Origin of the sequence: Amnibacterium endophyticum (assembly GCF_042680685.1) — a bacterium.
GTDB classification, from domain to species: domain Bacteria; phylum Actinomycetota; class Actinomycetes; order Actinomycetales; family Microbacteriaceae; genus Amnibacterium; species Amnibacterium endophyticum.
The window spans coordinates 166,501-222,215 of sequence record NZ_JBHUEA010000001.1 but is presented as its reverse complement, the minus strand read 5'-3'; the positions used below and the strand labels follow the sequence as shown (position 1 = coordinate 222,215).

Below are 55,715 nucleotides of genomic sequence, written 5' to 3'. Positions count from 1 at the left end.
GCACGTGCAGGATCCGGACCACGGCAGCTCCTCGGACGACTCGGACCGTGTACCGGTGCACCTGCGCGGCCAGGGCGCGGTCGGGCCGCCAGGTCAGCAGGAGCCCGCCTCGGGTCGAGCGCGCGCGGACCTTCACGAGCGGGTTCCGGTCCGTCGTGAAGGACCGGCTCATCAGCACCCGGCTGCTTCGGCCCTGCTGCTGCAGCACCTGCAGGCGATAAGCGGTCCCCGGCTGCAGGTGGTCCGCGACGCGTGAGGTCGAGTTGCCGCCGACCACCCGCCACGGCCGTCCCGGCTGCTGGAGACGCACGACCAGCGAGCGCCCCGCGGTCGGCCGCCAGCTCGCGGGCAGGGACAGCTGCGCGCTGGTGGCGCCGGCGTCCAGGTTCGGGGTGCGGATGGGGCCCGCCGTGGTCGACGGCCTCGGCGGAGGCGCGGTCGGCGTCGAGACCGGCGGCTTCTGCACCACGGGCGCGGTGGTCGTCGGTTCGACCAGGCTCGGCGTCGGTTCCCACCTCGGCTGGACAATCGGTGCCGGGGGCGCGGGAAGTGGTTCCGGCTCCACGGGGCCGGGCACAGGTGCGGGCGCAGGTGCAACGGGCTCCGGTGCCGGCGCGGGATCGACGGGCGTGGTGTCCGGGACCTGCAGCTCCACAGGTACCGAGGCGATCGGTGTGGGCACCGGGCTCGCGGTCGGCTCGGGGCTCGCAGGAGGAGTCGGCAGCGTCGCTGCCGCGAACCCGTTGACGGCTTCTGCTTCGTAGGCGTCGGCGTTCACGAAGTCCCAGCCAAGGTGGGCGAAGCCGTCGCGGCCCCACCAGCGGCCCCAGGAGTTCTCGATCCAGACACCCGTCGAGTCGTAGCCCAGCGCCGCGACGTAGTGCCCGCCGTAGTTCGGCCCCGTGGCTTTCGAGAGCGGGAACTCGGAGTCGGTGGCGTCCAGCTCGTAGAACGACTCGTAGATCGGGATGGCGATCCCGACCGGCGCGCCGTGCGCCAGCGCGGTCTTGATCGCGACCGCCGCACCGGCTCCGATCCTGCCCGCGCTGGAGAAGAGGAGCCTCCCCGCCCCGAGCATCTTGTAGCTCGCGGCCTCGGTGTGCTGCGCAGTGGTGGGCGGGGTGGTGAAGTCGTAGTCGCCCTGCGGCTGGTAGCCCGCGAACGTCGCGGCACCCTGCTGCTGCAGCACGGACAGCGCGTCCCGCACATAGCTGCCGCCGCCGCCCGAAGAGTCAGACAGGTGCGTCTGCGAGTAGACGTACATCGGAGCGAGCCTGGTCGGCGTGCCGAGCCTGTTCGCGTAGAAGCCCGCGATCGTGTACGTCAGCGCCCACGAGACGCAGGAGTCGACGGACCCCTGGTCGCCGGGCGACACCGCCCACTCGGTGAGGTCCACGCTCTCGGGGAGCTCCGCGTCCGACGCCGTGGCGGGAGCGGCGCTGAATGGTCGCGCGTCCTGCGGCGGCAGATAGCCCCCGCCGGGACGCCCAAGCGGCACGTCATCGGACGAGGCCGCCTGAGCGGGGATGGATGCGCCGAGGAGGCCGACGACCGTCAGCAGTACGACCGCGAAGTCCCTCGTCGCCCTCATGCTCACCTGACGTCTCTTCGAGGCGACGAAGGCCGCCTCGCGGAAGTGAACAATGGTTCGGGCTCGCGCTCTCGCCCCAGTTCCGGGGAGCTCGGCGGAACGGTCGGCTCGAAGGCGCCCCACTTGGAGCTGCGGCTGCGAGGGCTTCGGGCTCTCGAGCGGCCCCTGGACTGGGGGGCCCGGCCTCCCGTGATGCGGACCGGCCGTTTGGTGCACTGCACGGACTTCCCCCTCCAGGAGCCTCCGATGCAGCTGCGTCCCCTCGCCCCTCTCGCCGTGATCGGTGCTGGTCTGCTGATGGTGTCGCTCGCGACGCACTCGGCCTCCGCGGACGACGGCGGTGCACCCGGCGCTGTCGACGTCGCCTCGGTGGATGGCGGACTCGTCGTTTCGTGGGCGCCCGCCGGCTCGAATGGGCTGCGGGACTACGACCTGCTCGTCTCGGACCCGGCGTCGGGGAAGCAGGTGCTGGAGCGCAAGGTCGACCCCGACACGACGCGGGCGAAGATCGACCTCGCCGACCTGCAGGGGCTGACGGAGCTGTCGGTGTCCGTCACCTCGGAGTACGGGGCGGGGGAGCACTTTCCGGGGACGACCGTGCGCGTGTCGCTGCCCGCCGGCCCCGCGAAGCCGGAGACGCCCCCGGCGGTGCGGGCCGAGGGGCGGGTGCTGACGGTGAGCCTGCGCGGCGCGCCCGACGGCGTCACCGCGAGGGTGCTGCACCTGTTCCGTGACGGCGAGGCGTGGAAGACCCTCTCGGTGTCGGCCGGCAAGGCGGTCGTGACGAAGAAGGTCGCCGCCGGGCACGCCTACCGCGTCGCCTACCAGGACGTGGACGGCACGAACGCCGGTGCGCTCAGCGAGGAGAGCGGATCCGTGACGGTCGGCGACCAGGCCGGACCGACGGCCGTGTCGCGCATGAAGGCCGCGGCGACCGCAGAGGGCCTCGCCGTGCGGTGGAGCGCCGCGACGCCGCAGGAAGCCGTGATCGCCCAGTACCGCGTGACCGTGACGAAGGACGGCGAGCGCGTCGGCTCCGCCTACACCGCCGCTGACGTGCGCCGGGTCGTGCTGCCGGTCGCGGTCGACGGCGGGGCCTACGGCGTCACGGTCGTCGCGAAGGATGCGGACGGCGGGACGAGTTCCAGCACGAAGGCGGTCGTGCCCACCTCCTAGGTGTGCTGTCCAGGCAGTCTGCTCAGTCTGCTGATGGTCGGGTGGGCGCCGATGGCGGTGAATGATCGGTGGTAGTCGTGGGTGTCGAGCCCGGCGGGAGGGGCTGCTCTGCGGGCCGATTCGAAGGCGTGGAAGCGGCCGTGGACCCAGCCATCGGCGAGGATGCGGTACAAGCCTTCGACTCTCCCGTTCGCCCGCGGTCGCCGCGGTCTTGTGGACTTCGGACGGATAGCGAGCTCTTGGCAGGCGGCGCTCCAGGCGCGAGATCGGTATGCAGAGCTGTTGTCGGAGAGGCCGCGTTCGACGGAGACGCCGCGGGCAGCGAACCTGAATGACGCTCGGCGGAGCACACCGACTGCAGTCATAGCGGTGTCGTCGGCGTGGACTTTGGCGTACGCGACGCGGACGCGGTCGTCGATGACGGTGTGGTCGAAGGCGGTCCCGGTCGCTCTAGCGCCGTGCCGGTCACAGAGCCCGCTCTTCGCCGCGGTCGCGGGGCGGTACTTCTCGCCCTGCGGCGGCCGACATGGCACCAGCCGCCGCCGTAGGGGATCGTTGCCGAGCTTTGACCGTTCGCCCCTCGACCAACATCCATGAGAAGAACAGCTAGCGCGATTCCTAACTCGAAGGCGGCGCTGGGCATCGTCCACATCGTCGCCTGAGCAAGTGCGGGAGACGACAGCGTCGCCCTGTGCTCTCGTCATCGCTTCGGCAAGTTGCTCCAACTGCCCAGCACCCGTTCACTTTCCGGATCCCCGAAAGAGAGCCCAAACGCATTGTCTGCAGTGGCGCTCACATCCCACAGGTATCCGCCGTCGAGGTCGCTGTTTGCGAGTGCCCGCCGAGCATTATCGATGAACGTCCTCCGACCTGCTTCGGAAGCGCCGGGGTCGCTCAGCGAGTAACCCACCTCGCCGACGATCACGGGGCGATTGTACTTATCTGCAGTAGCGCGCCACTGCTGCACAACTTGGCCCAACTCCGCGCTTCCGGCGTTCGCGGCGAGGTATTTCGGGTACAGGTGAGCGGAGCAGAGAGTGACGCTGGGGACGCTGCAGAGGGTGGCGAAGTTCTCCGTCGACTGCCCTGCCAGCCGAGGATCAGCCGGGTAGTTCGTAGAGAACCCTTCGCTGCCCACGGTGACGAGATGCCGCTGGTCCAGAGCGCCGACGAAGGCGGCCTGATCTGTGACCCATCGCTTGATCTCTGCCATCGAGGTGGTGGCTGAGGCACGCGGTTCGTTGATGAGGTCCCAAGCGAGGAAGGCGGAACGATCGCGGAAAGGTACGCCGTCCGCGCCTCGGTGGTCCAAAAGGCGCCTCACCTGGGCGCGGTACTTGACAGCTGCAGATGTGGATGTATAGAAATCGCCGCCGAAGTGCTCCGTGCCGCCATAGTCCGCATTGCTGTTGGCGAGAACGCAAACGATCTTCAGACCGCGGCTCCGTGCCTCGTCTGACACGAGATCGAGGCGTTCGAGTGCGGCGTCCGACAGCCCGCCGTCCTTGTCGAAGCACCACGTCCGCAGTGTGTTGAAGCCTGAGGCAGCGATCGAATCGACCCGCTTGACAGCAATCGCGTCTGGCTGAGCAAGGAGGTCGTAACTATTCACGCCCACGCTGTTCCATCGAGTACCGTCGATGCTGAGGTGCTGGCCCCGCTTCACCACGAGACCAGAGGTAGACGGACGCCTCTCGAAGACGTGGATCTGACCGGAGGTGTAGACCTCGATGAAGTGGTCGTCGAGGATAGCGCGGGACTGGGGCGTGAGTGCGGACCAGACCGCATCTGTTGAAGCCTCTTGCAGCACAAGCCACGTTGCGAAACGGCCGGGGTTGTCGAGGCTCTCCTTCCAGTAGGGCTTGTTCCCGACACCGATGAAGTTGTGCATGGGCACACCAGACTCGACCGGACCGATCGGTCGGCGGTAGTCGTCCATGAGTACAAGTCCGCCGGTGTAGTGGGCGCGCATCCAAGCTTCTACTTTCGGGCTGTCCGGGCCCTTACTGACCTTCTGTGAAGAGAGGCCGTTCGTGCCGTCGTTGTATGACCACACGTTCCGTGTGGTCATCGCCCAGAAGGAGGACGCTGCCAGTCCAACGATGAGGACTGGTGCGATGAGACGAGGCCGCAGCGAGGCCAGCGCGGCCAATAGGACACCGATGACCAGAAGGGCCTGCAGCCCATAACGGATGTTCGACATCGTGTACAGCGCGCCTGGTCGGGCCAATGTAGGGAGGATGAGGCTGGCCTGGCCCGTGTACAGCGAAACCACGTAGAAGGCGAACGCGGAACCTGCCGCGACGACGATGGCGAGGGGCGCGAAAGATCGACGCCGGACTGCCCACCAGCTGGTCGCCGCCAAGCCGACGGCCGCTGCGATAAGGGGTGCCGTGCCCACGATGAGACGGACGTCCTCCAGCCAGTAGAGAATTGACAACGGCAAGGAGTGATACGTGGGGAGGTACCCACGGGCGAGAAAGAACTTTTGCTGCTCCGACGAACCATAGACGGAATCGGCGAAATACAGAGGATTGCCGAAGATCAGTTGGTTCCACAGCAGCCATCCAGCGACGCCGGCGCCAGCCAACGTGGTGAATAGGACGAGTGTGCCATCCACTGCGTGCCTCGAGCGCGTCCGTGCCGCCACCGCGATGCCCACGATCGCCCATTCGATGACCACGAGTGCCCAGCCGTCGTAGCGCGACAGCGAGGCGAGGAGCGAGGACCCGGCGCACAGCACCAGCGATCGCGTGTCGCCCCGCAGGAGGTAGTGAGCGAGAAAGTAGACGGAGATCGTCGCTGTCGACAGCATCAGGATCTCCGTCATCGGAGTGCCAACGAGATAAAGCGTGTTCGGATTGAACAGCACCGCGGCTGGCGCCACGAGTGCCGCGAGTGCGTCACGTGTCAGGAGGGAGGCGAGTCGGTAGATCGCCACAGACAGGAGGACCAGGCAGGGGATGTTGACGATGGCACCGGGGAGCCCCGAGCGCCACAGCCAGTCGTTCGCTGCAAATGGGGCCATCAGCAGGTGGGGGAGTGGCAGCCAGACGGACCCGAGTTGAGCAAGGCCTGCGGTGAGACCGTCAGTGACTCTCTTGGCGATATTGAGATGGGCCTCTGCGTCCCCATAGGACAGCACGTGTCCGCTGAGGTCATCCCAGAGGGTCGCGCCGAGGCCGAGCACCAGCGCCAGCATCGCTACGATCCTGCTCAGCAGCCGGACCTGGTGATCGAAACCACTGTGGAAGCGGCAATACATCGCGAAGAACTCGCGAATCGCCCGGGCGATGACCCTCGGATCACCGCCGCTCGATTCACCGTGCAGGCGAGGCAGGTGTCTGACCGCGGTTTCCTGCACCACAAGACCGGCTCGACGCGCCTGGTGATACATCTCAGTATTGACCATCGCGGAGTTCGCAGTCAATTCGAGCTGCTGCAGCGACGTTCTCCGCATCAGCTTGAATGCGCAATCCACATCACGCGTGCGCGTGCCGAAGAAGAGCCGGCCGGCGGCGTTGAAGATGTGCGCATTGGTGCGTCGCAGCAGCACATCCTGTCGGTGCTGTCGCCACCCCGTGACGATGTCCGCACCGTCCGCGAGGGCGACCAGTCGCGGCAGGTCGTGCATGATGTCGAATTGGCGGTCGCTGTCGGTGAAGAGGATCCAGTCCTTCATTGCAGCCGACCAGGCCCGCCTGACGGTCGGTCCATAGCCGAGATTGCGCTCGTTCACGAGCAGGCGAACACGACCCTCACCGGCGATCTCGACGATCGCTTGGACCGCGGCGCCCGTTCGGTCTGTGCTGCCATCGTCAACGACGACCACTTCGACGTCGTCCGTGACGAGGGCGGCAGCCTCCAGCGCATCGAGGATGGCGGTTTCTATGTTCTCTTCCTCGTTGTGCGCCGGCATCACGACCGAGAGGGAACTGAGTCGAGTGGGCGGCTCGTATCGAAAGAGCGCTGAGGTCTCGGTGACGTCCGGCTCACTCGTGAGAGTCATGGTTGCCCCTCGTCTTACATTTGCGGTCGAACATCGTCACGGCGCCTGGTCCTCGATCAGTGCCTGCCGGACCACTTGCGCGACGGGCTCGGCAGTCGAGGTGGACAAGTGGAGACCGTGGTGGGTCTTCTCCCAGTAGAACGGCCTCGTAATCAGCTGCCAGGCTGCCTTGACCGCTGCGATGCTCATCGCCAGCCAGTAGACCGGCGCGAGTAATCCGTACTTCACGAGGTCCCAGTTCCCGCGCTGTGCTGAACCGAGGAGGAACGTGTACACGAACAACCCGTTGCCGAGCAGCAGCGTGATCAGGGCCGTGTAGAAGAGGGGCGGAGGGTAGACAGACTCGATGACTGGGCCAACGACCGATCGTGCTACGAAGTACAGCAACGTGACGGCCCACATGATCGGGTTGATGAAATTCACGAGCACCTTGCCGCCGACCACGAGGCTGAAGGTGAGGATGTGCGGGTCACTGCGTCGCCAACCGCCCCGGCTGTGCACGAGGAACGTCTGCATGTAGCCCTTGATCCAGCGGCTCCGTTGCCGGATCCAGTTACGAAGATTGGGATTCGCCTCCTCGTAGGTGGTCGACCGCAGCATCCCGGTACGGAAGCCCTGCTTGTAGAGCCGAATGCCGAGATCGCAGTCCTCGGTCACGTTGTAGGGATCCCAACCACCGAGCCCGATGAGCACGTTCGTACGGAAGTGATTTGAAGTGCCGCCGAGCGGAAGTGGTCCGCGCAAGTCTTGAAGGCCTTCTAGTAGGAGGTCGAACCACAGGGTGTATTCCGCGGTGAAGAGGCGAGTCAACGTGTTCTGTCGAGGGTTGTAGAAGTTCAGGGGAGCTTGGAGACAGGCCACGTCCCCGCGACTGGCGCGGAATCGACGGACCGCCTTCTTGAGCTGATCCGGCTCCGGAATGTCCTCCGTGTCGAAGATGACGGTGAACTCGCCGCGCGCTCTCCGCAGTCCCTCGTTGCAGGCCTTCGGTTTCGTCTTCGGCAGGCTGTCAGGCACTACCAGCGTCTCGAAGTGCTGCGGCAGGCGTAGACGCCGCGCTGCGCCGATTGTCTCTAAATCGTCCTCCTCGAGGAGCAGGATGATTTGGAGACGGTCGGTCGGATAGTCGAGATCCGTCATTGCCCGGACGAACTGCGGCAGCACGGCCGCTTCCCTGTAGATCGGACAAAGCACCGTGTAGAGGGGCCAGTCGTGTTCGGTCTGCTCCACCCTGATGTCCTGTCGACGTCGACGAGCTATGCCTGTTACGACCCAGGCGTTGAAGGCGAGGTCGACGAGGTACAGCAGAGTGACGGCGGCCAGAACAGCCGTCACGACGATGCGTGCTCCAAGAATCGGCAGCAGTAGTAGCGGCAGTGCGACGACCATGACCATGACCACGATCTGCGGACGGGTGGCGACTGTGCTCGCGTTGTACTGCGGCGGGCGAAGTACAACGGCGGCGTGACGCGGGTGCGCGTTGTGTTCTCCTCCGTGCTGGATTCGGAGTGCGATCTGCGAATCGCTGGACGGAGTCGTGCTCACCGCTCTGTCTCCAGCATCGGCGCGGACGAGGATGCGGAAACAAACACGACTCGGCGACTCAGAAGATAGGAGAGGCCTGTGCTCGTCGCAATCGCGACGACGGCGGCAAGAAAAGGCTCCAAACAAATATGCATGATTGCGAAAAGCGCAGAGTTCAGTACGAGTCCTATGCAGGCGACGCTGTTGAAACGCAGCCAACGGCGACGCAAGGTGCCCGGAGCGCGGCGATGGCGCCATGTGAATCGCGCGGAGAGCAGGAAGTTCAGTTGTGTGGAGAGAAGAAAACCGAAAGCGTTTGCGATCATGGGTGGCACTCGAAGCGCTGAAAGCACTGTGAAGATCAGAAGTTGGAAAGCCGAGGCGACGGCGCCGACGGCAGCAAATCGCAGCAGTGTGGCGCGCCACAGCGTCCCAGTGAGACGCCTCATCCCGGTGAGTGTCGTGCGTGCAGGCAGCCTCGATGTGATGCGGTGATTAGTAGGGGGGTGCTGTTTCGTTCGAACTATTGACGGACTAGACGAGAGCAGGGCGCGAGACAGGGTGAGTCCTTACCTGATGAGCCCAGCGCAAGGGTGACTCCGCGCGGGCGGGGGAGTAGGAAGAAAGTGCGCGTAGCAATAGGTACTGTGCGAAGGCAGAACCGTTGAGAGGAGAGCGCCTCAGCGGACTGCCTTTTCGGCAGGACGCCTCGATCGCCTTGACACTAGGGGCTAACCGCGATCTTGGGAAGTGCCAGAGTGCAACACCCAGTACGAGGGTCACGCTTGCAGCCGGAGCGAGGACGGACGCACGACGCTCGATGGGCCTGCCTGCCTGCCTGCCTGCCTGTCGGTCTGCGGCCGGGGCGCCCGTGCTTGAGTGCTCCAAGCGCGCAGAGGCGCAGGGCGAGCTAGGTGGCGCCACTCGGTGTGCCGCCCAGTCAGGTTAGTCAGTCTGTTCTCAGGCGGGCGGTCGCCGATGACGGTGTCAGATCGGTGGTGGTTGTAGGTGGGGCCAGGCCGGGCGGGCTGTTCGGCGCCCTGATTCGCCGTTGGCTACCGGCGCTGGGCTCAGCCGTCGGCGATGTGCGGTCGATGCGCTCGACCTTCCCCTTCATCTGCAGTCGGGAGGGGCGGGATGTGCCTGTGTGTGGTCGAGTTCGACCACGAAGGCCTCCGGTCTCGAGTGCGTGAACTCGACAGCTCCTCTCTCGACCGGGGAGGGGGCTCCACCGTCTACGAACGGATCACACCCCGTCCCCCTGCGCGGGCGGCACATTTACGTCGTCGCCCTTCAGGTGGGCCCACTGGCATCTCGTTTGAAGGCTGTGAAGCGACAACATCTTGATCCTGCGATGCGTGCCCCCAGATCGGGGCGTCTGCGCAGATGCGGCGGGTGCTGCCGGTGTGATCATCGCCGGTGAAGTACCAATGCCTCGTGCTGAAAGTGCCCCTTCACCCGAGCGCATCTGGCGGAGCCGGAAGCGGAGTGGTCGCGTCGTGGGCCCGAAGATGGGGCCGCATTAGAATCGGGCGCTCAGTCCGCGATCCCATCGTCACCAAGAGACTTCACGAGCCTGACGAATTACTTGCTCAATATCCATCGCCAGGTGAGACGCTGTTGGCAGTGCTCGACTTGGCCCCTTTCGAAGTGGGCGGAGAAGCGTCGGGTCCGCGCCTCCCGGGGTTTGCCAGCGGGGACTGCCCCGTGGTCGATCTGCTGATGCAGACGGAGGTGGTCGCTTTCAATTCGCCCTGGGTCGTCGTCCGAGATCCAATCTCCGGGGAATGCCGAGCAGTCGATCACACTCGGGCGTATCGCCCGCGCCGTGGAGATCGGGTGATGCTCGACCTCTCCGCAAAATGCGTGGTTGGAATCTGGGATGATGAGCCCTAAAGGTGCTAGGACACACGGGGTTCCGGACATCGACCAGGCGGCGACAGTGATTGTTGCGGGAGATGAAGATCCGTGGGTCCACCGCCTTTCTGGGGAAGCCCTGGGGACGAGGTCGATCAGCCGGGTAACGAGTACATCGATTGCAGAAATCCCTCTGCGGCGAGTTGAGGAACTGCTCTGAAGTACGCGGCTATGGCTCGGTCTACCCGCTCCGTCAGGATCGAGTACCGAGACGAACTGGCCTACGGGTTACCGCACGCGGGATCTCAAGTCGAGCGCGGTACCTGGTCTTCGAGGTCGACGCGAAGAGCGGTCGCCCGGTGGACTCGGCCGGCTCGTAGAGTTTTTGCGTTCAGTGCGTTTCGCGCTCGTAACGCACGATAATTCGCCTTTGCCATCACGCGAAGCTGTTTCAGGAGCCGCCTGCGTGTGCCGGCGTCCGTCGTGCGAGCTAATTCGAGCCGAATCACTTCCGCCTCCGCTTTCGCTGCGAGGCGCTCCTGGACGCAGGACTCGACCCCGACCAGTCGACGCACGCTACTCCTTCCCATGCCTGGCAGAGTTGCATGTTTCGGGGGCTTCGCTTGGTCGCCGCACCGTGATCCGTGGTCTGGTGCGTGAGAAGGGGCTTTGCGGGCGGCCGTCCCTTCGGCGCGGTAGGTCAGCGCGATGCCCCACAGTCCGTACGCGGCTTCGTCTGTGCTCATGCGGCTTCGGGGGTAGACGCACGTGGTCGACAACGACCAGCACGGCATGCCCCTGTCTGTCACGGGTCGGAGCGGCGGGAACGGAGCGCCCACGAGCTCGAGCAACACGGGCGCGGTGCTCCTGGGTCGCCTCAAGTTGTTCGTGCTGATGGCTGACGGCCTGCTGAGCATCTCGGCGCTGATCAGCATCGGGCTGGGTCAGTAGCCGGGAAAGGTGCGGGCCCCGCTCTGGGGGCGCGGATCTCCCGCGCGGGGACGTGCGCGTCCGGACGCGCGGACTTCCTCCTCCAGGAGCTCTCCCGATGCGGGTGCGCCCCTCGCCCTGCTCGCGATGCTCGCCAACGGCCCGCTCGCGGTCTCGCTCGCTACGCACTCGGTGTCCGAGAGCGACGCCGGTAGGCCGGGACCGGTCGCCATCGCCTCCGTCGACGGTGGCCTGCTCGTCCGGTGGGGCGCGGCGGGCGAGAGCGGCCTCACCGATCACGACCTGCTCGTCGCCAATTCCTCCTCGGGGGAAGCGGTGGTCGAGCGGAAAGTCGACGCCGACACGACGAAGGCGACGGTCGACCTCGCGGACCTGCACGGGGTCTCCGCGCTGTCCGTCTCCGTCACCTCGGACGACGGCGAAGGAGCCCACTTCCCGGGCACGACCGTGCGCGTCTCGCAGCCTTCCGGTCCGGCGTGATCCGCCGCGGTGCGCGCAGTATGCACGAGCGGTCGTGCCGACCCCGTAGCGCAGGTCACGAAGCGGGCAGCTCCAGCTCGTCGGCGAAGCCGTCGGAGCGGGCCGACACCCGGATCCCGTCCGCGGAGCGAACCACACGGGCGACGAAGCGTCCCCGATGATCGCGATCGAGGCGCTCCGCGAGCCAGTCCGCAACGAGCTCGCGGGTCGGGGCGGCGAGGTGCGCGTCCTCGAGGACGACCGCGTCCATCCCGGCGGCCCGAGTCGCGGCGAGGGCTGCGTTCAGCCGGTCGGTCAGCAGCGGGCCGGCGGTCATCTCGTCCCGCAGGCGGCCCTCGAGCGCGAGCAGCTGCGGTGGGTCGACCGGGCGTCCCGCACCGAGGTCCGTGAGCGCAGCACCCGCGAGGTCGAGGAAGCGCTGCGCCGCGCGCCGCTGCTCGGTACCCGCCGTGGTGGTCGCGACGCGCTGCGCCTCGCGCTCCCGCTCCGCCTCTCGGTAGGCCGCGAGCGAGACCGCGGACCGGCGCAGCCCGACGGCGAAGAGCGTGCCGATCAGCAGCGTGCCCGCGTGCCGCACGACCAGGTCGACGCCCGGCAGCGGGCCCGCCCCCGCGAGCAGCGACCAGGCGACGCACTCGAGCGCAAGACCGCCGAGCAGCAGCCACGCGATGCCGATGCGGCCCCGGAGCGTCAGCGCGAGCGCGACGAAGGTCGACGCGCCGAGCGGCCAGGCGGCGTAGCCCGGCCAGCCGCCGACCGAGAGCGTCGTGAGGACGAGCCCGGCGGCGAGCAGTGCCGCGACCACCACGGCGGCGGTCGCCGGAGCGGGCAGGCGGCGGGGGAGGAGGACGACGGCTGCGGCAGCGGCGCTCAGCAGCACGAGGGCGAGCATCGGGATCGGGGCCGGGCCGGTGCTCGCGAGGGCGAGGACGGCGTGCAGGGCGACGAAGGCGGCGAGGAGCACGCGGGCGACGCGGTGCTGCAGGGGCGGGACCAGCGCGGCGTCCGCGACGGGTCCGGTCACGGCCGCGTCCACAGCAGCCGCACGGCGGTGCCGCGGCCGGGCATCGAGCGCACGACCGCCTCACCGCCGGCGGCAGACATGCGGCGCTCGATGCTCGAGGCGATCCCGAGCCGGCCGAGCGGCGTCGCGCGGGGCTCGAAGCCGACGCCGTTATCGAGCACCGTCACGGCGACACCCTCCGCCGTCGCCTCGACCCGGACGGCGATCGAGGCGTCCGCGCCGGCGTGCCGCACGGCGTTGCGGAGGGCCTCGCCGGTCGCACCGACGAGCGCCTCGGCGACCTCGGCCGGGATCGCTGCGGTGTCCTCGGCCGGCGCGGCCTCCAGGTCCGCCCACGGCGCGAGCTGGGTCAGCTGGTTGCGGAGGCGGTCCGCCAGCACGGCCGCATCGATCGGGCCGTCGGGGACGGTGCCGTCGAGCAGCGCGGTGAGACCGGCGCGGGCCGCGATCGCCTGCTGCTGCACGGCCCCCTCCGTACCCGGGGCGCGCCGCGCGGCGAGCAGCAGCGTCGCGAGCACGCGGTCGTGCACCAGGGCGTCGACACGGTCGCGCTCCTCCTGCTGCACCCGCTCGACGGCGGACGCCGCCGCGGTCGCGTCGGCGGTCGCGGCGGCCTCGTCGACGCGGCGCGCGGCGGCGAGCGAGCCGAGTACCAGGGCGACGTAGACCGCGGCGAAGAACGCCGCGTAGGCGGCGTCCTGCAGCGCGATGGCGGTGAGGTCGCGATCCGCGGTCGCGATCCGGTCCACGGCGACCGAGACGCCGAGCAGCACGGTCGACGCCCACGCGATCGCCGGGCGGAAGGCGAGCGCCGCGGCGGTCGTGCCGATCGCGGTGAGGCCGAGGGGCCACGGCGCCGCGCCCTGCGTCGCGTCGGGCTCGACGGCGAACGGCATCGACGCCGCGACCAGCGCGTAGCCGATCGCGGTGGCGGCGGCGAGCCCGCGCACGACCGGCAGCGGCGCGAAGGGTGCGGCGGCGCCGAGCGCGAGCGCGGTGCCGAGGATCGCGAGCAGCGAGGCCGCCGTCCACCAGGCGGGCGCGGCGTCCAGCTGCGACAGGATCGCGCCCAGGATGATCAGCCCGAACACCAGGGCGCCGACGGCGAACAGCACCGACGCGACGCGGCGGACGCGCTCCTCCGCCCCGCCGCGCCCGCTCATCGCAGGGTGGGGCCGGGCAGCAGGCCGTCCTCGACCGCGCGCTTGAACAGGTCCACCTTCGTCGTCGCGGGCCGGCCGACGTCGGCGTACTTCGCGCGGATCCGGCGCACGTAGTCCTCGAGCGTGCCGACCGTGATGTGCAGCTCCTCGGCGACGTCCTGCGCCCGCGCCCCGTCGGCGAAGCGGGTCAGCACCCGCGCCTCCTGCGCGCTCAGGCGCGCCTGCCCGACCGCCGGGTCGGTCTCGATGGCGTGCGCCCATTCCCCGGTGACGACGGGGCGGCCGGCGGAGGCCAGCTCGATCGCGTGCACCAGGGCGGCGAGCGGCTCTGACTTGCGGACGACGCCGAGCACGTCGCTCTGCAGCGCGAGCCGCATCAGGTACGGGCTCTCGCCGCTCGTGAAGGCGAGCACCTGGCTGCCGGCCGTGCGCAGCCGACGGATGTTCGCCGCGGGGGAGGAGCCGTCTGCCAGACGCAGGTCGAGCAGCACGAGGCCGGCGCCGAGCCGGCGGGCGAGCAGGTCGTCCACCGTGCGGGCGCTGCCGGCCAGTCGCAGTCGCGGGATCGCGGCGACGGCGGCCTCGACCGCGTAGTCGACGATCTCGTGGTCGTCGATGAGCGCCACCAGGGTGGACGACGTCGTCGTCGCGTCATCGCGTGGATCCCGCACGACTGCTGACTTTAAGTCCGAGGAATGGGCGCGACCAGGTAGCGCATTCAGGCGCCGATCGGCGTCAAGCGGACGTTCCGGGGCACCGGCCGAGATCGGTTCTCGGGAAGTGCCCAAGGACCTCATCCCGGCGCGAATGAGCCGCCGCGACATGCCGGTCGCATCGCGGCGTCACGCGCTCCGGGGTGCGGTCGTGGTGCTCGTCGCCGCCGGCCCGGACCGGTTCGTGGCGACGAGGGGCACAGGAAGTGCTCGAACCGCAGCCCCGTTCACGACGTCCTCGCGAGGGCGTCGCGGACCCGTCGACGGCGTCGCCCTCGACACGAACGAACGAGGTGTCATGACGACGTTCCGCGCCGACGGCTCCACCCGTGCCTTTGAAGCCGGCATCGATGCACTGCGACCCGGGCTGCTCGTCCGTCTGCAGGACCGGCGCGCACGGCGGCGCGCGCAGCGCGAGTTCGACGCGGTCCTGCGCGCGTTCAGGCACGGCAGGTCGCTGCCGAGCTCGGTGCGGAGTGGCGCGGCCTGATCGCGCCTCTCCGCACCGGAGCGGTGCATCGCCCCTCCGGCGCTTCCGGCGCGGGGCGGGGTGCACGGCTCAGGCGAGCAGGCGCCTCCGGCGGGGACGCCGCTCGGGCGCCGGCGCGATGGCCGGCACGCGCTCGGTCAGCAGCTCCGTGATCCGCGCGCCGAGGCGCCCCGCGAGGTCGTGGGCCTCCAGCGTCACGTGCTTGTGCTGCGCAGCGGCCGCGTGGCCGTCGGCGACCGACAGCACGTCGGGCTCGGCGGCGCGGCGCCAGTGGAAGGGGCCGGTGCGCACCGCGGGCTCGATCAGCGGCACGGTGCCGCGGGCGGCGTGCAGCGCCGCGGCCAGCGCCGGGAGATCGGCCGGCGGGTTCGCGACGCCGTTACGGACGCGGTCGGCCAGCACGGAGGCGAGCACCAGCGCCTCCTTCCAGGTGAAGACGCGCGCCTGCGTGCCGGGCACCATCCGCACGACCGACGAGCGCTGCGACCGCTCCGCCGTCAGGATCAGCGCCGCGTCGGCGACGTCGTGCACGCCCAGCGGGCGCGCGCGGTGCGAGCCGTAGTAGGCGATCGCGGCGCCCGACCAGCCGAGCCGGCCCGCCGCGCCCTCGCACATGGTGGCGCCCGGGCGGGCGGTCAGCCCCCGCGTCTCGATCGTCCACCCGCTCGACGTCGCCGCGCCCGCCAGCCGCTCCTGCAGCACGAACGAGACGATCGGCGCGCGGCACACGTCCGATCCATCGACCACCAGCACCGTGCCCATGCATCCCCCCGAATGCTCAGGTGCCCCGTCCGCGACCCCTCCGTCGCGGCCCTCGAACGGGGCACGGTGGACACCATGCCGCAGGGAGGTCACGCCGGGATCACGGTCCGGCGTGTCCATTCAGGCGGGTTCAGCGAACCCTGGGGCGGTGCCGGGCCCGGCGCAGCATCGCCCACGTCGCTGCCGCCCACAGCAGCACGATGATCACGTCGCCCACGTGGATCCCGTGGCGCGGCGAGATCTCGACCCACGGGCCCTCGTGCGGGTAGGCGTCGGCGAGCACCAGCCACGCGCCGAACGCCCCCAGCGCGGCGGAGGCCGCGAGGGCGAGTGCGGTGCGCATCTCGTCACCGTAGCCCCGAGGAGCGCTACCCGGCCGCGGGTGCCACGGGACGCACGAGCGAGGGCGGCCGGCTCCGGGGAGTGGTCCTCCCGGCTCCGGCCGCCCTTCGTTCCGATGGGGGCGTCAGGCGTGCTGGCGCCACCACCAGTCGTTCGGCGTCGCGTCGATGCGCGCCAGCTTGTCCTCCACCAGGTCGACCAGGCGCGAGCCGAGCGTCAGCGCGACCTGGTAGGCCTCGTCCGTCGCGTGCCGGTGCAGCGGGGCGTCCTCGTGGCCGTCGATCAGGGCCAGCGGGTCCGCCTTCGGCAGCGCTCGGTCGCGGTGGAACACGTTCGTGTTCATCGGCGGCTCGATCAGCGGGATCGCGCCGCGGACCTCGTGCAGCAGCTCGACCGTCTCGGCGAGGCTGCGGGGGCGGCGCGTGCGGCCGGTCCGCACCTCGTCGGCGAGCACCGTCGCGAGCACCAGCGCTTCCTTCAGCGTGAAGGAGCGGGCGCGGGCGTGCGGGGCGAGACGCGCGACGGCGCTGCGGTGGGCGCGCTCCGCGGTGAGGATCAGGTCCGCCTCGTTCGCCTCGAAGTGCGTCAGCCGCGTGCTGCGGTGCATGTCCGAGAAGGCGGCGGCGCGTGCCGAGCCGCCGAGGCGACCGGCGGCGAGATCGCAGATCGGGCGGCCGCCGTCGGTGCCGAGGCCGCGGCTCTCGACCGCGACGTCGGCGAGGGGCGAGTCGCCGGCGAGCTGCTTCCGCAGCGCGAACTCGACGATCGGTCCGCGGCAGACGTCGCTGCCGTCCACGATCAGCACAGTGCTCATCGGTTCCTCCCGGATGTCCGCTGTCCCCCGTCGAGGGGATGCCGACAGGGTGCGCCCCGCATAGCGCATCCGAGGCGCGACACACCGCATTCGCCCCGACACGCCGCGCCTCCTCCCCGTGATCCGCGAGGCCCGCGGGCGAGACGCGGACTCGCCCCGCGTTGCTGCGACACGCCGGCGCGGGACCGCAATAAGGGGCAAGTCCGCGATGCCGGGACGCGGGCTTGCCGATGGTTGTCGTGACGCGCCGGGCGGAACCGCAATACGGGGCAAGTCCGCGTTCGCGCCGGGGAGTCCTTCGCGGCGTGGCGGAGCGCGGTCAGCGGAAGAGGGAGCGGACCCGGTCGCGGAGGTCGGGGTCGAGGGCGCCCTCCGGCAGGTCGACGCGTGTCTCCTCGGTGGTCGTGACCAGCCGGAACTCGTAGACGAACGCGTCGCGGCGGCGGTCGTCCGCCTCGCGGCCGGTGACGGCGCGGACCGCGGACGAGAGCGCCTCCGCCCGCTCCGGGTCGTCGACCTCGGCCCGCCGCACGATCCCGGCGAAGCCGCCGGTGCGGGTCACGACCACGCGCTGCACGCTCATCGGACGACCAGTCCGACGCCGATCCAGGCCTCCTCGACCGCGGTGCGGGCGTCCGTGCCGAAGAGGCGGTCCGCGGCGGCGACCGTCAGCTGGGCGAACTGCGGGAAGGTCGCGGTGCGGGACAGCTCGCCGCCCGTCAGCACCTCGTACCAGACCCGGCCCGCGCGCTCCCAGGCGTTGCCGCCGAGCGCGACGGCGGCCAGGTAGAAGGCGTGGTTCGGGATCCCGGAGTTCGTGTGGACGCCGCCGTTGTCGCTGGTCGTGCGCACGTAGTCGCGGACGTGCGCCGGCTGCGGGTCGCGGCCGCCCAGGCGCTCGTCGTCGTACGCGGTGCCGGGCGCCTTCATCGAGCGGAGCGCGACGCCGTGCACCCCGGGCGCGAGCAGCCCCTCGCCGATCAGCCAGTTCGCCTGCTCCGCGGTCTGCCCGAGCAGGCGCTGCTTGACGAGCGAGCCGAACACGTCCGACACCGACTCGTTCAGGGCCCCCGCCTGGTTCCGGTACTCGAGGTCCGCGGTCGCCCCGGTGACGCCGTGCGTCAGCTCGTGCCCGATCACGTCGACCGCGACCGTGAAGCGCTCGAAGATCTCGCCGTCCCCGTCGCCGAACACCATGCGCTCGCCGTCCCAGTACGCGTTGTCGTAGGCCTGCCCGAAGTGGACCGTGCCGTCGAGCCGCAGCCCCGCGTCGTCGATCGAGTTCCGCCCGTACGCCTCGTCGTACAGCCGCCAGGTCGCCCCGAGGCCGTCGTACGCCTCGTCCACCGCGACGTCGGCCGACGGAGGGTCGCCCTCCCGCCGGACGACCGTGCCCGGCAGCTCCTCCGTGCCGCCCGCGTCCGCGATCTCCCGCCGCAGCACCGCCGGCGCGGCGGCGAGCGAGGGCCGTGCGCCGGCCGCGAGCACGCGGTTGACCGCGAAGGTCCGGTCCAGCGCGAGCGTGCTGATCGCCGCCTCGCGCGACGCGGGCTCGGCCTGCCGGGCGATGGCCTGCAGGATGTAGGGCGGCACCAGCGTGCAGTGGGCGTGCATCGGGCTCCTCGGGAGGCGGGTGCGCCCACGCTAGGCGCGGGTGACGACGGCGGGAAGGGGCGCGGATGGTCTCGGTGCAGCGGCACGTCGCGCAGCTGCGCGGCTCGCTCGCAGCGGGGGAGCGGGAGGTCCTCTGGATCCGCGCCGAGCGCCACCCGCAGGGCGAGGTCGGCGCGCTGCTGCTCACCGACGCGCGGCTGCGCTTCGCGGGGATGGCGTTCGTGCGGCAGGAGCAGGTCGCGTGGCCGCTCGCGGCGCTCACCGCGGTCGAGCTGAGCGGCGGGAAGCCGGCCACCCTGCGCTTCACGGCCCTCGGCGCCCCGGAGCGGTTCACCGGGCGCGAGGCGGACCTGCGCCGCCTCGCCGAGGCGCTGGGCGACCGACCGGCCGCGCAGCCGGGCGGCCTGGTCGTGGAGCTGGAGCGGCTCGCGGCGCTGCAGGACGCGGGCGTCCTGACCGCGGAGGAGTTCGCGGCCGCGAAGGCGCGCCTGCTCGGCTGAAGCGCGGCTGATCTCCGCCCTCCGACCGACCCGGACGCCCACGAGCGCCGGTCATACTGGCGCCGTGGGTGGGTGGTTCGCGCTGGGACTGGTGGCCGGCCTGGCGGTCGGCGCGCTCGTCGTGCTCGCCCTCGTCCGCTCCACGGCCCGCATCACGGGCGCGTCGTGGCGCACGCTGCCGCGGCTCGTCGCGGACGGGCTCGTGCCCGGCCGCACCGGCGGCGGGATCGCGGCGCAGCGCCGGCTCGCGCAGCGGGTGAAGCGGATCGGCGAGCGCACCGCCTCCGGTCGCCGGGTGGCGGCCTCCGCGCTCGAGGTCCACGTCAGCCCCGAGGACCACGCGGCCATCGACGAGGCGATGGGCGTCGACGCCGCGCAGCGCGACCTGCTCGAGTTCTACACGGACCACGCGAGCCGCTCCGGCTGGCTGCTCGGCGCGCAGCCGGCCGTCTCGATCGTCCGCGACATCTCGCTGCGACCCCGGCAGGCGTTCGTGCGGTCCGAGACGCGGCTCGAGGCCGCACCCGAGCCGCCGCCGACCACGTCCCCGCGGCCCTTCGTGCCGCCGCAGGGCCGCCCCTCGGTCGCCCCGCGGACGGGGCCGGCCCCTGTCGCCCCGCGGACGGGTCCGGTGCCGGACGACGCCGCGCTCACCGACGTGATCCCGCGGGGCCTCGGCGGGGAGGACGCGGTGGCTACCGCCGCGTACCCGATCGGCCTCGCGGAGCACGCGGCACCCGGCGACCTGCTCGTCGTGCACGGCACCGACGTGCGCGTCGTCCCCGCGGCGCGTGGCCTCGCCACGGTCGGCCGGGCCCGGCGCAACGACATCGTGGTGGACGCGCCCGGCGTCGCCGACGACCACCTGCTGCTCGAGCACCGCCAGCAGCAGTGGTGGGTCGTGCCGGGACCATCCGCGGCGCGGGTGTCGCTCGAGGGGCGGCCGCTTCGCAGGCCGGAGGCGCTGCAGGGCCAGGGGCTCGTCGAGCTGGGGCGCGGAGCCCGCCTGCGGCTCAGCGTCGAGGGCGGGCGCTGACGATCGGCGGGATCCTCAGCGGGGGCGGATCACCGGGATCGCGCCCGTGACGGCCTGCAGCACGCGGGGCCGGATCACGGGGATGGCGCCGGTGGCGATCTCGACCACCCGGCCGAGGGCTGCGGTCGTGCGGCGGGGCCGGGCGGCGCGGGGCCGCCGGCGGTCCGCCATCCGCACGGCCCGGCCGATCAGCAGGGCCGCGGCGACGGCCACGAGCAGCCAGGTGGCGGCGATTCCGGCGATCAGCGCGATCCACATGGGTCATTCGTATCGGAGGGCGTGCCCCGGACGGGGGTGCGACACGGGGCGAGGCCGGTCCTGGCCCCGACATCCGTCCAGCCCTGCCGGATGGACGGCGTCCCCGGGCCGGTCGCATCCCGCGGCGACGCGGCGACGTCGGACGGGCCTGGTTGGATGTCGCCCGATCCGGCGGAGGGGGGTCTGATGGCGCGAGCGCGTCGGCGGCACGGCCGCTGGTTCGACCTGCTCGCAACCGTGCTGATCGGCCTCGTCGTCACGGGCGCCGCGCTGATCCCGGCGGCGACCGCGAACTCCGGCGAGCAGACGACCATCCGCGGCGACGTGTCGATCGGCGACCAGCGCCTCGCGTTCTTCCCCGTCGGGTTCTGGGTGCCCGGCTCCGGGGCGATCCAGCGCGGGCAGACGGATGCGAACGGCGTCTTCACGCTGGAGATCCCCACCTCCCGCGACGGCTACGTCTACGCCGGCACCGAGCCCGACGCCGAGCGCGCCGTCATCGAGGCGGACGGCCGGCAGGTCGTGCGCGGGACCATCGGCGCGAAGGTGCAGCGGCCGATCGCCAGTCCCCTCTACCAGGGGTGGGACGCGGCGACCGCGCGCAACCTCGCGGGCGGCGCGGACCGGCTGCACTTCCGGCTGCAGCAGGCGGGGCGGATCGGCGGGACGCTGCCCGTCGCCGCGTCGAAGGTCCGCGCCGTGCAGGTGCGGCGCCTCGACGGGTCGGTCGTGCAGACGCCGAAGCCCGACGGGCGCGGCCGCTGGCGCTCCGAGCCGCTGGCGCCCGGGCGCTACGCGGTCGCGCTCGTGCCGGTCGCACCCCTGCTGCCCGTCTCGGTGCAGGTCGACGTGGTGGCGGAGCAGACCGTCCGCGCGGATCCGCCCGCCCCGGTGACCGGGGCGACCGTGGTCGGCACCGTGGACGCGACGCAGGGCGCGTCGGTGCAGGCGGTGCCGGTGCTGCTCGAGCGCAGCGGCGAGGTCGTCGCCTCCACCACGACCTCCGCGACGGGCGGGTACCGCTTCACCGGCCTGGCCGCGGGCGAGTACACGGTGGAGATCGGCCGGTACCCGGCGGCGAAGGTCTCGACGCCCTCGCCCTCCGCCGTGCCCGCCCCGCTCGCCACCCCGACCGCGACGCCCGCACCCACCGCGAGCGCGACCCCGACGCCGACGCCCGACCCGAGCGCGCAGGTCCTCGAGCCCGCGCAACGGGTGAGCGAGCTGGTGCAGCCGGTCGAGACGACCGTCCAGGTGCCCGAGACGCTGGGCGAGGTGGCGGTGCGCAGCAGCGCGATCCCGGCCGGGCGTCTTGCCGGCGTGGTGAGCGGCGCGGACGGCGCTCCCGTCCAGGTCGTCGTCGAGGAGACCGGGACCGGGCGCGTGCTCCGCGTCGCCGAGGCCGGGACCGACGGGCGCTGGTCCGCCGGCGGCCTCGCGCCCGGCGAGCGCTACACGGTCTGGGCGGTGACGCGGCCCGCCGATGCGACGCAGGCGCGGATGGGGACGACCGACGGGCTCGCGACGACCTCCACCACCGGGGTGGACGTGACGATCGACCGGCCCGCGGCGTCCCTGCGCGGCACGGTGGTCGGGGCCACGGGGGGCTCGGTCGCGGTCGGCGACCCCGCGCTGCTCGCGCGCTCGAGCACGATCGACGCCTCCGGCGCCTACGCGGTGCAGGGGCTCGTCCCCGGGCTGCTGCCCGTCGTCACCCGGGCGCGGGACCTGCTGCCGGCCGACCCGGTGGCCGTGCAGGTCGTCGAGGACGGCGCTCCGCAGGACCTGCAGCCGGGTCCGCGGCCCGCGACGTACCGGGGCTGGTTCATCTCCGGCGGAGACGGCGTCTCGATCGTCTCGGGGACCGCGAGCTCGCCGGAGGGCGCGGTCGTGCGCTTCTCGTCCCGCGCCGAGGACGGCCGGCTGCAGGTCGGCGGGCTGCGGCCGGGCGTCTACACCTACGACGCGGACTCGTTCGAGGGCACCGTGCCGGCGATCGACGGGCCATGGTGGTTCGCCGCACCGACCGGCTCGTTCACCCTGAACGCGGGCAGCACCACCAACGCCGGGCCCGTGGTCCTGCACGTGCGCGCCCGCTGAGTCCGGATCTCCCGAGCGATCCAGCGGCGGCCGGCCGGGATCAGCGCTGCGTCGTGCTCGCGGACGACCCGAGGACGGCGGGACGGTCGTGCGCGTCCCGCTCGTGGATCATCCGCCCGGCGATCAGCGCCGTTGCGGCTGCCGCCAGCGCCCAGCCCGACACGGCGCCGATGCCGATGAGTGCCGTGGTCGCGAGCTCCATGTCCGGAGGGTGGTCGAGGCTCCTATGAGCCGAGCGCATACGGGCTGACGGCTTCCTGTGGGCGCTGCTCGGGTGCCGGCGCGTCCGAGAGCGGGAACGACCGCGCATCGCCGTGATCGTCGTTCACCGCGGACACCCGGACGGCGTCGCCCAGGTCGCGCAGCCGTCCGACGAAGCCGCCGGCGCCCGTCGCGTCGAGCCGCTCCGCCAGCCATGCCGCCGCCTCGACGCGGACGGCAGCGTCCGCCTGCTCCGCCTCGTCCATCAGCATCACGTTGACGCCGCGGCGCCGAGCCGCGGTGACGCTGTCCCGCAGCGCGCCGCAGACGAGCAGGGGTGTCCTGATCTGGTCCCGCAGCGCGCCCTCGAGCACGAGCAGCTGGCGGCGGTCGTCCGCGCTGAGCGGCCGTCCTGCCGCAAGTGCCTCGAGCGTCGGGCCGGCCTGCTCGAGCACCCGCTCGGCCGCGATGCGCCGCGCAGCGGCTCGCGCCCTCGCGGCCTCCTCCTCGGTCGAGCGCCGCATGCGTGCGGCCTGGAAGGCGACGAAGGCGCTGCGGCTGCGCCGCAGGCTGACGACGAGCAGCGTGCCGATGAGCAGGGTCGCGACGTGGCGCACGACGATCACGGGGCCCTCGGCGACCGGCAGGCCGTGCGACACGGCCCAGATCCCGCTCAGCACGACCAGCGCCGCCATCGTGGACCAGGCGATCTCGAGCGCGCCGAGCAGCGCGAGCCCCAGCAGGTCGAAGGTGATCGCGCCGAGGAACCAGGCTGCGTACGTCGCGTCGGGTGCGGCCGGAAACGTGCTCCAGAACCCCAATGCACCGGCGGCGACGAGCGCGGCGGCGATGAGGAGGCCGCGCAGCCGGCCGATGTCCGCCCCGCGACGACGGGCGTAGACCACCTGCGGGGCGCAGACGAGCACCAGCAGCACGAGGTCCACGGGAGCGATGCCGGTCGCGGTCGCGGCGAGCGCGACGTGCACCACGAAGAACAGGGCGACGTAGAGGCCGCCGCCGAGCAGCACCGACCGCAGCCAGGGGTGCAGCCCCGGGAGGTGGTCCGCGGAGTAGGAGAGCATCCGTCCCCTCGGGGCCGCGCTCACGGCGACGCCCACCGCAGCAGGACGCGCGTGCCGACGCCCGGCTCCGTGACCACGTCCGCGGCGCCGCCCGGCAGCGAGCGCAGCCGGCCCTCGATGCTCTCCGCGATCCCGAGGCGCTCGGCCGGGACCGTCGCCCGCTCGAATCCGACTCCGTCGTCGAGCACGTCGATGCGGATCCCGGTCGGCTCGACCGCGACGTGCACCGTGCGGTTCGCGGTGCCGGCGTGACGCAGGCTGTTGCGCAGCGCCTCCTCCGTCGCCTGCAGCAGCGCCTCGGCGACCTCGCCGGGCACGTCCGGGTCGCCGTCCAGGTCGTGGCCGAAGCCCGCCTCGGGTGCCAGCTCGGTCGTGACGGCCTGGACCTGCCAGATCAGCTCGCGCCCGGTCGTGTCCTCACGAGGGGACTCGTCGTGCAGCAGCGCCCGCAGGCCGGCGAGGGCGCGTGCGGCATCCGCCCGCTGGAGGTCGGACGACCCGGGTACCGGGCGTGCGGCCGCGAGCAGCGTCGCGAGCACGCGGTCGTGGACGAGCGCGTTGACGCGCGCCTGCTCCCGCTCGCGGGCGGCGTCCGCAGCGGCCGTCGCGGCGGACGCGATCGCTTCCGCCTCCTCCTCGTCGGCCACGCGCGCCGCGCCGATGGCGCCGATGCCCAGGGCGACGAAGGTCAGCGTGAAGAGCAGCAGGTAGAGCCCGTCCTGCAGACCCTGCACGAAGGCGTCGGAGTGGTCGGTCGCGGCGCGGGTGACCGTCACCTCCGCGGCGCCGAGCACCTGCGTCAGCACCGCGGCCTTCGGCCTGAAGGCGAGGGCCGCCGCGATCAGCCCGAGCCCGCCGACCTGCAGGAACCAGGCCTGCCCGTTCGCCTCGGGCCACGGGAGCACGACGAGCGGCACCGAGGCCTGCACGACCAGCACGCACCAGACGGCGACGCCGGCGATCCGCGTCAGCGCCGCGACGGGCGCGACCAGCGCCGCGATGCCGAGGAGGATGCTCGGTCCGACGCCGAGCGCGAACGCGACCAGCATCCACCACGCGGGGAAGTGCGAGGCCTGGTTCGCGGCCTCCTGTTCGGCCAGCGCCCCGAACACGACGCCCGCCGGCAGGAAGCCGAAGGCGAGGGCACGCCGGATCCGCTCCTCCGCCCGTTCGCCTCGGCCTCGGCCTCGGCCTCGGCGACGCGCGACGAGGCGCGCGGAGCCCGCTGCGGGCGCTGCCGCGGTCACGGCTCGTTCGGTGCGGGCAGGAAGCCGTCCTCCACGGCGCGCTTGTACAGGTCCACCTTCGTGGAGGCGGGGCGCCCGGCCTTCGCGTACTTCGTGCGGATGCGCCGCACATAGTCCTCGATCGTCGACACCGCGATGCCCGCCCCTTCCGCGACCGACTGGGCGGTGTTCCCGTCGGCGAAGAGGGCGAGCATCCGCTGCTCCTGGCGCGACAGCTTCGCGTCGGAGATCAACGGGTCGTTCTCGACGGTCGACGCCCACTCCGCCGTCACGACGGGCTGCCCGTGGGCCGCCCGCAGCAGCGCGGTGGTGAGCGCGTGCAGCGGCTCGCTCTTCCGGACGATGCCGAGCACGGGCGTGCGGGCCACCGCGCGCAGCAGGTAGGGGCTCTCACCGCTCGTGAAGGCGATGACGTTGCAGCCGGCCGCGACGAGCCGCTCGACGTTGTTCGCGGGGGAGGAGCCGTCGGCGAGGCGCAGGTCCAGCACGACGAGGTGCAGACGGCCGCTCGCTTTGGCGAAGAGGCCGTCCACCGTGGGCGCGAAGGCGGTGAGCTCCAGCTCCCTGGTCTGGCGGAGCGCTGCGCGGACCGCGGTCGCGATCACCTCGTGATCGTCGACGAGGCCGACGCGGAGAGTCGTGGTCGCAGGGAGGTTCATTGGCCGATCGTCCTGGTTCGTCGTGTGATCGTGGTCCGTGCATCGCAGCGTATCGGCGCAGCCGTTGCGTCCGGGCAAGCCTCCAGCGCAGCATTCGAGCGCGATGTGGCCACCGCTCGGACGGATCATGCGCCGAGGGTCGGTCCTCCGCGATGCGGCCAATGGTCTGGGGGTGCGCCGGGCGTGCAGGTGCCTGGCTGGCAGGGCCCGTTCGCGTGCCACGACGCGCGCATCCGGGCCGCTGCGATGGGTGCAGGGGGTCGAGATCGCGGATCGGAGCCACCAGAATGAGCGCGGGATCCCGACCGCGATCGGCCGGGATGCACCCCCGCTCCGTCGGCGCCCGGGAGGGCAATCGTGGCCGTTCGAGACCGGCTCGTCGCGATCGTGCTCGCCGTCGGCGTGCTGCTCGGCATGGCCGCCTGGCAGGCCGTCACGCCCTGGCTCGGGGTCGCCGTCGTGCTGGCCGCCGTGGCGGGAGCCAGCGTCGTCTACCGCCTGGACGTCGGGCGCCGCGCGGCGCCCGCGCCCGACGGCGAGAACGACGTCAGTACGCCCCGTCGCGCCGCAGAACGGCCTTGACGGTCCTGGCGAGGATGCTGAAGTCGGTCGTGATCGACCAGTTCTCGACGTAGTAGAGGTCGAGCTTCACGCTCTCCTCCCAGGTCAGGTTCGAGCGGCCGCTGACCTGCCACAGGCCGGTGATGCCCGGCTTGATCAGCAGGCGGCGGTTCACCCGGCCCTCGTAGGCGGCGACCTCCCGCGGCAGCGGCGGCCGGGGGCCGATCAGGCTCATGGAGCCGTTCAGCACGTTGAGCAGCTGCGGCAGCTCGTCGAGCGAGTAGCGGCGGATGAACGCGCCGACCCGGGTGATCCGGGGGTCGTCCTTCATCTTGAACAGCAGACCCGAGCCCTCGTTCTGCGCCGCCAGGGCCGCGAGCCGCGCCTCCGCGTCGATCACCATGCTGCGGAACTTGAACATCGTGAAGCGCTCGCCGTGCGCGCCGATCCGCTCCTGCCGGAACAGCACGGGGCCGGGGGAGTCGAGCCGTACCGCGAGCGCGACGCCCAGCAGCACCGGCGCCAGCAGCACGAACGCGAGCCCGGCGAGGAACAGGTCCACGCCGCGCTTGATCGAGTGGTTCATGCCCGCGTACTGCGGCAGGTCCACGTGCAGCATCGGCAGGCCCTCGACCGGTCGCATGTGGATCCGCGGGCCGGCGACGTCCGTCAGCCGGGAGGTGAGGATCAGCTCGGTCTTCGAGTTCTCCAGCTGCCAGCCGACCTGCTGGATCGTCTCGCGGCCGCCCGGCAGCTCCCCGGCCACGATGACGGCCCGGGTGTGGGTCGCGCGGACCGTCTCCGCGAGGCGGCCGTAGTCGACGAGCGGCACGTCCTGCCCGTCCGCGGCGGCGAAGCGCGCACCGCCCGTGCCGTCGGTGTACGCGACCCCGACGGGCTTGTAGCCGGCGCGGTGGTTCGCGAGCAGCTGGTTCGTGACGCGGGTCGCGTCCTGGTGGTTGCCGACCACCACCGCGCCGATCAGGCAGAGGCCCTCGCGGCGCCTCGCCAGCAGCCAGGAGCGCCAGAAGTAGCGCGCGAGCAGCAGGCAGGCGAGGCCGAGCGGCAGGGCGACGAGCAGGTAGCCGCGGGACGAGTTCGCCTTCGTCAGCAGGTCGAAGACGGCGAACGCACCGAAGGTGACGCCCGTCGCCTTGGCCACGCGCTGGAACTCGTCGTTCCCGGCACCCATGACGCGCACGTCGCGGGACCGGATCATCGCGAGCGCCGCCATCCAGATCAGGCCGATGACGACGCCGGACAGCGTGTAGGACAGCTGTGCGATCGCGTTGGACGGCGACATCCCGACCCTGAGCGACTGCGCGGTGAGGAGCGCAGCGGCGATCACGACCGCATCGGTGCCGATCAGCGCGATCCGAAATCCCTGGCGCCAGCCGAGCCGGTGGACGGGCGCCGTCTCCGGCATCGCCATCGCGGGCGGCGGCGCATAGCGCAGGCGGCCGCCGGGCACGGCGTCGCCAAGGGCTCCTGATTCCATGTTTCCTCTGTCACTGCGTCGTCTGGGGGCACGACGTAACGGGGGACGGTGAGCTTCGGGCGTCGTTACCGGGGGCTCAGGACGCCCTATGGTTTCCCCCCGAACGGGGGCGGCGCAACCCTGATTCCCTGGACACCCCGTGGACGTCGCCCTCCGGTCCCGAGGTGTTCATCAGTCTTCGGAGCGTTCTCACCCTCGGATGGGGGCCTGTCCCTCCTCTAGCGTGGACCAGTGCCCCTGGACGTTCCCGATCGCCCCGCCCTCGTCGCCTTCGACCTCGACGACACGCTCGCCCCGTCGAAGGCGCCCCTGCCGGATGCGGTGCGGGAGGCGCTGCTGCGGCTGCTCGACGTCGCGCAGGTGTGCGTGATCTCCGGCGGGCAGATCGAGCAGTTCCGCAGCCAGGTGGTCGAGCGGCTCGGCGACCTGCCGGAGGGGCTCGCGGAGCGCCTCCACCTCATGCCGACCTGCGGCACGCAGTACTGGCGGCTCGACGAGGGCGCGCTGCACTGCGTGTACGCCGACGACCTGACCGAGGACGAGAAGGATCGCGCGATGGCGGCGGTCGAGCAGCAGGCGAAGGCGCTGGGGCTGTGGGCGGAGCGCACCTGGGGCCCGGCGATCGAGGACCGCGGCTCGCAGATCACGTTCTCCGCGCTCGGTCAGCAGGCGCCGCTCGACGAGAAGAAGGCCTGGGACCCGACGGGGGAGAAGAAGAGCCGGCTGCGGGCGGCGGTGCAGGAGCAGGTGCCGGACCTGGAGGTGCGCAGCGGCGGCTCGACCTCGGTCGACATCACCCGGAAGGGCATCGACAAGGCCTACGGGATGCGGCGCCTCGGCGAGCTGACCGGGGTCGGCTTCGAGGACACCCTCTTCGTCGGCGACCGCCTCGACCCGGACGGCAACGACTACCCGGTGAAGGCGCTCGGCGTCCCCGTGATCGCGGTCGAGGGCTGGGAGGACACGGTCGCCGTCATCGACGGCGTCGTCGCCCGCTTCTGACCCCGAGCCCGCCCCTCACCGCAGCAGTTCGCGCCCTGAGCGCCAGTCGTCGCCGAGCGCTCGCCGCCATCTGGCGCTGACGTCGCAGATTTACTGCGACGGGCGTCGCGGGGTGAAGCGGGCGCGAGCGGTGCGGGCTGCGGCCGCGTAGTCCGCGAGCACGGTGCGGGGCCGGGTCGACAGCACTCCGGCCCGAGCGAGCACAGGGGCGAGGAGGGCGGCGCTGCCGGCCTGCTGCCAGCCGAAGCGGGCGAGGGCTGCGACCAGGGAGCGCAGCTCGTCCTCCCGGTGCTTCTCGGCCAGGACCGCAGCCCCCGCTCCCGCTGGCGCGAGCACGGGGGAGAGGTACTTGACGTCGCCGTCGGCCTCGGCGACCGCATCCGCTTTCGGGAACCAGAAGTCCGAGTAGACCCAGACGCCGGACGGCAGGAGGAACGCGTGCTGCAGCTGCGGCACCTCGACGCCCAGCCGCATCATGGTGACCCTGCCGCGGGACTCGTTGGCAGACTCGGCCGCCGGATGCGCGAACGCGACGACGTCGCCGATCCGCTGCGCTGCCTGACGTGGACCTGCGAGGTCGACCGCGAGCAGGAGCAGCTCCCGGGGCACGCCGGAGTGCAGCAGCGCGTCGGCGGCCATCACCCCTTCGTCGAACGGGCTGCCACCGGCGACGTCGATGACGGTGCGGGTGCTGCTGGTCACGAGGAGCCCGTGCAGCTCGACGACCTCGTCGCGCCTGAGCGGGAAGCGGTGCGGAGCAGTGCCGACCGCGGTGCCGTTCGTCGTGCCGGGGCTGACGTGCAGCGCCCTGAGCCGGCTCCGGAGCACGGGCAGGCCGTGCGCCACGCCGGCCGAGAAGTGCGAGAAGACGATCGGCCCGTCGCTCACGGCGGCGAGCGCGCGCATGCGGACGATGTGCTGCCCCTCCGGGGTGAGGGACTCGTAGGCGAGGCGGTCCACGTACGCCCCCTTGCGGAGACGTAGGAGCAGACCGCGTTCCACATCGCGGCGGAGCGCGCTGCGCTCACCGCTCGAATGCGAGCCGCCCTTGACGACGAGGATCTCGAGGCGCCAGGGGTCGAGGAGCGGGAGCGTGAGCGACATGGCGGGAGGATGGCCGCGGCCGCGCCTCCTCCTGCCCTGTCAAGGCGACGGTGGAGCGGATCCGCGGATCTCGCGCCTGGGGAGGAGCGATCCGCTCTTCCGGGCCGAGGCGGCCGCACCGGCGGCGGCGCCGAGGCGGGCGCGCAACGTGCGGCCTGAGCGCCAGATGGCGAGGAGCGCTCGGCGCCAGGTGGCGCTGAGGGCGACGGAGGGGTGCGGGGCGCGCACGCCTTGCTGGTGCGGGCCGTGCGCGCGAGTGCGGACGCGACGGCGATCGGCGGGGAGCAGGGGTGGGGCGCGCTCGGAGGTGCGTGCTGAGCGCCAGATGGCGAGGAGCGCTCGGCGCCAGGTGGCGCTGAGGGCGACTCTTGCGGGCGCGAGGCGTGAACGCGCGGGCGGGGGTCACGCGGCGGGCGGGAGGGGGCGGATCAGGCCCGGGCCGTTGTTGCGGACGCTGTTCGCGTCGCGGCTCACCTCGTAGTGCTCCAGCGTGTGCGCCACGGCGACCGACTCGCGATGCAGGAGGGCGAGCAGGTCGTCCGGCTCCGCGTCCTCCGCCATCCAGGCCTCGTAGCCGGCGGGGGAGAGGCACGCCGGCATGCGGTCGTGCACCTCGCCGGGCGCGACGTGGGCGTCGCGCGTGATGATCGCCATCGAGAGCAGCCAGCGTTCCGGGTCGTCGTCCGGGCGGGAGCGGTCGGCCCAGGCGCTGACGATCCCGGCCATCGCCAGCCCCGCCTCCGGCGCGTGGATGTAGTGCGGCTGCTTGCCGGTCGGCGTCACCACCCACTCGTAGTAGCCGAGCGCCGGGACGACGACCCGCACCCGCGCGAACGCCCGCGTGAACATGCCGGAGGTCGCGACCGTCTCGATGCGGGCGTTGATCGGCTGCGGGCGCTGCTTCGGATCCTTCGCCCAGGAGGGCAGGAACCCCCACTTCACCTCGCGGAGCGCGCGCTCGCCGCCGCGCTGCCGCACGACGGGCACGAGCGCGGTCGGGGCGACGTTGTAGTCGTCCGGCAGCCCTCCGCCGAGGCCGCCCAGCAGGTCGGGCAGCAGATCGGTCACGGCCTTGGTCACCACGTAACGCCCGCACACGCGGGACATCCTGCTCCCGGGTCGCGTCCGGCGCCCGGGCTAGGGTCCAGCCATGGCGTGGATGGTGACGGGCGGCGCGGGCTACATCGGGGCGCACGTGGTGCGCGCGCTCCAGGACGCGGGGCTCGCGCCGGTGGTCGTGGACGACCTCTCCAGCGGTCACCGCGGCTTCGTCGCGCGGGACGTCCCCTTCGTGCAGGGGACGATCCTCGACGGCGGCCTGCTCGCCCGCGTCTTCGCGGACCACGACGTCGAGGGCGTGATCCACGTCGCCGGGTTCAAGTACGCCGGCGTCTCGGTGCAGCGCCCCCTGCACACCTACGAGCAGAACGTGACCGCCACCCAGGTGCTGCTCGGCGCCATGGGGGAGGCGGGCGTGGACAAGATCGTCTTCTCCTCCTCCGCCGCCGTCTACGGCACCCCCGACACCGACCTCGTCACGGAGTCGACGGAGCGGAACCCGGAGTCGCCCTACGGGCAGTCGAAGCTGATCGGCGAGTGGCTGCTCGCCGACCAGGGCGTCGCCGCGGGCCTGAGCCACACCTCCCTGCGCTACTTCAACGTCGTCGGATCCGGCTCGCCCGACCTCTTCGACACGAGCCCGCACAACCTCTTCCCGCTCGTCTTCCAGGCGCTGCTCGAGGGGAGGACGCCGCGCATCAACGGCGACGACTACCCGACGCCCGACGGCACGTGCGTGCGCGACTACATCCACGTGGCGGACCTCGCCGTGTCCCACGTCGCCGCCGCTCGCCGTCTGGCGGCCGGGGAGGCGATCGAGCCGGTCTACAACCTCGGCTCCGGCGACGGCGTCAGCGTCGGGGAGATCATGCGCGCGGTCGCCGAGGTGACCGGCATCGACTTCACGCCCGAGGTCGGTCCGCGCCGTCCGGGCGACCCGGCGCGGATCGTCGCCTCCGGCGAGCTCGCGGGGCGCGACCTCGACTGGCGCATGCGGCACACCCTCGAGCAGATGGTGCGGTCGGCGTGGGAGGCGCGACAGGGCGCGGTCGCCGTCTGACGGCGTGTCCCGGCGTGTCCGATTTCCGCTGCGTTATCGGCGCGTGATATCGCCCGGAATCGCTTCCCGCCCCTCGGAAGAGGGGGTCGCCAAGTGCGGAATTCGGCATGCTTCGAACACGGTTTCGGGGGCGCACGCGACGCGCCGAGCACCGTTTGTAACAGTCATGTTACGAAGCGACTGTCGTTATCGGCGTGTCGTCAGGTTTCGACCCCCGGTCGAGGGTTGACCCGAACTCACAGGTACCGGTCCGGCTATCGAAGCAAAAAGCCTGATCAGGGGACCGGCTGCCAGGCCGTTCCAAGGGTCTTCGAACCTTCGACGCCGGCCCTCCATCGGTCTTGAAGGCGCGACCGCTGTGTGCGCCGCTGCAATGACCTGTCGTCAGATCCGGTCTTGCGCCATTCCGAAGTACGCCTGTGTAATTACCGCCACGTCATCGGAGCGCGGGGCTCCGGAGGGCGAATGCCGGCGGAGCGCGGGGCTCTGCAGGCGCAAGAGAGAAGGATCTGCAATGACCGCTTCCCCCTTCCAGGCTTCGGTTCCGAGCGACTGGTTCGTCGACCCCATCAACCTCGGCGTGCCGAGCGTGCGCCGGGTCGCCGAGGACGACGACCCCCTGGCCTGGCAGGCCGACTCGCTGTGCGCGCAGACGGACCCGGAGGCGTTCTTCCCGGAGAAGGGCGGCTCGACCCGCGAGGCGAAGCGCATCTGCGCGCAGTGCGAGGTCCGCTCGCAGTGCCTCGAGTACGCGCTGCAGAACGACGAGCGCTTCGGCATCTGGGGCGGCCTCTCGGAGCGCGAGCGCCGGAAGGTGCGCAAGGCGGGCTGACGGCCCCTCGACGGCTGACGGAAGGCCGCGGATCCATCGACGGATCCGCGGCCTTCGTCGTTCCCGGACGTCGATCGGACAAGAGGTGCGTCGTCACCGGCGCGCGGGGGTCGCGAAGAGCCGACGGGAAGCGCATCGCGCGGCGCGGCGCCACCGCGTGTCGCTCCGCGCCCGCCTACCGTGATGCGGTGCCGACCTCTGTCACCGCGATCCTCGTCGCGGCCGAGGGGGAGCACCGCCTGCGCGCGGTCCTCGACGCCCTGACGCAGCAGACGCGGATGCCCGACCGCCTCGTCGTCGTCCAGCTCGGCGCCGATCCCGCGACCGCGAGCGCGATCGCGGCGATCGAGCCGACCGTGCAGGCCCGCGTCCACGGGCGCGCCGGCTTCGGCCAGGCGGTCGAGACGGGCGTGCGCGCCGCCGGCCTCGGCCCGGAGGACGGGCAGTGGCTGTGGCTGCTGTCCACGGACACGGCGCCGGAGCCCCGGGCGCTCGAGCGCCTGCTGCAGGCCGTCGAGGCGGCGCCGTCGGTCGTGGTGGCGGGCCCGAAGCAGATGCAGTGGGAGGCGCCCGAGTACCTCCACGCCTTCGGCGAGACGATGACGCCGGGCGGGACGGCCGTCGAGCTGGCGGAACCGGAGCTCGATCAGGCGCAGTACGACCGGCTGAGCGACGTGATGGCGGTCGACGCGGGCGGCATGCTCGTCCAGGAGCGCGCGTGGCGCGCGCTCGGCGGCTTCGACCTCGCCCTGCCCGCCTACGACGACGCCCTCGACTTCTGCGTCCGGGCCCGGCTCGCCGGCCACCGCGTGCAGCTCGTACCGGGGGCGCGCGTGCGCGCGGCCGGCCTCGAGAGCCCCGGCGCCCGCCTGCTCGGCGGCCCGTCGACCCTCGGCCGGCGCACCCGCTTCCGCCGCGAGGCGCAGCTGCACCGCCGCCTCGTCTACGCGTCGCTGCCGCTCGTGGTGCTGCACTGGCTCTCGCTGCTGCCGATCGCGGTCGCCCGCGCGCTCGGCCAGCTGCTGCGGAAGCAGCCCGAGGCGGCGCCGGCGGAGCTGCTCGCGGCGCTCGTGGTGCTGAGCCGCGTGTCGGCCGTCGCCCGCTCGCGGTCCCGCATCGCCCGCACCCGCACGGTGGGATGGCCCGCGCTCGCGGCGCTGCGGCAGCCGTGGAAGGACGTCCGCTACCGCCGCGCGCTCGCCCGCGAGAACGGGCGGCCGGTCGAGCGGCACGAGCCGATCCGCTTCCTCACCGGCGGCGGGCTCGCCACGACCGTCGGGGTCGGGGCCGTCTCGGCGATGCTCTTCACGCCGCTGATCGGCGCCGACGCGCTGTCCGGCGGCACGCTGCTGCCGCTCGGGTCGTTCCACAACCTGTGGCGCTCGATCGGCTGGGGCGTCCGCCCGCTCGGCGAGGGGTTCGTCGGCCCCGCCGACCCGTTCGCGGTCGTGCTCGCGCTGCTCGGCTCCCTGACCCCCTGGCATCCGTCCGCGGCCGTCGTCGGCCTGTGGGTCCTCGCGCTGCCGATCGCGGCCGCCGGCGGCTGGCTCGCCACCGCGCGCTTCACCCGGCGCGCACCGCTGCGCGTCGTCGGCGCGCTGCTGTGGGCGGCGTCGCCGACCCTGCTGCTCGCCCTCGACCAGGGCCGGATCGCGGGCGTGCTCGTGCATCTGGCGGCGCCGTTCGCGCTGCTCGCCGCCCTGTCGGTGCGGCGGTCGTGGACCGCGTCCGCCTGGCTCGGCCTGCTGGGCGCCCTGATCGCCGCGTGCTCGCCGAGCCTGCTGCCGCTGCTCGCAGCGACGTGGCTCGCGGCGGTCGTGATCGGCCGCAGGAGGCGGCGCGACGGCGGCCGGGTGCGCCGGGTCCTGCCGCTGCCCCTGCCGACGCTGGTGCTCTTCGCCCCGCTGATCGCGGAGCAGGCGCTGCACGGCCGGCTGCTCGGCGTGCTCGCGGACCCGGGCCCGGTGGCGACCGCCGAGCCGGAGGCGCACGTGCTGGGGCTGCCGGAGCAGCTCTCGACCGCGCTGCAGCTGGTCGTCGGCTGGCCCGCCTGGACGGAGCGGTCCTGGGAGGCGCTGACGGAGCCCCTCGGGCTGACCGGCGCCGCGTCTGCGATCTTCGTCTGGTCGCTCGGCGCGCCGCTGCTGCTGCTCGCGCTCGTCGGCCTCTTCTGGCCGGGCCGCAGTCTGCCGATGCGCATCGGCGTCGCGGGCGTCGGCGGCCTGGTCGCCGCCGTGCTGGCGACGCGGCTGCTCGTCGTCGCCGACGGCGAGGTGCCGATCCCCGCGTGGTCGGGCGCGGGCCTCAGCCTCGCCTGGCTCGCGGTGCTGGAGGCGGCGGTCGTCGGGCTCGACCGGCTGTCCGCCGGCGCGGTCGTGCCGCTGCCGGGCCGGCCCGGGCGGCTCGCCTCGCAGGTGCGCGCACTCGGGGCCGCGGGCGTCGGCTTCACCGCGGTGCTCGCCCTGCTCGCCGCCGCGTCGCCGCTGCTCGTCGGCGTGCTGCTCGGCACCTCGCAGGTGCGCCCCGGCACGTCGGCGACGGTGCCGCCGCTCGTCGCGGCCGAGTCGAGGACGGTGCCGGACCTCGGGCTGCTGACGCTGCAGCCGCAGGAGGACGGCGGGTTCCGCAAGCGGCTCTACCGCGGCGAGGGCCAGACGATGGAGCGCACCTCGACGCTCACGTCGACCGCCGGCTTCGGCGAGAGCCGGGCGCTCGCGCGCCTCGCGGCCGGTCTCGTGCAGCCGACGGGCGACGACCTCCGCGCCTCGCTCGACCGGTTCCGCATCGGCTACGTGCTGCTCGTGCCGGGTGCCGGCGACGCGACCGGCCGCGCCGCGCTCGCGGAGGCGCAGGCCGTACTGGGCGCGAACCCGCTGCTCACGAGCGTCTCGTCGACGGCGTCCGGCACCCTGTACCGCTTCGGCGGGCTGGACCCGGAGGCGACCGGCGAGGTGGTGCGCCGCGGCCCGTCCAACACGGGGACGCCGCTCGGGCTCCTCGTGCTGGCGGTGCAGGGCCTCGTGCTCGGGCTGACCTTCCTGCTCGCCCTGCCCACCCGTCGGCTGGCGACGCGCTTCCGGCCGCAGGCCGCGGTCGCGCCGCACCGGCTCGATGTCCGTTCGATCGAGCGCAGCCCGCTGCCGCCCGAGGTCCAGGCCCTCCGGCCGGAGCAGGCTGCGACGGTGCAGCGCGAGGAGGTGCCGGCATGGCGGTGAGCCGCCGCGTCCTGTCCGCGTCGGCGCTGGTGGCGGCGGGCGTCGCCGCAGCCGCGTTCGTCGGCCAGCTGCCCGCGCTCGGCGCCCCCGACCGCGGCTTCACCGTCACCCCGTCGTCGCCGGGCCAGTCGCTGGTCTGCCCCGGCCCGGTCGTCGCCGTCGGCGCGGAGGGCACGGCGGCCGACGAGCCGACCGCGACCGGCCGCCCCTCCCGCACGGCGGGCACCGCCGAGGGCGGGAAGGTGGACTCGACGGCGCTGACCCGCGGCGGCCTGGGCGGCGGCGGCACCGCGCCCCGCCTGCTGCGGGCCGAACCCGCGCGCACCGCGGGGCAGCTGGCCGGTGCCCAGCTCGAGCAGGTCTCGGGCGGCGACGCGGCGGGCCTCGCCGCGTCCGCGTGCACCGCGCCGGCGGCCGACGCCTGGTTCGCCGCCGGCGCCACGACGACGGGCCGCACGACGGTCCTCCTGCTCGCCAACCCGACCTCGTCGCCCGCCCGGGTCGACGTGCGCGTCTGGACCGAGGACGGCGCGATCGACCCGACCGGCGGCGGGATCGCGGTGCGTCCCCGGAGCCGCGCGGCCGTGCCGCTCGCCGGCCTCGCGCCGTCCGCCGGCGGGCTCGCCCTGCACGTCGTGTCGTCGGGTGCGCGCATCGGCATGGCGGTCGAGCAGCGGACCGTGCGGGGCCTCGAGTCCGGCGGCGTGGACATCACCGGCACGACGGCCGCCCCGGCGCTGACGCAGACCATCCCCGGCCTGCGGATCTCGGGCGGCGCGGCGGTCGCGCAGACGCGCACGGAGGACGACTACGGCGACCTGCAGCCGGTGGTGCGCGTGCTGCTGCCCGGGGCTCGGGCGGCGGACGTCGACATCGTGCTGCAGCCGGCCGCCGGGGGCGACCCGGTCCGACTCGGCCGCCGCGTCGCCGCGGGCGTCGTGACCGACTTCCCGGTGCCCGACCTGCCCGACGGCACCTACACCGCGCGGCTGTCGTCGAAGCAGCCGTTCGTCGCGGGGGCGCGCGTCTCCGTGGTGGGGGACCCGGCCGCCTCCGCGACCCCCGACGACGGCAGCGCCGCGGCCGGGGGGTCGGGCGCTCCGTCGGACGCGGCGGTCGGCACGGACGCCGGCCTCGTCGGCGGGGACGGCCCGGTCGACACGGGCAGCGCGGCCGCGCCGGTCACCGGCTCGCCGACCTCCACCGCCCGCGGCATCGACCTCGCCTGGCTGGCCGCCGCGCAGCCGATCGGCGCGACCGCCGCGGTCGCGGTCGTCGACGCGCCGTCGCCGGTGCTCACGATCGCCGGCGACGGCACGGCCCGCACGGTCCGGGTCTCGGGCGCCGCGACAGGCACCGTGAAGGTGCCCGCGAAGGGCACCGCCGCCCTCCCGGTCGCGCGCGGCGTGGTCGTGCTGCAGGGCGGCGCCGGGACGACCGCCGCGGTCAGCTACGGGGGCACCGCCGCCGTGGCCGGGTACCCCGTCGAGCCGGCGGATCAGGAGGCGCGGCCGGTGCGCATCACCCGGTGACCCGCACGGGGCCGGTCCCGGAGGCGGTACCGTCCGACCATGCCGACGATCGCATCCCACGCGCCCGGCACGCGCCGGTGACGACGACGGTCGCGGAGACCGGGATCGCCGCCCGGCCCGTGGTCCGGCGGCGGAACCGGGAGCGGCTGCTCGCGCTGGACGGGCTGCGCGGCGTCGCGGCGTTCGTCGTCGTGCTGCACCACCTGATGCTGATCGCCCTGCCCGTGTCGGGTCCGAGCGGCGAGCCGGTGCCGTTCACCGGGTGGTGGTGGCTGGAGCGGACGCCGCTCAAGCTGCTCACCGCGGGGCGCGAGGCGGTCGTCGTCTTCTTCGTGCTCTCGGGCCTCGTGGTCGTGCTGCCCGCGCTCAAGCGGGTCGACTTCTCCTGGCCGGGGCTGATCGCGAGCCGGTTCGTGCGCCTCTTCCTGCCCGCCTGGGCGGCGATCGCGTTCGCGAGCCTGCTGCTCGTCGTCGTGCCCCGCGTGCCGCAGCAGGTCACCGGCGGCAGCTGGCTGGCGCGACAGGTGCCGCACGACTGGACGTGGCCGACGCTCGTCGGGCAGTGGTCCCTGATGATCGGCGGGGTCCCGCAGAACAACGTGCTGTGGACGCTGCGGTGGGAGCTCGCCTTCTCCCTGGTGCTGCCCGCGTTCGTGGTGCTGGCGGCGCTGCTCGGCCGGTGGTGGCTGCCGACCGGCGTCCTCGCCCTGGGCCTCGCCGTCGCGGGCACGGTCGGCGGCATCGACGCGCTCGGCTACCTGCCGATCTTCTTCCTCGGCACCCTGATCGCGGTCCGGCTGCTCAGCCTCGAGCGGTGGAGCGAGACCCGGTCCGCACGCCGGGTGCTCGCGGTCGTCCTGCCGATCAGCGCCGTGGTGCTCGTGCTCGAGTTCCTGCTGGCCCCCGTGGTGCCGCAGGGCACCGACGCCGCGCATGCCGTGCGAGGCATAGAGCTGCTCGGCGCGGTCGGGATCGTCGTCTGCGCCGCGGGCGCCACGCGGTTCCGGACGGTGCTGGAGGGGCCGGTGCCCCAGTTCCTGGGCCGGATCTCGTTCAGCCTCTACCTGGTGCACCTGCCGATCCTCGCGACCCTCGCGTTCCTGCTCGGCGACTGGAACTGGCCGGTCGTCGGTGCGATCGGGGTGCCGCTCGCACTGCTGAGCGGCTGGGGCTTCTACCGGCTCGTGGAGAAGCCGCTGCACCGGGTGGCGCGGCGCGCGAAGAAGAACGCGGCGCGCCTGGTGGAGGACGCGGTGCGGGCCGGGCGGCGCTAGGCGCTCAGGCGTCGGTGCGTGAGCTGCCGTTCCGCACCGACGGCAGCCGGTGGTGGTGCACCACCACCTCCCGCGCGTCGCGCATGCGCCGGGTGAAGCCCCAGCCCCCGACCTTCAGCAGCGACTCCAGCACGATCCGCCGGCTCATCTTCGAGACGCCGTTGCGCCGCTCGGTGAAGACGATCGGCACCTCGACCACCGTCAGGCCCGCCTGCAGCGCGCGCCAGACCAGGTCGACCTGGAAGCAGTAGCCCTGCGAGGCCACGTCCTGCAGCCGGATGCGCTGCAGGGCGTCGGCACGGAACGCGCGGAAGCCGCCCGTGGCGTCCCGGACGCTGATGCCGAGGGCGATGCGCGTGTACCAGTTGCCGCCGCGGCTCAGCAGCTGACGGCTGAGCGGCCAGTCCTCCACGCGCCCTCCCGGCACGTACCGGGAGCCGAGGGCGAGGTCGTGGTCGTCCAGCTGCGCGAGCAGCCGCGGCAGGTCCTCGGGGTGGTGCGAGCCGTCGGCGTCCATCTCCACGACGGCCTCGTAACCGCGCTCGAGCGCCCAGGCGAAGCCGGCGAGGTAGGCGGGCCCGAGGCCCTCCTTCCGCGTGCGGTGCAGCACGTGCAGCCGCGGCTCGACGGCGGCCAGCTCGTCGGCGAGGTCGCCGGTCCCGTCCGGGGAGCCGTCGTCGACGACCAGGATGTGGGCCCCGTCCGTGGCGGCGAGCGCCCGCGAGACGATCGCCTCGAGATCGGCCCGCTCGTTGTAGGTCGGGATCACCACCACCGCGCGGCGCACGGGACGAGCATGCCAGAACGGCGAGCCGCTGCGAGCAGCGCTCAGGCGCTGCGCGTCGCGTACACGATGACGTTCTCGCTGTAGATGTTGCGGGCGTCGTCCCAGGGGCCGCCGCAGGTGATCAGGCGGAGCTGCGCGTCCGGAGTCGGCCCGTAGACCGACTCCGTCGGGAAGCGGAACTTCGACACCGCCCGCGTCCGGTCGACCGTGAAGCGGACGGTGCTCCCGTCGCTCATCCGCACCGCGACCGACGCCCCCGGCTCGAGGTCGTGGAGGCGGTGGAAGACCGCGATGCGGTCGACCCAGTCGACGTGGCCGGCGATCACGGCCGGGCCCGTCTGCCCGGGCACGGTGCCCTTCGCGTACCAGCCCGCCTTGTCGAGCTCGTCCGAGGGCGGGGCCTCGAGGACGCCGGCCGCGTCCCGGGCCAGCTTCACCAGCGGGGCGTCCACGCCGATGCTCGGGATGACGACGCGCACCGGACGCGCGGTCGTCGAGGCGTCGGGCGCCTGCGGGACCGGGTCCTGCGGCGCAGCCGCCAGTCCCGTGTCGCGCGAGGGGGGCGCCGACGCGGAGGGGGCGCTCGTCGGGGCGGCGGACGGCGAAGGGGTCGCGCAGCCGGCCAGGGCGATCCCGGTCAGCAGCGCGACCGCGCCGAGCACGGCCCCGCGACTACGCATGCGCGCGTCGACGCCGCGCCGCTGCGACCCCGATGGTGCCGGCGGACGCGGCGACGAGCAGCGCGGCCAGGCCGGGCAGCAGCATCGACTCCTCCTCGGCCTGCTGGTGCACGAGGAAGCCGCCGCCGGTCGCGAGGTAGCCCTTCGGCAGGTCGCCCGCACTCGCGCTGTCGAGGACGCGCTTGATCGTCAGGCCGCCGTCCGCCTTCTCGAGCACGAAGAGGCTCGCGATCTGGCCCGACCTCAGGTCGACCCTGGAGGTGTCGGTGGCCGAGCCCTGCGTCGCCTCCAGCTCCCACTCGCCCGCGGGCACGTCGCTGTAGGCGGAGACGTCGCCGAGGGCCGCGTCCGACACGAGGGTCTTCCGGTCCCCGCTCGTCGCCGTGACGGTGACCGGCTGCCCGCCGGTCGCGGCCTGGATCACCCGGACGCTCGCGTCCCCGGCCGGCGGGGTCCGCAGGTCGTCCGGGATCACCTGCACCTTCAGGTCGCTGTTGCGGCCGAAGACGGCGACGGTCGTCGCGGCGCCCGCCTTCACGGTCATCGACGTCTGGATGACGGGCGTCGCCGACTCGGGGGAGCCCGCGGGCCGCATCGCGACCGCGTACTCGCCGGCCGGCAGCGCGAGGTAGTCGGAGACGGCGCCGTACGCGACGTCGTCGATCCGCGTCACGGAACCCCCGGTGTCGAGCGGGGCCAGCCGCACGTCGACCGACCGGGTGTCGGGGGAGAGGTGCGCGAGCCGGGCCCAGCCCGTCGAGGGCGCCGCGTGCGCGGGCAGCGCGGGCAGGAGGATCAGCGCGCTCGCCGCGACGAGGGCGGCGAGGAGGCGGCGGGGGTGCGCCAGGGGCATCGGGACTCCGATCCGGGTGCGACGGGGCGCCCGCCGGGTCAACGGGCGCGCGGTGACTTCGGCACCATGCCGTCGACGGCCTGGTCGGAGGGCGGATCCTCGGAGAACTCCCAGGGGTCAGAGGTCGCGGTAGCGCTCCGGAGCGAGGTCCCACGGATCGCGGCCGAGCAGCTCGGCGACGGCGCGGAAGACGCAGCCCTCGACGTGCATCCGCTGGTGCGCCTCGTCCTCCACCTGCGCGTGCGCGAGCCGCTCGATGGGCAGCCGGTAGAGCACCACCCGCCGGGCCGCGCTGTCGACCCACCAGCGGTCGAGCCCGTCGGCCGAGACGGACCGGGGGATCCCGGCGATCTCGAACGAGACGTTCGCGAGCTCGTCCGGCCAGAGCCCGCGCAGGTAGTCGGCGGTCTCGGCGACCGCGCTCTCGAACGACTCCGCCCGGGTGCGCAGCACCGGCAGGTGCGGCCCGGTGACCGACGAGCGCAGGCCGCGGCCGTGCCGGTTCCGCGCCGCTCCGCGCGGCGACGGGGGAAGCGACACGCGCCGGGAGCGGGCCATGCCGCGATGCTACGCGCCGCGCCGGTCGATGACGACATCGTGATCGGACGGCGTGCCTATCCTGACCGCGCAATGAAGATCGAACGGCCGTGCTCGCGCCAGACCTGCCGCGAGCCCGCCATCGCGACCCTCACCTACGTCTACGCCGACTCGATGGCGGTGCTCGGGCCGCTGATCGAGAAGGCGGAGCCGCACAGCTACGACCTCTGCGAGCACCACGCCGAGCGGTTGTCGGCGCCGCAGGGCTGGTCGGTCCTCCGCATCTCGGCGCCGGACGACGCGGCGCCCAGCCGCCCGGACCTCCGCGGCGTCTGACCCGCCGGCTCAGCCCTCCGTCCGGACCTCCGGCCTCGAACGGAGACCCGCCGGGCGGTCCTCCTGCTGCCGGGGCGCGGGTCCTGCTGGGGGCTCGAGCACCGCGCGCCGGCGAGGCGCGGAGCAAATGGAATGATGGCCGGATGAGTCTTCTGGACACGCCCCGCGGCGACACGGAGCCCGACAGTCCGACCCTCGAGTTCCAGGTCGCGGATCTCGACCTGGCCGAGGCCGGCCGCCACCAGATCCGCCTCGCCGAGCAGGAGATGCCGGGCCTGATGGCGCTGCGCGAGCGCTACGCCGAGTCCCGCCCGCTCGCCGGTGCCCGCATCGCCGGCTCGCTGCACATGACCGTGCAGACCGCGGTGCTGATCGAGACCCTCGTGACCCTCGGTGCGCAGGTGCGCTGGGCCAGCTGCAACATCTTCTCGACCCAGGACGAGGCGGCCGCGGCGGTCGTCGTCGGGCGCGACGGCACCCCGACGGACCCGCGCGGCGTGCCGGTGTTCGCCTGGAAGGGCGAGACCGTCGAGGAGTACTGGGACTGCGCGGAGCGCATCTTCGACTGGTCCACCGAGGCCGTCGCCGAGGGCGGCGACTACCTGGGCCCGACGATGATCCTCGACGACGGCGGCGACGCCACCCTCCTCGTGCAGCGCGGCGTGGAGTACGAGCGGGGCGACGGCGTCCCCGAGACCCGCGACGAGGACGGCGCGGAGCAGCGCGCGTTCCTCGACGTGCTGCGCCGATCCCTCGACCGCGATCCGGAGCGCTGGCAGCGGATCGCCGCCGACATTCGCGGCGTCTCGGAGGAGACGACCACCGGCGTGCACCGGCTGCTCGAGATGGACCGCGAGGGCACGCTGCTGTTCCCCGCGATCTCGGTGAACGACTCGGTGACGAAGAGCAAGTTCGACAACCGCTACGGCATCCGCCACTCCCTGGTCGACGGGCTGAACCGGGCCACCGACATCCTGATCGGCGGCAAGACCGCCTTCGTCGTCGGCTACGGCGACGTCGGCAAGGGCGCGGTCGACGCGCTGCGCGGCCAGGGCGCCCGCGTGATCGTCGGCGAGGTCGACCCGATCCTCGCCCTCCAGGCCGCGATGGACGGCTTCCAGGTCGCGCCGCTCGACGACGTCGTCGGGCAGGTCGACATCGTGGTCACGGCGACGGGCAACGACGGGGTCGTCACGGTCGACCACCTGCTCGGCCTGAAGCACCTCGCCGTGGTCGCGAACGTCGGCCACTTCGACACCGAGATCGACGTCGCCGGCCTCGAGACCCTCGAGGGCGCGGAGCGCATCCGCATCAAGCCGCAGGTCGACGAGTGGCGGCTGCCGAACGGGCGCAGCATCGTCGTGCTCTCCGAGGGCCGGCTGATGAACCTCGGCAACGCGACCGGGCACCCCTCCTTCGTCATGTCGATGAGCTTCACGAACCAGGTGCTGGCGCAGCTGGAGCTCTGGACGACCCCGGAGGCGTACCCGGTCAGCGTCGCGACGCTGCCGCGCGCGCTGGACGAGGAGGTCGCCCGCCTGCACCTCGACGCCCTCGGCGCGAAGCTGACGCGGCTGACCAAGCGCCAGGCGAAGTACCTCGGCGTCGACCGCGAGGGGCCGTTCAAGCCGGACACCTACCGCTACTGAGCGCGACCTGGTCCGCCCCGCTACCGTTGCCGGGTGGACCAGGCACCCCTGATCGTCTCCATCGTCGCGGTGGTACTCGGCGGCGCCGGGTTGATCGGCGGTGTGATCGGGTACGTGCAGGGGACGACCGCGGTCGCGCGGGCGACGCATGCGCGGCAGCGCGCCGTCGTGGCCGAGGAGGAGGCGCTGCAGGCGCGGGCCGCCGCGGAGGCGACCGCCCGGACGGCGGAGGCGCTCGCGGACCGGATGCGCGCCGCGGGCCTTTCGACGGGCGCGGTGCCGCTCGCGACCGGCGGCGTGCCGCTGACGACCGGGACCGGATCCGTGTCGGCGGCCGCGTCCGCGCCGACGGCGCGCAGGCGGGCCGAAGCACCGCCCGCGGCGTCTGCTCGGCCCGCGGCGCAGGCGCGCGCCGACGCACCGGCCGGGCCGCCGTCCAGGACTCCGTCCGCCGCGTCTCCCGCGACGTCGTCCAGCGGATCGCATGAGGCGGTGACTGCGCCGGAGTCAGACTCGGAGACGGCGCAGTCGACGGAGCCCGGCCCGGGTCGGACCCCTGAAGGCGTCGCCATCCGCGCCGTGCAGGTCCCTCGTCAGCCGGATCCGTCGACCGGAGCCGTCGACATCGCCCCTGCGCCCGTCCCGACCGGGAGCGGTCGGGACGCAGCCGCGGGCGATGCCCGGCCGGCTTCGGCCGTCGGGTCATCGGCCGAGCAGGAGGAGGCACCCTCGTCGACGCCCGACCCGGGCGACGACGTGAGCGCGTCGCCCGAGCGGACCGAGGCGCCGCGTCCCGCTGCTGCCCTCGACCCGATGGAGGAGGAGTCGTCGAGCGCCGAGGGTGTCGGGACGAGCGCATCCGAAGGCGAGCCCGCGGGCGAGGACGAGTCCGCTTCTGACCCGGAGGATCACTTCGACGTCGCGGACGCCCCGCGGGGCGCGGCCGATGACGACGAGGTGGACGGGACGACGCCCGCCGAGGCGATCTCGGATGACGAGGAGCCGACGGCCGCGGCCTCTGGCGACGTCGAGGCCGCACGGTCCGAGCCTGCGGCCGACGGCCCGGCGTCGGAGGACGGGGCGCCGGACTCGGACGGAGCCGCGCGGGACGAGCGGGGTCGGGTCGCCGCCGGTGCGCAGGGCGCTCCGACGATGGACTGGGCAGAGGTGCTGAAGACGGGGGCGATCCCGCTGCCGTCGATCTCGCGCGGCACCTATGCGGCCCCGCGCCGCCGCCCGCGCCCGACGGGGGAGGGGCCGGCGCGCTTCGAGCTGCGGGCGATCGGTCGGCAGCGCTTCGAGGCCGTGAACGTCGGCGGCGAGGTCGCCGACGACGCCCGGATCGAGGGCGGGGGCGACGACCCGCACCTCATCCGGCCGCTGTCCTCGCGCCCGTCGGCCGTGCAGCCCGCAGCGGCGCTCTCGTTCTCCGTGCTGCGGGTGGAGGGACGCCGCGCCGCCGTCGCGGTCGTGTGGACGAGCGGCGGCGAACCGATGCGGCAGGAGCTCCCGCTCGACTGACCCGCGCTCGCCGCGCGCGTACCCGCGCGACTCGCCTCGGGCGCGAATTCGACGCCCAGTGACGCATTCGGCGATCAGCAGCGCCGAACACGTCACCTGGCGCCAAATCCGCGGAGCCCGGCGCGCGTGCCAGCAGCACGTCGGGCTCGAGCGGAAGCAGTTCGCGACCTGCTGGGCGCGCTCCACGCACCCCTGCAGTCGGGTGAGGGCGGCGGCCCCGGATCAGCGGTCGGGGAAGCCGTGCGGCGCGGCCGGCAGGGACTGCTGCAGCTCCTGGAACCGCTGCTGCTCGAGCAGCAGCGCCGTGTACTCGCGCTGCCGGCGGATGGCGGCAACGGCGGCGAGCAGCAGCTCCGGCTCCGTCTCGACGGCGGGCGCGATGAAGGGCGCCGCCTCCGCCGCGAGCTCCTCCGCCGTGCGGCGCCGGCTCTCGGGCAGCATGCGGGGAGCGCGGGCGAGGAATGCCGCGATCCGCCGGGACAGGCGGTCGGGCAGTCGGGCGACGTCCGCGATCGCGGCCCACTCCTCGAGCGACGCCGGCACCCCGACCGCGTTCGAGGGCGGGCGCGGCACCCGTTCCTGCTGGCTGACGGTGCCGGCGAGCAGGTCACCGAGTCGCTTGCTGCGCCGGTTGAGCAGGCCGACGACGGCGGCGAGGCCGCCCGCGGTGAAGACGATCTCGGGCACGCCCATCAGGGCGCGGATGAAGGCGTGCCGCACGCCGATCGCGCCGCCGTCGTCCCGGACGATCCGCGCCCCGACCGCGAGCTTGCCGACGGAGCGGCCGCGGGTCGCGGTCTCGAGGATCGTGGGCAGCAGCACGAAGCAGACCACGAGGTCGACGATGACGAGCGCGCGATTGAGGGCGTCGTCGACGCCGAGCGCCGTCGCGAGCAGGCCGACGCCGAACATCAGCGCGAGGAAGAGGCCGAGCTCGATCAGGAAGTCGATCAGGGCGCCGAGGGCGCGCAGCGGCCAGCTGGTCGCGCGCACCTCCAGCGCCACGGCTTCGCCCGTGACGATGCCGAGGTCGTCCGGCACTGCGTTGATGGTGGACACGGCGCCTCCTCGTCCGTCGGACACGCTAGACGGCCGGGGTGACACGCGCGCCGTAGGCTCGGGGCGTGGACCTGGACGCGCTGCGCGCGGTGCGCGAGGGGGAGTGGACCCGGCTCGACGCGCTGTCCGCGAACTCGCGGCTGGACGGCCGGGAGAGCGACGAGCTGATCCTGCGGTACCAGGACGGGGCGGCGGACCTCTCCGCGATCACGACCACCGCCGGCTCGCAGGCGATCGGCGACCGGCTGTCGGTGAGCCTGTCGAAGGCGCGGATGCGCTTCACGGGGGCGGGGCGCGGGCTGTTCAGCCAGCTGCCCGCCTTCTTCCTGCTGCAGCTGCCCGCCGCGCTGTACCGGGTGCGCTGGTGGACCTTCTGGGTCGCGCTCGCCACGGTGGTCGTCGCGCTGATCTACGGCACCTGGGCCGCGAACGATCCCGCGGTACGCGCGACGTTCGGCAACGACGCGGACCTGCGGCGGCTGGTCGACCGCGAGTTCACGAACTACTACAGCGAGAACCCCGCCGCCTCGTTCGCCAGCCAGGTGTGGACGAACAACGCGTTCATCGCGGCGCAGTGCATCGCGTTCGGCATCGTCGGCGTCTACGTGCCGCTGATCCTGCTGCAGAACGCGATGAACGTCGGCATCACCGGGGGCGTGCTGGTCGGCTACGGGCGGGCCGACACCTTCTTCCTCTACATCGCACCGCACGGGCTGCTGGAGCTGACGAGCGTCTTCGTCGCCGGCGCCGCGGGCCTCCGGATCTTCTGGTCGTGGATCGCGCCGGGCGCCCGCACGCGCGGGCAGGCGCTCGCGGAGGACGGACGGGCGCTCTTCGCGGTCGCCGTCGGGCTCGCGATCTCCCTGTTCGTCTCCGGGATCATCGAGGGCTTCGTGACCGGCTCGAGCCTGCCCTGGCCGGTCAAGATCGGCATCGGGGCGCTGGCGCTCGCGGCGTTCCTCTTCTACATGCTGTTCGTCGGCCGCCGCGCGGCGCGCGCGGGCGAGACGGGCGACGTCGACCCCTTCACCGCGGGAGCGAAGCGCATCGTCGCGGAGTGAGCCCCCACCGCATGTGAATAAGTGGAGCGCCGGGCGCCCACGAGGCCTACGGTGGCGGGGTGCGGAGGGGGATATTCCTGCCGGGGGCGCTCGCTGCAGTCATGCTCTGCTTGACCTGTATTGGGTGCACGGAGCAGCCGCTCGCAACGACAACCTCGACGCCTTCGGCCTTTTTGACAAGTGATGAGGCCTACCGTGCCGCACGTCAAACCTACGAGGATTATCTACGAATCTCTGCCCTCGTTGCCTCGCGTCGAGGCGCTAGCCCTGATCGCTTCTCCCCTTACTTAACGGCAGAGGCTATTGACCGTGAGCGAACTGACTATGAAGCATTGCGAGAGTCCGACGTGCACATCGAAGGTGAAGCGCACCTTCTGGCATTCAAGTTGCAGGTGTTCGACCCGGCCCGACGCAAGTTGACCGCACTCGCCTGCGTCGACCTCGGCGGTACTCGTGTCGTCGATGCTGGCGGTGATGATGTCACGCCCGGCGGGCGCTCTGACCAACAAACGAGTCTGGCCTCCTTCATTGTTGAACGGAATGGGGTCAAGTTGCAGGAGAATGGGACGTGGGACGGCCCAAGCATCTGCCCGGTGTAATTGCAATAGGCGTGCTCTCGGCTGCCCTAGTTGGTGGTGCGCAGCCCGCGGTTGCTGCATCGAGCGCGAGTTGTTCAGTCGTCGCGCAGATGCTCAAGAGGTGTGCGTCAGCTCATTCTGACGTGAGTGCGGTCAACCTCGAGGGGCATGAGAGGCGGCAGCCTAGTGCTTCCGCGTCGAGAGGCAGTGCCCGCTCTGGCGCACCTGTTGAGGGTCCTCATGCTTTACAGTCGCGAGTTATTGGGCAGCGAGATCTGCGGGCGTCCATTGTGAAATTGTGCGCCTCGAGCGTGTCGTGCGAGGGGCGCCAGGCCGCGTCCTTGAACCCCTTCTTCTCGGCTTCCGTCGAGGTTGAGAAGGAGCCGGCGCGATCGCCGCAGCCCGCCGAGGATGTAGGCCAGGGTGTTCGCGCTATCACGATCGAGGATCTCGCGCGCTTTCTTCCTGCGAACGTCACGCTGCACGCTGAGCCGGAGGGGTGGGCTGTGGTCGGGGTACCGGCGAACTTCTGGACCTCCGTCTCGCCCGTCACGGTGCAGGGCGAGCTGCTCGGGGAGGAAGCCGATGTGCGGTTCGCGCCGCGGCTCTACGAGTGGCAGTACGGCGACGGCGAGTCGAGGACGACGACCACGGGCGGCTCGAGCTGGTCCGGCGCCGGGCAGGAGGAGCTGTCCGCCACTGCGACCAGCCACGTCTACACGGCGAAGATCACGGCGCAGGCGGCCGTCATCGTCTACTGGTCAGCGGAGTACCGCTTCGCCGGCGGGGCCTGGGTTCCGGTCGCGGGTGCCGTTGCGAGCACCTCACCCCAGCAGCGGATGCTGGTCGTGAAGGAGCGAACCGTACTGACGGCTCGTTGACGCCTGGAAGTCGGTCGCGCGCCGCTGTCCGCCGTGTCCGAAGCCGGATGTCAGCGGTTCCGGCTGCCGCTCGACTCGGCGCGGACGAGGTTGGAGACGGGTCGTACCTCGCGCGGTAGCCGTGCCCTCGCGCTATGGGTATGCCTACCGCGCGGAGGTCGGACTACCGCGCGACGTGGTGGTGCCACCGCGCGAGGTGGTGACCGCCTTCGCTGACGCGGGTCACCACGCGATGCGGTGCCGCGCGACCGCCTCGGGCTCAGCTCTGCTTCGGCTCTTCCGACGGGTCGCTCGAGCGGCTCAGCATGTGGCCCGAGACGCCCTCGGTGCGCTCCTCGGCGGCGGCCTCCATGGCCTTGCCGAGGTCGCGCTGCTCCAGCAGCGGCGCCTCGTGAGCGGAACCCGTCTCATCGCGATCGTCGTCGACCATGTCGACATCCTGGACGCTGTAACTGATCGTTCCGTCCTCGACGAACAGGTCGGGGTCCAGGTCCTCGCGCGGGTACCGCACCGTCGGGATGCCGTAGTGGCGGCAGATCAGCTCGTGCTCCGCGATCGAGAGCGGCGCGTCCAGGTCCACGGGCGGCGCCGTCCGGGCGCTGCTTCTGGTGACGGCTGCGTGCAGCGCCCGCTCGTCCCAGTCGGCACCGGCGAGCGGCACCAGCACCTCGCCGCCGAACACGCCGAGCCGGACCCCCACCCAGGTCGGCGCCTCGGTCCCCTCGTCGACGAACACCTGCCGGACCTCCCCGATCCGGTCGCTCTCCTGATCCAGCACGATCGCGCCGATCAGGCGCCCCGACTCCCTCGCGGTCAACATGTCCCCTCCAAGCCTCAACCGTGCGGTGAGCGCCTGGGGGAAGCATCGAAGCCGCCTGGGCCCGAGATGGACGAACCCGCTGAGTTCGTCGCTCAGAGCCGGCCGGCCGCCTTCAGTGCGAGGTATCGGTCGGCGAGGGCGGGAGGGAGGTCCTCCGGCGCCGCCGCGACCACCTGCGCACCGAGTCGGCCCGCGGCGGCGGCGCTGCGGCCCGCCTCGAGGAGGCTGCGCTCCGCGGCGGCGGCGAGGTAGGCGGACTGCAGGTCGGGCCGCTCCGTCGTCATCGTCTGCACCGCCGGGTCGGTGACGCTCGCGATCACCACGGTGTGCTTCGTGCTCAGCTGCGGCAGCATCCCGAGCAGGCTGCGCGCGCTGCCCGCGCCCTCCAGCGGCGTGAGCAGCACGACCAGCGCCCGCTGGGACGTCAGCGCCCGCACCTGGGCGGGCACCCCGGCCCAGTCCGTCTCGAGCAGCTCCGGCTCGATCGGCGCCATCGCGTCCACCATCCGGTGCAGCACGTCCGCCGGCGGGGCGTCGTGCACGCGGCCCCGCACCCGGCGGTCCCAGACGATGAGGTCGACGCGGTCGCCCGCGCGGGTGGCGAGCGCGGTCAGCAGCAGCGCCGACTCGAACGCCGTGTCGAGCCGCGGCTCGTCGGCGATGCGCGCCGCGGCCGTGCGTCCCGAGTCGACCACGATGACGACGCGGCGGTCCCGCTCGGGACGCCACGTGCGCACCATGAGGCGCTGCCCGGCGCCGGGGAGCGCGGCGTTGCGCGCCGTCGCGCGCCAGTCGATCGACCGGACGTCGTCGCCGCGCACGTACTCGCGCAGCGAGTCGAACTCCGTGCCCTGCCCCCGCACCTGCAGCAGCGTGCGCCCGTCGAGCTCGCGCAGGCGCGCGAGGCGGGACGGCAGGTGGCGACGGCTGCGGAAGGGCGGGAGCACGCGGATCGCGCCCGGCGCGGTCAGCACCACCTGGCGGGCGGCGACGCCGAGGGGGCCGAGCGAGCGGACGGTCACGTGCTCCGCCTGCCGCTCGCCGCGCCGCACGGGCGTGAGCGTTGCTCGGAAGGCGCGACGCTCGCCGCCCGGCAGGTCGAGTCGCCACCGGGTCGGCGCCGCGCCTGCCGAGGGCTGCCACGCGTCGCGGAGCAGGCCGTGCATCCGGCGGTCGCCGAGGTTCGTGACGAGCAGGCTCGCCTCCACGGGCTCACCGAGGCGGACCGCCTGCGGCAGCTCCCGCTCGAGGCGGAGACGGCGCGGGCTCGGCGCGACCGCGAGGTCGATCACGATCAGCAGCACGACGAGCAGCAGCCAGGCGATGAGCGTGCCGACCGCCCAGCCGACGCCGGCGGCACCGAGGAGGACCTCCGGCACGATCCCGAGGAGCAGCAGCAGCGGAACTCGCCCCGTCAGCGCCATGCGTCAGACCGTCCTCGCGAGCCGGGGTGGTCTCGAGGCTCCGCTGCGCTCCGCACCTCGACCGGCGGTGCGGGCGCTGCGCTGCACACCTCGACCAGCGGTGCGGGCGGCGATAGGAGGGGTCACAGGGGGACCTGCACCGTGGCGAGGATGCTGCGGAGGACCGAGTCGATCGAGACGCCCTCCAGCTCCGCCTCCGGCCGCAGGCGGATGCGGTGGCGCAGGACCGGCAGCGCCATGTCCTGCACGTGGTCCGGCGTCAGCGCGTCCGCGCCCTGCAGCCACGCCCACGAGCGGGAGGCGGCGAGCAGCGCCGCCGCACCGCGCGGGGAGACGCCGAGCTGCACCGACGGCGCCTGCCGCGTGCCGCGGACGAGGTCGACGACGTAGGCGAGGACGTCCGGCGAGGCCCGCACGTCGCGCACGGCCGCCCTCGCCGCGCGCAGCTGCTCGGGCGTCAGCACCGGCTGCAGGCCCGCCGCACCGAGGTCGCGCGGGTCGAAGCCGGCCGCGTGCCGCACGAGCACCTCGACCTCCTCGTCCCGCGCCGGCAGGTCGAGCACCAGCTTCATGAGGAAGCGGTCCAACTGCGCCTCGGGCAGTGTGTAGGTGCCCTCGTACTCGACCGGGTTCTGCGTCGCGGCGACGAGGAACGGGTCCGGCAGCGGGCGGGAGACCCCGTCGACCGTCACCTGCCGCTCCTCCATCGCCTCGAGCAGCGCCGACTGCGTCTTCGGCGGGGTCCGGTTGATCTCGTCGGCGAGCAGCAGGTTCGTGAAGACCGGGCCCGCCCGGAAGTCGAACCGGCCGGTGCCCGCGTCGAAGACCGTCGACCCGGTGACGTCGCCCGGCATCAGGTCGGGGGTGAACTGCACGCGCGTGGTCTCGAGCGCGAGCGAGGCCGACAGGGATCGCACCAGGAGCGTCTTCGCCACGCCGGGCACGCCCTCGAGCAGCACGTGGCCGCGGGCGAGCAGCGCCACGATCAGGCCGCTGACCGCGGCCTCCTGCCCGACCACCGCCTTGCCCACCTCGGTGCGGACGGCGGCCAGGCGCTCGCGCAGGTCGTCGGTCATCGGGTTCCCTTCGTCGGGGCGCCGCCCGGCAGCACCGCGGCGCGCACCGCGGCCTCCAGGTCGGCCAGGTCGTCGGAGATGCGGACGAGGTCGCGGTCGCCCCGCGGCTCCTCCACGAGCAGCAGCTGCCGCACCCGGTCGAGGTGCAGCCCGGTCGCGCGGCTCGCGGCCGCCGCGACCTCGTCGACGGAGGCGGAGCGGCCGAGCCCCAGCACCGGGGCCATCCTGCCGATCGCGCCGATGCGGAGGGCGTCCGCCGCGCGGAGGTGCGCGCGGCCCCGCTCGTACAGCCGGGCGCGGCCCTCGACCGTCTCCCGGGAGCGCACGGCGACCGGCAGCCGCTCGATCACGACCGGACCCAGCCGTCGGCCGCGCCAGAGCGCGGCCCCGAGGCCGGCGAGCAGCAGCAGCGCGGCCACGGGGGTGACCCAGGCCGGGGTGAGGTCCTGCAGGGTGCGGTCCGACGGCCCGAGCAGCTCGAGCGGGTCCGGGGCGTACCAGACGAGCCGCTCCGTCGCGCCGAGTGCGCCGAGAGCGACCGCGGCGTTGCCCGCCACGGCGATGTGCTCGTTCGTGTACGCCTGCGCGTCGGCGAGCAGGAGGACGCGCGCGCCGCCGGTGCGCAGCGTCACGAGCTGCCCGGCGCCGCCGCGGTCGCGGAAGCAGACGGTCGCACCGGAGCCGCGCAGCGAGCGGGTCACGCCCTCGAGCGACAGCCCGCCGGCGCGGCGGGCGAGCCCCAGGTCGCAGTCGGCGGCGACCGTGCGGCCGCGGGGCGCGCCGGCCGCGCGGATGTCGGGAGCGAGCCGGCGCAGCGTCCCGGTCGACGGTGCGACGACGATGACGCGGTCGTGCGCGGCGAGCAGCCCGTCCCAGGCGGAGCTCGGCAGCAGGCCGGCCGAGTCGTCGACGAGCAGCGCGCCACCGGTGCGCCGCGCCGCGTCCAGGGCCGTGGTCGTTCGCACGGTCACGCCCTCCTGCCGCAGCACCTGCGCGAGCGCCCGCGCCCCCGCCGGCGCCGTCGAGGTCGGGTCGAAGGTCCCTCCCACCCGGGACGCGGCGGTGGCGACCAGCTGCACCACGACGATCGCGAGCACCACCGCAGCGGCGATCAGCCAGAAGCGGGCGCGGCGGAGCGTGCGGCCGAGCGTCGGGGTGTTGGCCGGTGCCGCGGTCGCCGTCACGCGGGCACCGGTGCGTCGCGGAGCGGACGCGCGGCCGCGAGCCGGTCGTCGAGCCCGGCGACGCCCTCCGCGTCCTCGCGCGTGGCGCTCCTGCCGGCGTAGCGGACGCCGTCGAAGAGCACGGCCGCGTCGCGGAGCGGCCCGCGCTCCTGCGGGAAGGGATCAGCCGCCGCACGGGCCAGGGCGACCGCGGTCGTGCCGGGGAACAGGGCCACGAGCGTGCGCTCGTCCAGGCCGCGGGCGAGCGCCCGGAAGCGGTCCAGCACGGCGGCGTCGAAGTCGCCGCGGGCGAGCGCGGCGGCGGCCGCCCGGCGCAGCTCGTCGGCGGTCCTCGAGTCGTCGTCGCCGAACAGCCCGGCCGCGGCCCGTCCCCGGCGGTTGAAGCGGGGCACCCCGAACAGCAGCAGCGCGACGACCAGCGCGACGACGAGCAGCGCCAGCGCGATCGCCAGCAGCAGGGGCGGCGCGCCGGAGCGGCTGGCGTCGAAGAGCCCCGTGAACCAGTCGAGGAAGGCGGTGGCGACCCGGTCGAACAGGGTCGGCTGCGCCGCCGCGTACTCGGGCTTCGCCAGCTCGTCGAGCAGCAGCCGTCGCGCCGCGTCGCCGTCGGGCGCGACGGGGACGGTCGCGAGGACCGGGACCGTCATCGCGCGGTGCTGAACGGGTCGGCGCCGTCCTCCTCGACGGCCCGCTGCATCGCGAGGTCGAGGCCCTCGCGCCGCATCCGCTGGTCCAGGTAGACGAGGCCCAGCACGCCCACCTGCGCGACCTGCCCGACGCCCTGCACGATCACCCCGACGATCGTCGCGGGCAGCGAGGTGAGCAGCAGCGTCCCGAGCGCGGACGCGTTCTCGAGGTCGCCGCCCGCGTTCGGGGCGAGCAGGCCGCCGACGGCGCCGCCGATGATGCTGAACGGGATGCTGACCACCTGCGCGGCGATCCCGACCATGACGGTGACGAGCGCGACGAGGCCGAGCGTGCGCCAGAAGGAGCCGCGCAGCAGCGTCCAGCTGCGCCGGATCGCGGCGAGCACGCCGAGGCGCTCGAGCACGACGGCGGACGGCACGGTCGCGACCTTGATCGCGATGAAGAGGTAGGCGGCGATGAAGCCGAGCCCGCCGAGGACGCCGACGAGGGCGGCGATGATCGGGCCGGTGTCGCCGGCCTGCGCGACGAGCGCCACGAGCAGCACCAGCAGACCGATGGCGACGACCTGCGCGACGCCGAGCAGCAGCGCGACGCCGATCAGGGGCAGCACGCGGCGCCAGGCGATCCGCAGCGCGGCACCGAGCGCGATGCGCTCGCCGAGCGCCGCCCGGGCCACGACCGTCACGAGCAGCCCCTGCAGGAGCGCCGTAGTCAAGATCGTGACGGCGAAGGTGAGCAGCCCGAAGAGGACGCCGCCGCCGATCGTGCCGGCGAGGATCTGCGCCCGGTCGGCGTCCGTCGCCGCGCGCTGGAAGCGGTCGAGCGAGGTGAGGCCGAGGCCCGCGATGCCGCCGAAGACGAGCGCGGTCTGCAGGACCGACACCGCGAGGGCCGGGACGACGGTCGCCCGCGGGTTCCACCGGATCAGCCCGAAGGCCGCGCCGAGCAGCTGCCCGAAGGACAGCGGGTGCAGCGGGATGAGCCCCCGCTTCGGCGGCGGCCGGTACGCCGAAGGGGCGGGCGGCGGCGGCGCGGCCTCCGGCGGCTGCCACCCCGGCACGCGCTCGCCGTAGCGCGGCGGCTCCTCCCGGCCCCCGGAGGGAGAGGCCCACCCGCTGGTGCCGTCGGTCACTCGGCAATCGTCCCACGGGGCTGCGACGCCGGCCGCGGACACGACGCGCGCGCCCTCCACGTCCCGCCGTCGATTACGCTGACCAGCGGTTCCGCGTCCCCGCGCGGGCGGTGCGGAGCGTGATGAGCGGACGGATCCTCGTCGTCGACGACGACACGGCGCTGGCCGAGATGGTCGGCATCGTGCTGTCGAGCGAGGGCTTCGAGCCGGTCTTCTGCGCCGACGGGGCCGAGGCGATGGGCGCGTTCCGCACGACCCGTCCCGACCTGGTCCTGCTCGACCTGATGCTGCCGGGCGTCGACGGCATCGAGGTGTGCCGCTCCATCCGCGGCGAGAGCGGCGCGCCGATCATCATGCTGACCGCGAAGTCCGACACGTCGGACGTCGTCACGGGTCTCGAGGCGGGCGCGGACGACTACATCGTCAAGCCCTTCGACCCGAAGGAGCTCGTCGCCCGCATCCGCACCCGCCTGCGCCCGCCGCCCGGCGACGCGGTGCCGCGGCTGCGGATCGGCGACCTCACCGTCGACGCCGCCGGGCACGAGGTCTCGCGGGCGGGCTCGGTCATCGCGCTCACGCCGCTCGAGTTCGACCTGCTGCACACGCTGGCCTCCAAGCCCCACCAGGTCTTCACCCGCGAGATGCTGCTCGAGCAGGTCTGGGGCTACCACTACAAGGCCGACACCCGGCTCGTGAACGTGCACGTGCAGCGGCTCCGCGCGAAGGTCGAGGTCGACCCCGAGAACCCGCGGATCGTCA

Annotated in this window: 51 protein-coding genes (2 of these 51 only partly in view); 20 read left to right on the top strand and 31 right to left on the bottom strand. The window is 73.0% G+C overall.

All coding sequences use genetic code 11. From position 1 onward, the window contains the following. Positions 1–1,591 carry the 5' portion of a C1 family peptidase gene (locus tag ACFSBI_RS01080; protein WP_377931336.1) on the bottom strand. Its footprint begins 131 nt before the window's first position, so 1,591 of the gene's 1,722 nt are visible here — the first part of the coding sequence; it begins with the start codon at positions 1,589–1,591; its stop codon lies off the left edge, out of view. Positions 1,592–1,837: 246 nt separating this feature from the next. Here ACFSBI_RS01080 and ACFSBI_RS01075 point away from each other — a divergent pair, with 246 nt between their 5' ends. Beyond that, the gene (locus ACFSBI_RS01075; protein WP_377931335.1) at positions 1,838–2,767 is read left to right on the top strand and encodes a hypothetical protein; all 930 of its coding nucleotides are present in this window, start codon (positions 1,838–1,840) and stop codon (positions 2,765–2,767) included. A 700-nt stretch (positions 2,768–3,467) separates the two neighbouring features. Here ACFSBI_RS01075 and ACFSBI_RS01070 read toward each other — a convergent pair. Genes ACFSBI_RS01070 through ACFSBI_RS01060 form a run of 3 tightly spaced genes read right to left on the bottom strand, consistent with a single transcriptional unit; the run spans position 3,468 to position 8,749 of the window. Beyond that, entirely contained in the window at positions 3,468–6,776 is a 3,309-nt protein-coding gene (locus ACFSBI_RS01070; protein WP_377931334.1) for a glycosyltransferase, read from the bottom strand. Positions 6,777–6,812: 36 nt separating this feature from the next. Further along, on the bottom strand, positions 6,813–8,321 hold the full coding sequence (locus tag ACFSBI_RS01065; RefSeq protein ID WP_377931333.1) for a glycosyltransferase: 1,509 nt from the start codon (positions 8,319–8,321) through the stop codon (positions 6,813–6,815). Beyond that, positions 8,318–8,749, bottom strand: coding sequence for a GtrA family protein (locus tag ACFSBI_RS01060; protein ID WP_377931332.1), 432 nt, complete (start codon positions 8,747–8,749; stop codon positions 8,318–8,320). Before ACFSBI_RS01060 ends, ACFSBI_RS01065 begins: the two co-directional genes overlap by 4 nt. Positions 8,750–10,949: 2,200 nt before the next feature. Between ACFSBI_RS01060 and ACFSBI_RS01055 the strand changes: the two genes are divergently transcribed. Next, the gene (locus ACFSBI_RS01055; RefSeq protein WP_377931331.1) at positions 10,950–11,108 is read left to right on the top strand and encodes a hypothetical protein; all 159 of its coding nucleotides are present in this window, start codon (positions 10,950–10,952) and stop codon (positions 11,106–11,108) included. Between the two features lie 171 nt (positions 11,109–11,279). Next, entirely contained in the window at positions 11,280–11,588 is a 309-nt protein-coding gene (locus tag ACFSBI_RS01050) for a hypothetical protein (protein ID WP_377931330.1), read from the top strand. A gap of 55 nt (positions 11,589–11,643) precedes the next feature. On the opposite strand, the gene ACFSBI_RS01045 is transcribed toward ACFSBI_RS01050, so the two are convergent. The 3 genes from ACFSBI_RS01045 to ACFSBI_RS01035 are packed head-to-tail and all read right to left on the bottom strand — an operon-like array spanning position 11,644 to position 14,446. After that, positions 11,644–12,612 carry a hypothetical protein gene (locus tag ACFSBI_RS01045; RefSeq protein ID WP_377931329.1) on the bottom strand — a complete coding sequence of 323 codons (969 nt, stop codon included), beginning with the start codon at positions 12,610–12,612 and terminating at the stop codon, positions 11,644–11,646. After that, positions 12,609–13,775, bottom strand: a complete 1,167-nt coding sequence (locus ACFSBI_RS01040; RefSeq protein WP_377931328.1) for a sensor histidine kinase — start codon at positions 13,773–13,775, stop codon at positions 12,609–12,611. The genes ACFSBI_RS01045 and ACFSBI_RS01040 overlap by 4 nt, the downstream gene beginning before the upstream one ends. Continuing rightward, positions 13,772–14,446, bottom strand: coding sequence for a LuxR C-terminal-related transcriptional regulator (locus ACFSBI_RS01035; protein ID WP_377931327.1), 675 nt, complete (start codon positions 14,444–14,446; stop codon positions 13,772–13,774). The genes ACFSBI_RS01040 and ACFSBI_RS01035 overlap by 4 nt, the downstream gene beginning before the upstream one ends. A 340-nt stretch (positions 14,447–14,786) precedes the next feature. Here ACFSBI_RS01035 and ACFSBI_RS01030 point away from each other — a divergent pair, with 340 nt between their 5' ends. Continuing rightward, a complete protein-coding gene (locus ACFSBI_RS01030) occupies positions 14,787–14,978 on the top strand; it encodes a hypothetical protein (protein ID WP_377931326.1) in 192 nt (63 codons plus the stop codon). 69 nt (positions 14,979–15,047) lie between these two features. On the opposite strand, the gene ACFSBI_RS01025 is transcribed toward ACFSBI_RS01030, so the two are convergent. The 5 genes from ACFSBI_RS01025 to ACFSBI_RS01005 form a co-directional block, all read right to left on the bottom strand. Continuing rightward, on the bottom strand, positions 15,048–15,740 hold the full coding sequence (locus tag ACFSBI_RS01025) for a low molecular weight phosphatase family protein (protein WP_377931325.1): 693 nt from the start codon (positions 15,738–15,740) through the stop codon (positions 15,048–15,050). Positions 15,741–15,870: 130 nt separating this feature from the next. Next, the gene (locus tag ACFSBI_RS01020; protein ID WP_377931324.1) at positions 15,871–16,083 is read right to left on the bottom strand and encodes a hypothetical protein; all 213 of its coding nucleotides are present in this window, start codon (positions 16,081–16,083) and stop codon (positions 15,871–15,873) included. A gap of 123 nt (positions 16,084–16,206) precedes the next feature. Continuing rightward, the gene (locus tag ACFSBI_RS01015) at positions 16,207–16,896 is read right to left on the bottom strand and encodes a low molecular weight phosphatase family protein (RefSeq protein ID WP_377931323.1); all 690 of its coding nucleotides are present in this window, start codon (positions 16,894–16,896) and stop codon (positions 16,207–16,209) included. A gap of 319 nt (positions 16,897–17,215) precedes the next feature. Continuing rightward, positions 17,216–17,479, bottom strand: a complete 264-nt coding sequence (locus ACFSBI_RS01010) for a protealysin inhibitor emfourin (RefSeq protein WP_377931322.1) — start codon at positions 17,477–17,479, stop codon at positions 17,216–17,218. Then, a complete protein-coding gene (locus ACFSBI_RS01005; protein ID WP_377931321.1) occupies positions 17,476–18,510 on the bottom strand; it encodes a M4 family metallopeptidase in 1,035 nt (344 codons plus the stop codon). The genes ACFSBI_RS01010 and ACFSBI_RS01005 overlap by 4 nt, the downstream gene beginning before the upstream one ends. Positions 18,511–18,575: 65 nt before the next feature. Here ACFSBI_RS01005 and ACFSBI_RS01000 point away from each other — a divergent pair, with 65 nt between their 5' ends. Next, the gene (locus ACFSBI_RS01000; protein WP_377931320.1) at positions 18,576–19,010 is read left to right on the top strand and encodes an SHOCT domain-containing protein; all 435 of its coding nucleotides are present in this window, start codon (positions 18,576–18,578) and stop codon (positions 19,008–19,010) included. A gap of 64 nt (positions 19,011–19,074) precedes the next feature. Further along, positions 19,075–20,046, top strand: coding sequence for an FhaA domain-containing protein (locus tag ACFSBI_RS00995; RefSeq protein ID WP_377931319.1), 972 nt, complete (start codon positions 19,075–19,077; stop codon positions 20,044–20,046). A 15-nt stretch (positions 20,047–20,061) separates the two neighbouring features. Here the strand turns inward: ACFSBI_RS00995 and ACFSBI_RS00990 are convergent, their stop codons facing one another. Continuing rightward, on the bottom strand, positions 20,062–20,304 hold the full coding sequence (locus ACFSBI_RS00990) for a hypothetical protein (protein WP_377931318.1): 243 nt from the start codon (positions 20,302–20,304) through the stop codon (positions 20,062–20,064). A gap of 186 nt (positions 20,305–20,490) precedes the next feature. Here ACFSBI_RS00990 and ACFSBI_RS00985 point away from each other — a divergent pair, with 186 nt between their 5' ends. Next, positions 20,491–22,404, top strand: coding sequence for an SdrD B-like domain-containing protein (locus tag ACFSBI_RS00985; RefSeq protein WP_377931317.1), 1,914 nt, complete (start codon positions 20,491–20,493; stop codon positions 22,402–22,404). A 40-nt stretch (positions 22,405–22,444) separates the two neighbouring features. Here the strand turns inward: ACFSBI_RS00985 and ACFSBI_RS00980 are convergent, their stop codons facing one another. The 4 genes from ACFSBI_RS00980 to ACFSBI_RS00965 are packed head-to-tail and all read right to left on the bottom strand — an operon-like array spanning position 22,445 to position 25,593. Then, a complete protein-coding gene (locus ACFSBI_RS00980; RefSeq protein ID WP_377931316.1) occupies positions 22,445–22,606 on the bottom strand; it encodes a hypothetical protein in 162 nt (53 codons plus the stop codon). 22 nt (positions 22,607–22,628) lie between these two features. Then, entirely contained in the window at positions 22,629–23,687 is a 1,059-nt protein-coding gene (locus ACFSBI_RS00975; protein ID WP_377931315.1) for a hypothetical protein, read from the bottom strand. Between the two features lie 20 nt (positions 23,688–23,707). After that, complete coding sequence (locus ACFSBI_RS00970; RefSeq protein WP_377931314.1) at positions 23,708–24,934, bottom strand: sensor histidine kinase; 1,227 nt, start codon at positions 24,932–24,934, stop codon at positions 23,708–23,710. Then, positions 24,931–25,593, bottom strand: a complete 663-nt coding sequence (locus tag ACFSBI_RS00965; protein WP_377931313.1) for a response regulator transcription factor — start codon at positions 25,591–25,593, stop codon at positions 24,931–24,933. Before ACFSBI_RS00965 ends, ACFSBI_RS00970 begins: the two co-directional genes overlap by 4 nt. 357 nt (positions 25,594–25,950) lie before the next feature. Between ACFSBI_RS00965 and ACFSBI_RS00960 the strand changes: the two genes are divergently transcribed. Further along, positions 25,951–26,175: a hypothetical protein gene (locus ACFSBI_RS00960; RefSeq protein ID WP_377931312.1), complete on the top strand. Its 225-nt coding sequence runs from the start codon at positions 25,951–25,953 to the stop codon at positions 26,173–26,175. Here ACFSBI_RS00960 and ACFSBI_RS00955 read toward each other — a convergent pair. Next, positions 26,141–27,652 carry a sugar transferase gene (locus tag ACFSBI_RS00955; RefSeq protein WP_377931311.1) on the bottom strand — a complete coding sequence of 504 codons (1,512 nt, stop codon included), beginning with the start codon at positions 27,650–27,652 and terminating at the stop codon, positions 26,141–26,143. The two genes, ACFSBI_RS00960 and ACFSBI_RS00955, sit on opposite strands and share 35 nt — an antisense overlap. A 231-nt stretch (positions 27,653–27,883) precedes the next feature. Here ACFSBI_RS00955 and ACFSBI_RS00950 point away from each other — a divergent pair, with 231 nt between their 5' ends. Then, positions 27,884–28,654 carry an HAD-IIB family hydrolase gene (locus ACFSBI_RS00950; protein ID WP_377931310.1) on the top strand — a complete coding sequence of 257 codons (771 nt, stop codon included), beginning with the start codon at positions 27,884–27,886 and terminating at the stop codon, positions 28,652–28,654. 90 nt (positions 28,655–28,744) lie between these two features. On the opposite strand, the gene ACFSBI_RS00945 is transcribed toward ACFSBI_RS00950, so the two are convergent. Together ACFSBI_RS00945 and ACFSBI_RS00940 are read right to left on the bottom strand one after the other, a co-directional pair. After that, positions 28,745–29,758, bottom strand: a complete 1,014-nt coding sequence (locus ACFSBI_RS00945) for a hypothetical protein (RefSeq protein WP_377931309.1) — start codon at positions 29,756–29,758, stop codon at positions 28,745–28,747. Between the two features lie 402 nt (positions 29,759–30,160). After that, the gene (locus ACFSBI_RS00940; RefSeq protein WP_377931308.1) at positions 30,161–30,856 is read right to left on the bottom strand and encodes an SOS response-associated peptidase; all 696 of its coding nucleotides are present in this window, start codon (positions 30,854–30,856) and stop codon (positions 30,161–30,163) included. A gap of 52 nt (positions 30,857–30,908) precedes the next feature. On the opposite strand from ACFSBI_RS00940, the gene galE reads away from it, so the two are divergent. The 5 genes from galE to ACFSBI_RS00915 all read left to right on the top strand — a co-directional run bounded on the left by galE (position 30,909) and on the right by ACFSBI_RS00915 (position 38,730). After that, complete coding sequence (gene galE, locus ACFSBI_RS00935) at positions 30,909–31,877, top strand: UDP-glucose 4-epimerase GalE (protein ID WP_377931307.1); 969 nt, start codon at positions 30,909–30,911, stop codon at positions 31,875–31,877. A 514-nt stretch (positions 31,878–32,391) separates the two neighbouring features. Continuing rightward, positions 32,392–32,709 carry a WhiB family transcriptional regulator gene (locus ACFSBI_RS00930; RefSeq protein WP_377931306.1) on the top strand — a complete coding sequence of 106 codons (318 nt, stop codon included), beginning with the start codon at positions 32,392–32,394 and terminating at the stop codon, positions 32,707–32,709. Positions 32,710–32,897: 188 nt separating this feature from the next. Continuing rightward, positions 32,898–35,924, top strand: a complete 3,027-nt coding sequence (locus ACFSBI_RS00925; RefSeq protein WP_377931305.1) for a glycosyltransferase — start codon at positions 32,898–32,900, stop codon at positions 35,922–35,924. Next, positions 35,915–37,456 (top strand): DUF5719 family protein, encoded by a 1,542-nt coding sequence (locus ACFSBI_RS00920; protein WP_377931304.1) that lies wholly within the window; start codon positions 35,915–35,917, stop codon positions 37,454–37,456. Before ACFSBI_RS00925 ends, ACFSBI_RS00920 begins: the two co-directional genes overlap by 10 nt. Before the next feature lie 77 nt (positions 37,457–37,533). Beyond that, positions 37,534–38,730, top strand: a complete 1,197-nt coding sequence (locus tag ACFSBI_RS00915) for an acyltransferase family protein (RefSeq protein WP_377931303.1) — start codon at positions 37,534–37,536, stop codon at positions 38,728–38,730. 4 nt (positions 38,731–38,734) lie between these two features. On the opposite strand, the gene ACFSBI_RS00910 is transcribed toward ACFSBI_RS00915, so the two are convergent. The 4 genes from ACFSBI_RS00910 to ACFSBI_RS00895 all read right to left on the bottom strand — a co-directional run bounded on the left by ACFSBI_RS00910 (position 38,735) and on the right by ACFSBI_RS00895 (position 41,608). After that, positions 38,735–39,517: a polyprenol monophosphomannose synthase gene (locus ACFSBI_RS00910; RefSeq protein ID WP_377931302.1), complete on the bottom strand. Its 783-nt coding sequence runs from the start codon at positions 39,515–39,517 to the stop codon at positions 38,735–38,737. A 41-nt stretch (positions 39,518–39,558) separates the two neighbouring features. Continuing rightward, a complete protein-coding gene (locus ACFSBI_RS00905) occupies positions 39,559–40,197 on the bottom strand; it encodes a class F sortase (protein WP_377931301.1) in 639 nt (212 codons plus the stop codon). Further along, positions 40,190–41,050, bottom strand: a complete 861-nt coding sequence (locus ACFSBI_RS00900) for a DUF4397 domain-containing protein (protein WP_377931300.1) — start codon at positions 41,048–41,050, stop codon at positions 40,190–40,192. Before ACFSBI_RS00900 ends, ACFSBI_RS00905 begins: the two co-directional genes overlap by 8 nt. A 117-nt stretch (positions 41,051–41,167) precedes the next feature. Then, positions 41,168–41,608, bottom strand: coding sequence for a metallopeptidase family protein (locus ACFSBI_RS00895; protein ID WP_377931299.1), 441 nt, complete (start codon positions 41,606–41,608; stop codon positions 41,168–41,170). Between the two features lie 72 nt (positions 41,609–41,680). Between ACFSBI_RS00895 and ACFSBI_RS00890 the strand changes: the two genes are divergently transcribed. The 3 genes from ACFSBI_RS00890 (at position 41,681) to ACFSBI_RS00880 (ending at position 45,093) form a co-directional block, all read left to right on the top strand. Next, on the top strand, positions 41,681–41,923 hold the full coding sequence (locus tag ACFSBI_RS00890; protein WP_465252510.1) for a DUF3499 family protein: 243 nt from the start codon (positions 41,681–41,683) through the stop codon (positions 41,921–41,923). Between the two features lie 143 nt (positions 41,924–42,066). Further along, positions 42,067–43,572 (top strand): adenosylhomocysteinase, encoded by a 1,506-nt coding sequence (gene ahcY, locus ACFSBI_RS00885; RefSeq protein ID WP_377931298.1) that lies wholly within the window; start codon positions 42,067–42,069, stop codon positions 43,570–43,572. 33 nt (positions 43,573–43,605) lie between these two features. Further along, a complete protein-coding gene (locus ACFSBI_RS00880; protein WP_377931297.1) occupies positions 43,606–45,093 on the top strand; it encodes a hypothetical protein in 1,488 nt (495 codons plus the stop codon). Positions 45,094–45,315: 222 nt separating this feature from the next. Here ACFSBI_RS00880 and ACFSBI_RS00875 read toward each other — a convergent pair whose 3' ends face one another. After that, positions 45,316–46,152 (bottom strand): RDD family protein, encoded by an 837-nt coding sequence (locus ACFSBI_RS00875; RefSeq protein WP_377931296.1) that lies wholly within the window; start codon positions 46,150–46,152, stop codon positions 45,316–45,318. Between the two features lie 65 nt (positions 46,153–46,217). On the opposite strand from ACFSBI_RS00875, the gene ACFSBI_RS00870 reads away from it, so the two are divergent. Both ACFSBI_RS00870 and ACFSBI_RS00865 read left to right on the top strand, forming a co-directional pair. Next, positions 46,218–47,213 carry a stage II sporulation protein M gene (locus ACFSBI_RS00870; protein WP_377931295.1) on the top strand — a complete coding sequence of 332 codons (996 nt, stop codon included), beginning with the start codon at positions 46,218–46,220 and terminating at the stop codon, positions 47,211–47,213. Between the two features lie 1,084 nt (positions 47,214–48,297). Then, the gene (locus ACFSBI_RS00865; RefSeq protein ID WP_377931294.1) at positions 48,298–48,672 is read left to right on the top strand and encodes a hypothetical protein; all 375 of its coding nucleotides are present in this window, start codon (positions 48,298–48,300) and stop codon (positions 48,670–48,672) included. A gap of 259 nt (positions 48,673–48,931) precedes the next feature. Here the strand turns inward: ACFSBI_RS00865 and ACFSBI_RS00860 are convergent, their stop codons facing one another. The 6 genes from ACFSBI_RS00860 to ACFSBI_RS00835 form a co-directional block, all read right to left on the bottom strand. Further along, on the bottom strand, positions 48,932–49,492 hold the full coding sequence (locus tag ACFSBI_RS00860; RefSeq protein WP_377931293.1) for a PRC-barrel domain-containing protein: 561 nt from the start codon (positions 49,490–49,492) through the stop codon (positions 48,932–48,934). Between the two features lie 92 nt (positions 49,493–49,584). Then, on the bottom strand, positions 49,585–50,916 hold the full coding sequence (locus ACFSBI_RS00855) for a DUF58 domain-containing protein (protein WP_377931292.1): 1,332 nt from the start codon (positions 50,914–50,916) through the stop codon (positions 49,585–49,587). Between the two features lie 122 nt (positions 50,917–51,038). Then, positions 51,039–51,992, bottom strand: coding sequence for an AAA family ATPase (locus tag ACFSBI_RS00850; protein WP_377931291.1), 954 nt, complete (start codon positions 51,990–51,992; stop codon positions 51,039–51,041). Further along, on the bottom strand, positions 51,989–53,176 hold the full coding sequence (locus ACFSBI_RS00845; RefSeq protein ID WP_377931290.1) for a DUF4350 domain-containing protein: 1,188 nt from the start codon (positions 53,174–53,176) through the stop codon (positions 51,989–51,991). Before ACFSBI_RS00845 ends, ACFSBI_RS00850 begins: the two co-directional genes overlap by 4 nt. Continuing rightward, positions 53,173–53,823 (bottom strand): DUF4129 domain-containing protein, encoded by a 651-nt coding sequence (locus tag ACFSBI_RS00840; RefSeq protein WP_377931289.1) that lies wholly within the window; start codon positions 53,821–53,823, stop codon positions 53,173–53,175. The genes ACFSBI_RS00845 and ACFSBI_RS00840 overlap by 4 nt, the downstream gene beginning before the upstream one ends. Beyond that, on the bottom strand, positions 53,820–54,956 hold the full coding sequence (locus ACFSBI_RS00835; protein WP_377931288.1) for a DUF7847 domain-containing protein: 1,137 nt from the start codon (positions 54,954–54,956) through the stop codon (positions 53,820–53,822). The genes ACFSBI_RS00840 and ACFSBI_RS00835 overlap by 4 nt, the downstream gene beginning before the upstream one ends. Positions 54,957–55,078: 122 nt before the next feature. Between ACFSBI_RS00835 and mtrA the strand changes: the two genes are divergently transcribed. Further along, positions 55,079–55,715: the 5' portion of an MtrAB system response regulator MtrA gene (mtrA, locus tag ACFSBI_RS00830; protein ID WP_377931287.1), read on the top strand. The gene runs 44 nt beyond the window's last position; the window shows 637 of its 681 coding nt (coding positions 1–637); it begins with the start codon at positions 55,079–55,081; its stop codon lies off the right edge, out of view.

What these genes read in the sequence shown, in the direction of transcription:
- ACFSBI_RS01075 (WP_377931335.1), top strand. Translation starts at nt 1,838, where the DNA reads ATGCAGCTGCGTCCCCTCGCCCCTCTCGCCGTGATCGGTGCTGGTCTG.
- ACFSBI_RS01070 (WP_377931334.1), bottom strand. Translation starts at nt 6,776, where the DNA reads ATGACTCTCACGAGTGAGCCGGACGTCACCGAGACCTCAGCGCTCTTT.
- ACFSBI_RS01060 (WP_377931332.1), bottom strand. Translation starts at nt 8,749, where the DNA reads ATGAGGCGTCTCACTGGGACGCTGTGGCGCGCCACACTGCTGCGATTT.
- ACFSBI_RS01055 (WP_377931331.1), top strand. Translation starts at nt 10,950, where the DNA reads ATGCCCCTGTCTGTCACGGGTCGGAGCGGCGGGAACGGAGCGCCCACG.
- ACFSBI_RS01040 (WP_377931328.1), bottom strand. Translation starts at nt 13,775, where the DNA reads ATGAGCGGGCGCGGCGGGGCGGAGGAGCGCGTCCGCCGCGTCGCGTCG.
- ACFSBI_RS01030 (WP_377931326.1), top strand. Translation starts at nt 14,787, where the DNA reads ATGACGACGTTCCGCGCCGACGGCTCCACCCGTGCCTTTGAAGCCGGC.
- ACFSBI_RS01025 (WP_377931325.1), bottom strand. Translation starts at nt 15,740, where the DNA reads ATGGGCACGGTGCTGGTGGTCGATGGATCGGACGTGTGCCGCGCGCCG.
- ACFSBI_RS01020 (WP_377931324.1), bottom strand. Translation starts at nt 16,083, where the DNA reads ATGCGCACCGCACTCGCCCTCGCGGCCTCCGCCGCGCTGGGGGCGTTC.
- ACFSBI_RS01015 (WP_377931323.1), bottom strand. Translation starts at nt 16,896, where the DNA reads ATGAGCACTGTGCTGATCGTGGACGGCAGCGACGTCTGCCGCGGACCG.
- ACFSBI_RS01010 (WP_377931322.1), bottom strand. Translation starts at nt 17,479, where the DNA reads ATGAGCGTGCAGCGCGTGGTCGTGACCCGCACCGGCGGCTTCGCCGGG.
- ACFSBI_RS01005 (WP_377931321.1), bottom strand. Translation starts at nt 18,510, where the DNA reads ATGCACGCCCACTGCACGCTGGTGCCGCCCTACATCCTGCAGGCCATC.
- ACFSBI_RS01000 (WP_377931320.1), top strand. Translation starts at nt 18,576, where the DNA reads ATGGTCTCGGTGCAGCGGCACGTCGCGCAGCTGCGCGGCTCGCTCGCA.
- ACFSBI_RS00990 (WP_377931318.1), bottom strand. Translation starts at nt 20,304, where the DNA reads ATGTGGATCGCGCTGATCGCCGGAATCGCCGCCACCTGGCTGCTCGTG.
- ACFSBI_RS00985 (WP_377931317.1), top strand. Translation starts at nt 20,491, where the DNA reads ATGGCGCGAGCGCGTCGGCGGCACGGCCGCTGGTTCGACCTGCTCGCA.
- ACFSBI_RS00980 (WP_377931316.1), bottom strand. Translation starts at nt 22,606, where the DNA reads ATGGAGCTCGCGACCACGGCACTCATCGGCATCGGCGCCGTGTCGGGC.
- ACFSBI_RS00975 (WP_377931315.1), bottom strand. Translation starts at nt 23,687, where the DNA reads ATGCTCTCCTACTCCGCGGACCACCTCCCGGGGCTGCACCCCTGGCTG.
- ACFSBI_RS00965 (WP_377931313.1), bottom strand. Translation starts at nt 25,593, where the DNA reads ATGAACCTCCCTGCGACCACGACTCTCCGCGTCGGCCTCGTCGACGAT.
- ACFSBI_RS00955 (WP_377931311.1), bottom strand. Translation starts at nt 27,652, where the DNA reads ATGGAATCAGGAGCCCTTGGCGACGCCGTGCCCGGCGGCCGCCTGCGC.
- ACFSBI_RS00945 (WP_377931309.1), bottom strand. Translation starts at nt 29,758, where the DNA reads ATGTCGCTCACGCTCCCGCTCCTCGACCCCTGGCGCCTCGAGATCCTC.
- galE (WP_377931307.1), top strand. Translation starts at nt 30,909, where the DNA reads ATGGCGTGGATGGTGACGGGCGGCGCGGGCTACATCGGGGCGCACGTG.
- ACFSBI_RS00930 (WP_377931306.1), top strand. Translation starts at nt 32,392, where the DNA reads ATGACCGCTTCCCCCTTCCAGGCTTCGGTTCCGAGCGACTGGTTCGTC.
- ACFSBI_RS00920 (WP_377931304.1), top strand. Translation starts at nt 35,915, where the DNA reads ATGGCGGTGAGCCGCCGCGTCCTGTCCGCGTCGGCGCTGGTGGCGGCG.
- ACFSBI_RS00905 (WP_377931301.1), bottom strand. Translation starts at nt 40,197, where the DNA reads ATGCGTAGTCGCGGGGCCGTGCTCGGCGCGGTCGCGCTGCTGACCGGG.
- ACFSBI_RS00900 (WP_377931300.1), bottom strand. Translation starts at nt 41,050, where the DNA reads ATGCCCCTGGCGCACCCCCGCCGCCTCCTCGCCGCCCTCGTCGCGGCG.
- ACFSBI_RS00895 (WP_377931299.1), bottom strand. Translation starts at nt 41,608, where the DNA reads ATGGCCCGCTCCCGGCGCGTGTCGCTTCCCCCGTCGCCGCGCGGAGCG.
- ACFSBI_RS00890 (WP_465252510.1), top strand. Translation starts at nt 41,681, where the DNA reads ATGAAGATCGAACGGCCGTGCTCGCGCCAGACCTGCCGCGAGCCCGCC.
- ahcY (WP_377931298.1), top strand. Translation starts at nt 42,067, where the DNA reads ATGAGTCTTCTGGACACGCCCCGCGGCGACACGGAGCCCGACAGTCCG.
- ACFSBI_RS00860 (WP_377931293.1), bottom strand. Translation starts at nt 49,492, where the DNA reads ATGTTGACCGCGAGGGAGTCGGGGCGCCTGATCGGCGCGATCGTGCTG.
- ACFSBI_RS00855 (WP_377931292.1), bottom strand. Translation starts at nt 50,916, where the DNA reads ATGGCGCTGACGGGGCGAGTTCCGCTGCTGCTGCTCCTCGGGATCGTG.
- ACFSBI_RS00850 (WP_377931291.1), bottom strand. Translation starts at nt 51,992, where the DNA reads ATGACCGACGACCTGCGCGAGCGCCTGGCCGCCGTCCGCACCGAGGTG.
- ACFSBI_RS00840 (WP_377931289.1), bottom strand. Translation starts at nt 53,823, where the DNA reads ATGACGGTCCCGGTCCTCGCGACCGTCCCCGTCGCGCCCGACGGCGAC.